Origin of the sequence: Streptomyces sp. YS415 (assembly GCF_023544665.1) — a bacterium.
Taxonomy (GTDB): Bacteria; Actinomycetota; Actinomycetes; order Streptomycetales; family Streptomycetaceae; genus Streptomyces.
In genome coordinates this window covers 1-55,804 of the sequence record NZ_JAMJFL010000029.1, presented here as the reverse complement: position 1 = coordinate 55,804, position 55,804 = coordinate 1, and the positions used below count along the sequence as shown (strand labels likewise).

General features: G+C 70.4%; 52 protein-coding genes and 3 pseudogenes (1 of these 55 cut by a window edge). 15 read left to right on the top strand and 40 right to left on the bottom strand.

Translation table 11 applies throughout. The annotated features are described in order from the left end of the window. Both M8H82_RS29060 and M8H82_RS29055 read left to right on the top strand, forming a co-directional pair. Positions 1–228 carry the final stretch of an alpha/beta fold hydrolase gene (locus M8H82_RS29060; RefSeq protein WP_250078046.1) on the top strand. It extends 645 nt beyond the left edge of the window, so the window shows 228 of its 873 coding nt (coding positions 646–873); its start codon lies off the left edge, out of view; its stop codon occupies positions 226–228. Positions 229–531: 303 nt separating this feature from the next. Then, positions 532–3,330, top strand: a complete 2,799-nt coding sequence (locus M8H82_RS29055) for a LuxR family transcriptional regulator (RefSeq protein WP_250078045.1) — start codon at positions 532–534, stop codon at positions 3,328–3,330. Positions 3,331–3,364: 34 nt separating this feature from the next. Here M8H82_RS29055 and M8H82_RS29050 read toward each other — a convergent pair whose 3' ends face one another. The 3 genes from M8H82_RS29050 to M8H82_RS29040 all read right to left on the bottom strand — a co-directional run bounded on the left by M8H82_RS29050 (position 3,365) and on the right by M8H82_RS29040 (position 6,430). Beyond that, positions 3,365–4,327, bottom strand: coding sequence for a helix-turn-helix domain-containing protein (locus tag M8H82_RS29050; protein WP_250078044.1), 963 nt, complete (start codon positions 4,325–4,327; stop codon positions 3,365–3,367). 123 nt (positions 4,328–4,450) lie between these two features. Further along, the gene (locus M8H82_RS29045; protein ID WP_250078043.1) at positions 4,451–5,443 is read right to left on the bottom strand and encodes a helix-turn-helix domain-containing protein; all 993 of its coding nucleotides are present in this window, start codon (positions 5,441–5,443) and stop codon (positions 4,451–4,453) included. A gap of 465 nt (positions 5,444–5,908) precedes the next feature. Continuing rightward, a complete protein-coding gene (locus M8H82_RS29040; RefSeq protein WP_250078042.1) occupies positions 5,909–6,430 on the bottom strand; it encodes a DUF4396 domain-containing protein in 522 nt (173 codons plus the stop codon). A 607-nt stretch (positions 6,431–7,037) separates the two neighbouring features. Between M8H82_RS29040 and M8H82_RS29035 the strand changes: the two genes are divergently transcribed. Then, a complete protein-coding gene (locus M8H82_RS29035) occupies positions 7,038–7,565 on the top strand; it encodes a hypothetical protein (protein WP_250078041.1) in 528 nt (175 codons plus the stop codon). Then, positions 7,562–8,143, top strand: a complete 582-nt coding sequence (locus tag M8H82_RS29030) for a bifunctional 2-polyprenyl-6-hydroxyphenol methylase/3-demethylubiquinol 3-O-methyltransferase UbiG (RefSeq protein WP_250078040.1) — start codon at positions 7,562–7,564, stop codon at positions 8,141–8,143. The genes M8H82_RS29035 and M8H82_RS29030 overlap by 4 nt, the downstream gene beginning before the upstream one ends. 152 nt (positions 8,144–8,295) lie before the next feature. Here the strand turns inward: M8H82_RS29030 and M8H82_RS29025 are convergent, their stop codons facing one another. Continuing rightward, a complete protein-coding gene (locus M8H82_RS29025) occupies positions 8,296–8,883 on the bottom strand; it encodes a DUF5937 family protein (RefSeq protein WP_374211708.1) in 588 nt (195 codons plus the stop codon). Between the two features lie 530 nt (positions 8,884–9,413). On the opposite strand from M8H82_RS29025, the gene M8H82_RS29020 reads away from it, so the two are divergent. Continuing rightward, positions 9,414–9,833 carry a hypothetical protein gene (locus tag M8H82_RS29020; RefSeq protein ID WP_250078039.1) on the top strand — a complete coding sequence of 140 codons (420 nt, stop codon included), beginning with the start codon at positions 9,414–9,416 and terminating at the stop codon, positions 9,831–9,833. 52 nt (positions 9,834–9,885) lie between these two features. Here M8H82_RS29020 and M8H82_RS29015 read toward each other — a convergent pair whose 3' ends face one another. The 5 genes from M8H82_RS29015 to M8H82_RS28995 all read right to left on the bottom strand — a co-directional run bounded on the left by M8H82_RS29015 (position 9,886) and on the right by M8H82_RS28995 (position 16,464). After that, positions 9,886–11,238, bottom strand: a complete 1,353-nt coding sequence (locus tag M8H82_RS29015) for an alpha-lytic protease prodomain-containing protein (RefSeq protein WP_250078038.1) — start codon at positions 11,236–11,238, stop codon at positions 9,886–9,888. A gap of 132 nt (positions 11,239–11,370) precedes the next feature. Next, positions 11,371–12,321 carry a LysR family transcriptional regulator gene (locus M8H82_RS29010; protein ID WP_250078037.1) on the bottom strand — a complete coding sequence of 317 codons (951 nt, stop codon included), beginning with the start codon at positions 12,319–12,321 and terminating at the stop codon, positions 11,371–11,373. A 1,064-nt stretch (positions 12,322–13,385) separates the two neighbouring features. Beyond that, the gene (locus tag M8H82_RS29005) at positions 13,386–14,831 is read right to left on the bottom strand and encodes a helix-turn-helix domain-containing protein (RefSeq protein WP_250078036.1); all 1,446 of its coding nucleotides are present in this window, start codon (positions 14,829–14,831) and stop codon (positions 13,386–13,388) included. Then, positions 14,828–15,622 carry an SAM-dependent methyltransferase gene (locus tag M8H82_RS29000; RefSeq protein WP_250078035.1) on the bottom strand — a complete coding sequence of 265 codons (795 nt, stop codon included), beginning with the start codon at positions 15,620–15,622 and terminating at the stop codon, positions 14,828–14,830. Before M8H82_RS29000 ends, M8H82_RS29005 begins: the two co-directional genes overlap by 4 nt. Continuing rightward, the gene (locus tag M8H82_RS28995) at positions 15,619–16,464 is read right to left on the bottom strand and encodes a helix-turn-helix transcriptional regulator (protein ID WP_250078034.1); all 846 of its coding nucleotides are present in this window, start codon (positions 16,462–16,464) and stop codon (positions 15,619–15,621) included. The genes M8H82_RS29000 and M8H82_RS28995 overlap by 4 nt, the downstream gene beginning before the upstream one ends. 886 nt (positions 16,465–17,350) lie before the next feature. On the opposite strand from M8H82_RS28995, the gene M8H82_RS36530 reads away from it, so the two are divergent. The 3 genes from M8H82_RS36530 (at position 17,351) to M8H82_RS28985 (ending at position 20,395) form a co-directional block, all read left to right on the top strand. After that, positions 17,351–17,569: an SDR family oxidoreductase gene (locus tag M8H82_RS36530; RefSeq protein ID WP_284049472.1), complete on the top strand. Its 219-nt coding sequence runs from the start codon at positions 17,351–17,353 to the stop codon at positions 17,567–17,569. 100 nt (positions 17,570–17,669) lie between these two features. Continuing rightward, the gene (locus M8H82_RS28990) at positions 17,670–18,296 is read left to right on the top strand and encodes an NAD(P)H-dependent oxidoreductase (protein ID WP_250078033.1); all 627 of its coding nucleotides are present in this window, start codon (positions 17,670–17,672) and stop codon (positions 18,294–18,296) included. Positions 18,297–19,033: 737 nt separating this feature from the next. Beyond that, a complete protein-coding gene (locus M8H82_RS28985; RefSeq protein WP_250078032.1) occupies positions 19,034–20,395 on the top strand; it encodes a carbohydrate-binding protein in 1,362 nt (453 codons plus the stop codon). A gap of 106 nt (positions 20,396–20,501) precedes the next feature. On the opposite strand, the gene M8H82_RS28980 is transcribed toward M8H82_RS28985, so the two are convergent. The 7 genes and pseudogenes from M8H82_RS28980 to M8H82_RS28950 form a co-directional block, all read right to left on the bottom strand. Further along, positions 20,502–21,593, bottom strand: coding sequence for a serine hydrolase (locus M8H82_RS28980; protein ID WP_250078031.1), 1,092 nt, complete (start codon positions 21,591–21,593; stop codon positions 20,502–20,504). Then, positions 21,590–22,510 carry a hypothetical protein gene (locus tag M8H82_RS28975; RefSeq protein ID WP_250078030.1) on the bottom strand — a complete coding sequence of 307 codons (921 nt, stop codon included), beginning with the start codon at positions 22,508–22,510 and terminating at the stop codon, positions 21,590–21,592. Before M8H82_RS28975 ends, M8H82_RS28980 begins: the two co-directional genes overlap by 4 nt. After that, positions 22,507–23,481 (bottom strand): hypothetical protein, encoded by a 975-nt coding sequence (locus tag M8H82_RS28970; protein ID WP_250078029.1) that lies wholly within the window; start codon positions 23,479–23,481, stop codon positions 22,507–22,509. Before M8H82_RS28970 ends, M8H82_RS28975 begins: the two co-directional genes overlap by 4 nt. Further along, positions 23,478–24,200 carry a hypothetical protein gene (locus M8H82_RS28965; RefSeq protein ID WP_250078028.1) on the bottom strand — a complete coding sequence of 241 codons (723 nt, stop codon included), beginning with the start codon at positions 24,198–24,200 and terminating at the stop codon, positions 23,478–23,480. The genes M8H82_RS28970 and M8H82_RS28965 overlap by 4 nt, the downstream gene beginning before the upstream one ends. Before the next feature lie 13 nt (positions 24,201–24,213). After that, the gene (locus M8H82_RS28960) at positions 24,214–24,402 is read right to left on the bottom strand and encodes a hypothetical protein (protein ID WP_250078027.1); all 189 of its coding nucleotides are present in this window, start codon (positions 24,400–24,402) and stop codon (positions 24,214–24,216) included. A 498-nt stretch (positions 24,403–24,900) separates the two neighbouring features. Continuing rightward, entirely contained in the window at positions 24,901–26,328 is a 1,428-nt protein-coding gene (locus M8H82_RS28955) for a hypothetical protein (RefSeq protein WP_250078026.1), read from the bottom strand. A 203-nt stretch (positions 26,329–26,531) separates the two neighbouring features. Further along, positions 26,532–26,772 (bottom strand): annotated as a pseudogene (locus M8H82_RS28950) (50S ribosomal protein L17); the annotation flags it as partial. Between the two features lie 89 nt (positions 26,773–26,861). Between M8H82_RS28950 and M8H82_RS36840 the strand changes: the two are divergent. After that, entirely contained in the window at positions 26,862–27,095 is a 234-nt protein-coding gene (locus M8H82_RS36840; protein ID WP_374211711.1) for a transposase family protein, read from the top strand. Between the two features lie 12 nt (positions 27,096–27,107). Here M8H82_RS36840 and M8H82_RS28945 read toward each other — a convergent pair whose 3' ends face one another. Further along, positions 27,108–27,578, bottom strand: a complete 471-nt coding sequence (locus tag M8H82_RS28945) for a hypothetical protein (RefSeq protein ID WP_250078025.1) — start codon at positions 27,576–27,578, stop codon at positions 27,108–27,110. 749 nt (positions 27,579–28,327) lie between these two features. Here M8H82_RS28945 and M8H82_RS28940 point away from each other — a divergent pair. After that, entirely contained in the window at positions 28,328–29,002 is a 675-nt protein-coding gene (locus tag M8H82_RS28940; RefSeq protein WP_250078024.1) for a Type 1 glutamine amidotransferase-like domain-containing protein, read from the top strand. 716 nt (positions 29,003–29,718) lie between these two features. Here M8H82_RS28940 and M8H82_RS28935 read toward each other — a convergent pair. Further along, a complete protein-coding gene (locus M8H82_RS28935; protein ID WP_250078023.1) occupies positions 29,719–31,863 on the bottom strand; it encodes an Ig-like domain-containing protein in 2,145 nt (714 codons plus the stop codon). 511 nt (positions 31,864–32,374) lie between these two features. On the opposite strand from M8H82_RS28935, the pseudogene M8H82_RS28930 reads away from it, so the two are divergent. Both M8H82_RS28930 and M8H82_RS36525 read left to right on the top strand, forming a co-directional pair. Further along, positions 32,375–32,774, top strand: a pseudogene (locus M8H82_RS28930) (transposase family protein); the annotation flags it as partial. Between the two features lie 13 nt (positions 32,775–32,787). After that, positions 32,788–32,916 carry a hypothetical protein gene (locus tag M8H82_RS36525; protein ID WP_284049471.1) on the top strand — a complete coding sequence of 43 codons (129 nt, stop codon included), beginning with the start codon at positions 32,788–32,790 and terminating at the stop codon, positions 32,914–32,916. Positions 32,917–33,055: 139 nt separating this feature from the next. Here the strand turns inward: M8H82_RS36525 and M8H82_RS28925 are convergent, their stop codons facing one another. From M8H82_RS28925 to M8H82_RS28905, 5 genes are read right to left on the bottom strand one after another with little or no spacing between them, the layout of a single operon-like run. Next, positions 33,056–33,916 (bottom strand): STM4011 family radical SAM protein, encoded by an 861-nt coding sequence (locus M8H82_RS28925; protein WP_250078022.1) that lies wholly within the window; start codon positions 33,914–33,916, stop codon positions 33,056–33,058. A gap of 10 nt (positions 33,917–33,926) precedes the next feature. Continuing rightward, positions 33,927–35,294: an STM4012 family radical SAM protein gene (locus M8H82_RS28920; RefSeq protein WP_250078021.1), complete on the bottom strand. Its 1,368-nt coding sequence runs from the start codon at positions 35,292–35,294 to the stop codon at positions 33,927–33,929. Next, positions 35,291–36,106: an STM4013/SEN3800 family hydrolase gene (locus M8H82_RS28915; protein ID WP_250078078.1), complete on the bottom strand. Its 816-nt coding sequence runs from the start codon at positions 36,104–36,106 to the stop codon at positions 35,291–35,293. Before M8H82_RS28915 ends, M8H82_RS28920 begins: the two co-directional genes overlap by 4 nt. A gap of 11 nt (positions 36,107–36,117) precedes the next feature. Further along, entirely contained in the window at positions 36,118–37,311 is a 1,194-nt protein-coding gene (locus M8H82_RS28910; protein WP_250078020.1) for an STM4014 family protein, read from the bottom strand. A gap of 11 nt (positions 37,312–37,322) precedes the next feature. Then, complete coding sequence (locus tag M8H82_RS28905) at positions 37,323–38,282, bottom strand: STM4015 family protein (RefSeq protein WP_250078019.1); 960 nt, start codon at positions 38,280–38,282, stop codon at positions 37,323–37,325. 183 nt (positions 38,283–38,465) lie between these two features. Between M8H82_RS28905 and M8H82_RS28900 the strand changes: the two genes are divergently transcribed. Both M8H82_RS28900 and M8H82_RS28895 read left to right on the top strand, forming a co-directional pair. Continuing rightward, entirely contained in the window at positions 38,466–38,792 is a 327-nt protein-coding gene (locus M8H82_RS28900) for a hypothetical protein (RefSeq protein ID WP_250078018.1), read from the top strand. 41 nt (positions 38,793–38,833) lie between these two features. Then, the gene (locus M8H82_RS28895) at positions 38,834–39,868 is read left to right on the top strand and encodes a DUF6745 domain-containing protein (RefSeq protein WP_250078017.1); all 1,035 of its coding nucleotides are present in this window, start codon (positions 38,834–38,836) and stop codon (positions 39,866–39,868) included. Positions 39,869–40,163: 295 nt separating this feature from the next. Here the strand turns inward: M8H82_RS28895 and M8H82_RS28890 are convergent, their stop codons facing one another. Then, positions 40,164–40,625: an NUDIX hydrolase gene (locus tag M8H82_RS28890; RefSeq protein WP_250078016.1), complete on the bottom strand. Its 462-nt coding sequence runs from the start codon at positions 40,623–40,625 to the stop codon at positions 40,164–40,166. After that, positions 40,622–41,200, bottom strand: a complete 579-nt coding sequence (locus tag M8H82_RS28885) for a DegT/DnrJ/EryC1/StrS family aminotransferase (protein WP_250078015.1) — start codon at positions 41,198–41,200, stop codon at positions 40,622–40,624. The genes M8H82_RS28890 and M8H82_RS28885 overlap by 4 nt, the downstream gene beginning before the upstream one ends. On the opposite strand from M8H82_RS28885, the gene M8H82_RS28880 reads away from it, so the two are divergent. Beyond that, complete coding sequence (locus M8H82_RS28880) at positions 41,146–41,559, top strand: hypothetical protein (protein ID WP_250078014.1); 414 nt, start codon at positions 41,146–41,148, stop codon at positions 41,557–41,559. The genes M8H82_RS28885 and M8H82_RS28880 overlap by 55 nt on opposite strands. Positions 41,560–41,588: 29 nt before the next feature. Here M8H82_RS28880 and M8H82_RS36520 read toward each other — a convergent pair. From M8H82_RS36520 to M8H82_RS28810, 15 genes and pseudogenes are all read right to left on the bottom strand, one after another. Next, positions 41,589–41,741, bottom strand: a pseudogene (locus M8H82_RS36520) (transposase); the annotation flags it as partial. A gap of 346 nt (positions 41,742–42,087) precedes the next feature. Continuing rightward, on the bottom strand, positions 42,088–43,314 hold the full coding sequence (locus tag M8H82_RS28875) for a lytic transglycosylase domain-containing protein (RefSeq protein WP_250078013.1): 1,227 nt from the start codon (positions 43,312–43,314) through the stop codon (positions 42,088–42,090). Between the two features lie 36 nt (positions 43,315–43,350). Continuing rightward, a complete protein-coding gene (locus tag M8H82_RS28870; RefSeq protein WP_250078012.1) occupies positions 43,351–44,106 on the bottom strand; it encodes a hypothetical protein in 756 nt (251 codons plus the stop codon). 24 nt (positions 44,107–44,130) lie between these two features. Then, a complete protein-coding gene (locus M8H82_RS28865) occupies positions 44,131–44,679 on the bottom strand; it encodes a nuclear transport factor 2 family protein (RefSeq protein ID WP_250078011.1) in 549 nt (182 codons plus the stop codon). A 26-nt stretch (positions 44,680–44,705) separates the two neighbouring features. After that, the gene (locus M8H82_RS28860) at positions 44,706–45,479 is read right to left on the bottom strand and encodes a hypothetical protein (RefSeq protein WP_250078010.1); all 774 of its coding nucleotides are present in this window, start codon (positions 45,477–45,479) and stop codon (positions 44,706–44,708) included. Further along, positions 45,476–45,994 carry a hypothetical protein gene (locus M8H82_RS28855; protein ID WP_250078009.1) on the bottom strand — a complete coding sequence of 173 codons (519 nt, stop codon included), beginning with the start codon at positions 45,992–45,994 and terminating at the stop codon, positions 45,476–45,478. The genes M8H82_RS28860 and M8H82_RS28855 overlap by 4 nt, the downstream gene beginning before the upstream one ends. Next, positions 45,991–47,280 carry an MCE family protein gene (locus M8H82_RS28850; RefSeq protein ID WP_250078008.1) on the bottom strand — a complete coding sequence of 430 codons (1,290 nt, stop codon included), beginning with the start codon at positions 47,278–47,280 and terminating at the stop codon, positions 45,991–45,993. The genes M8H82_RS28855 and M8H82_RS28850 overlap by 4 nt, the downstream gene beginning before the upstream one ends. Beyond that, the gene (locus tag M8H82_RS28845) at positions 47,277–48,485 is read right to left on the bottom strand and encodes an MCE family protein (protein WP_250078077.1); all 1,209 of its coding nucleotides are present in this window, start codon (positions 48,483–48,485) and stop codon (positions 47,277–47,279) included. Before M8H82_RS28845 ends, M8H82_RS28850 begins: the two co-directional genes overlap by 4 nt. 119 nt (positions 48,486–48,604) lie before the next feature. After that, complete coding sequence (locus M8H82_RS28840; RefSeq protein ID WP_250078007.1) at positions 48,605–49,630, bottom strand: MCE family protein; 1,026 nt, start codon at positions 49,628–49,630, stop codon at positions 48,605–48,607. 1 nt (position 49,631) lies between these two features. Then, the gene (locus tag M8H82_RS28835) at positions 49,632–50,732 is read right to left on the bottom strand and encodes an MCE family protein (protein WP_250078006.1); all 1,101 of its coding nucleotides are present in this window, start codon (positions 50,730–50,732) and stop codon (positions 49,632–49,634) included. Beyond that, the gene (locus tag M8H82_RS28830) at positions 50,729–51,805 is read right to left on the bottom strand and encodes an MCE family protein (protein WP_250078005.1); all 1,077 of its coding nucleotides are present in this window, start codon (positions 51,803–51,805) and stop codon (positions 50,729–50,731) included. Before M8H82_RS28830 ends, M8H82_RS28835 begins: the two co-directional genes overlap by 4 nt. Beyond that, a complete protein-coding gene (locus M8H82_RS28825; RefSeq protein ID WP_250078004.1) occupies positions 51,802–53,064 on the bottom strand; it encodes an MCE family protein in 1,263 nt (420 codons plus the stop codon). Before M8H82_RS28825 ends, M8H82_RS28830 begins: the two co-directional genes overlap by 4 nt. A gap of 1 nt (position 53,065) precedes the next feature. Then, complete coding sequence (locus M8H82_RS28820; protein WP_250078003.1) at positions 53,066–53,872, bottom strand: ABC transporter permease; 807 nt, start codon at positions 53,870–53,872, stop codon at positions 53,066–53,068. Between the two features lie 5 nt (positions 53,873–53,877). Next, entirely contained in the window at positions 53,878–54,642 is a 765-nt protein-coding gene (locus tag M8H82_RS28815) for an ABC transporter permease (RefSeq protein ID WP_250078002.1), read from the bottom strand. Then, positions 54,639–55,664 carry an ABC transporter ATP-binding protein gene (locus M8H82_RS28810; protein ID WP_250078001.1) on the bottom strand — a complete coding sequence of 342 codons (1,026 nt, stop codon included), beginning with the start codon at positions 55,662–55,664 and terminating at the stop codon, positions 54,639–54,641. Before M8H82_RS28810 ends, M8H82_RS28815 begins: the two co-directional genes overlap by 4 nt. Positions 55,665–55,804 lie beyond the last annotated feature (140 nt).

Sequence of the window (55,804 nt, the reverse complement as noted above, 5' to 3'; positions counted from 1 at the left end):
GCCGACCGCGGCCCTCTGCTGATCATCTCGGGAGAGAAGGACCACACCGTCCCGTGGGCCATCGCCAACGCCTCCTACAAGAAGCAGATGAAGAACCAGGAGGCCGTCACCGAGATCGTGGAGATCCCCGGCCGGGGACACTCCTTGACGATCGACAACGGGTGGCGCGAAGTCGCCGACACCGCACTCACGTTCGCGCTTCGCCACGTCGGCCCCGGCAACGGCTGATACTCCCTTCCTTCTCCATACATGCGGACGGCCCGGGCAGAACATGCCCGGGCCGTCCGCATGTCCGCGTCCGTCGGCGTCTCCGCCGCCCGGCCCGAGTCCCCGTGTTCTGTCCCCTGTGCGCATGACTCTGTCCTGTCACTGCATCACCGCACCCCGGACAAACCAGCGGTTCTACGGTCTCCCTCCAGTGGGCGAAACAGGCTGCCAGTACAAACTCTTGACCGGAAACCGCAGGTCAGAGAAGTACACGCGACGTGCTTTCGCTCACCCGAGAGGTCAGGTACACAGGGAGCGAAAGACATGCCCGGCAGCGTGGAGGGAACACTCGCCGCAGCGGAGACAGAGCTGGTGGGCCGTGACGCGGCATGGACAGCGCTACGGGACGCCATAGTCGCCGCGCCGCGCGGGGGACGGGCCTTCTGGCTGTGCGGTGAGGCCGGCATGGGGAAGACCGCCCTGCTGGAACAGGCCGTCGTCTTTGCCGAGGCCTCGGGCATGCGGGTCATCAAAATGACCGGCACCGAGCAGGACAGCGACCTGGCCTTCGGAGTGCTGCACCGACTGATCTCGGCGCACCTGAACCACGACAACGCACTGACGTCCCCCCAACGCCAAGCTCTCCAGACGGCTCTGGGCACCGGGCAGGGTGCGGCAGGTGGCGGGCTGGCCGCCTCGGCCGCGACCCTCGCGCTGCTGAGCAAGGCGGCCGAGGAACAGCCCTTGCTCCTGGTCGTCGACGACCTGCAATGGGTGGACGCGTCCAGCGCGGAGATCCTGGCGTTCGTCCAGCGCAGGCTGGGCATGATCCCCGTCGTCCTGGCCGCGGCCGTACGCACACCCGGCTCCCCCGCCTTGGACAGCACGGGCGCTCACCTGCTGGACCTGCCCCCACTCACCGAGGACGAGGCCGTGGAAGTACTGAACCGGCGCCATCCCGAACTCACCGCCCAGACCCGCGATCATCTGGTCAGAGAAGCGGCCGGCAACCCGCTGGCCCTCGTAGAACTGCCCGCTCACCCGGACCGTCTCTACTCCACCGAACAACTGCCCCTGCCAGAGGATCTCCCCCTCGGCAGCCGGCTGGAGAAGCTCTACGGCACACGTCTGCAAGCCCTTTCACCACCGGCGCGAGACCTCCTGCTCCTCTGCGCGCTGGCCGGGCAGGGAGAGCGTTCCATCGGCCTCGCCCTCGAAGCGACCGCGGTCGCCGGCACTTCCACCTCGGCAGCCGTACTGGAAAGCGCCGAGAACGCCGGACTGATCCGTCTGCACCACGGCCGGATGTCGTTCGTCCACCCCCTCGTACGAACCTGCCTGATCCGCATCGCGCCCCCCGCGGAGCGCCGGCGCGCCCACCTCGCCCTCGCCGCCGCACTACCCCCGGACGACGAGCGGCGGCTGACACATCTGGCCGCGGCGACCGTCGGTGCGAACGACGAACTGGCCTGCCGACTACAGAACTTCGCCGAACGCGCCCTCCGGCGGGGCGCCCACCCTGAGGCTGCCACCTTCCTCGCGCACGCCGCACGACTCAGTTCGGACCGGACGACCGGAGCCAAGCGCCTAACGACCGCGGCCTACATCGCGTCCACCGCCGGTCAGCTGGCCGTCGCCGCCCGCCTGCTCATGGAAGCCGAGGCCGCGGGGGTCCCTGCGGAGAACCGGACTATGTGGAACTTCACCCACGCGTACCTCCGGTGCCAGCGCGAAGGCGACCTCTCGCCCGCCGCCGAGCTCCTTCCCGCGGAGCTCGGCACACTCCACGGGGCGGACCCCGTACTGCGCGACGGAGTCCGATTCCTCGTCCATCTGGCGGCCACCTGCCTGAACGAGCAACACCTCTGGGAGGCCCTGCGGGAACAGCTGCACCACCTCGGGTCGGTAGCACGCCTGTGCTTCGACGTCTGGAGCGACCCCGCCCGCCGCGGCCGCGGGGGAGCAAAGCGTCTGCACGCTCTTGTGGCCGCGCTGCCGCCCGAGCAGGAGATGCTCTACGCGTGGGAGTTGCTCTGGATCGCCGCAGCTCTGGACTGTGTAGGTGACCTCACGCAGCTCTGGCATCGTGTCGCCCAGCAGTCACCCCACCTGACGCAGACGTACATAGGGATCGCCACCTGCATGGATGACTGGCTGCGGGGGCGGTGGGACCACTGTCTGGCCACCGCCAGGGAAGGGGAAAGAACGGCCAGGGAGCGTGGCTGCGGGTTCCACGCGTACGTCTTCCACCACACGCTGGGATACGTGCACGCGGGACGCGGCGAGCGGGACGCACTGGAAGCGGTCATCGAGTCGATCGAGCCGTGGGCGCGGGAACACAGGCAGTCCCACCTTCTGAGGCGGATGACCAGCATGCGCGCCAGCTGTGCGCTGACGCTCGGCGAGGACGAGACGGCGTTCGCCCTGACCGCCTCGCTGACCCCGCCCGGCACTTTCCCGGCGATGGAACCCCATTTCCACTACGTCTTCCTCGACCTGGTGGAGTCCGCCGTGCGCACCGGGCGCAGAGCCGAAGCGCTCGCTCACGTCGCCGCCGGACGTCACGCACGCATGGAGGAGATCGCGCCGCACCACGCCTTCGTCCTGGCCGCCGCCACTGCGATGGCGGCTGATGACGCCGAGGTCGATGCCGCGAGTCACGCCGTCTACGCCATGCCTGATGCCGGAACATGGCCCTTCGAGCTCGCCCGGGTGCATCTGCACCACGGGGCGTGGCTGCGCCGCGGTCACCGGCTCGAGGAGGCCCGTCGGCAGCTCCGCCTTGCGCACGCGTACTTCAGCGACCTGGAGGCCGGCCCCTGGGTCCGCAGGGCGGCGGAGGAGCTGCGGGCCGGCGGATCGGCCATCGCCCACGCCAACCCGCCGGAGGAATGGCGGCTGACGCCTCAAGAACTCCGCATCGCGGGACTCGTGGCGTCCGGACTGACCAACGGGCAGATCGCCGAGCGGCTGAACGTCTCCCCCCGGACGATCGGAACCCACCTCTACAAGATCTTTCCCAAAGTCAACGTGTCCTCGCGTTCGGCCCTGGCGCATGCCGTCCGTTCCGTCGGCGGACAGGGAGTCCCGGGAGGGCCGAGCCGGGCTCTTCCCGGCGGGTGAAGGCGGTTCGAGGGGAACCGACGGAGACCCGCGATCAGACGTCGCCGTCCCGGCTCAGCTTTCTCCATTCGCGTGGCGTCATTCCGAAAGCGGCCTGGAAACGCCGGGAGAAGTGGCTCGCGTTGGTCCAGCCGCACCGCCCCGCGATGCTGGCGATGGTGAGATGGTCGAACGGGGCGGAGGCCAGCATGCGCCGAGCCTCCTCAAGGCGCTCGGAGATGATCCACTGCTCCAGGCTCACGCCGCTCTGCCGCATGACGGTGTAGAGCCGGCGCACCGAGATGCCGTGCACGGCGGCGATCCGCTCGGGCGTCAGGTCCGGCTCGGTCAGGTGCTGTCGCGCATAGGTCATGATGCGGGTGGGCATCGTCTTGTCCATGGTCGACCGCACCACCGCCTTGTGCGGCTCGGCCGCGGCCGACACCAGGAGCGCACGCATGAGGTCGGTGGTCGCCTGCGTCAATGCCCCGGCGCCCGGGTCCAGAGCGAGGGCGTCGGGAGCCTGCCAGATGCCCCGCAGGTGGCGCAGTACGAGCTCGTACAACGGGCTGGCCCTCAGCTGGAAGGAGGCATCCATGACCGTCTCCACCGGCAGTCCGAGCGTGTCGACGTCGAAGACCATCGCCTGGGAAGCGCCGTCGCCCGACCAGCCGTACACGCGCGGCACCAGTTCGTGGAACACCGCAATGTCGTCCGGGCCGAAGACCTGCCTGCGCCCGCCCGTCTCTGCGCGGCCCATCCCGCGGTGCTGCAACGACACCGAGACGACGGGGTTGCTCCGCTGGCGGCGCACATGCGCCGCGGTGCGATGCAGTTCAAAACCGGAGTTGTGCGTGGAGAAGAGCGGGAGGCCGCCCACCCGCCACATCTCCATCCGTGCCCGCACACCCGTGTCGGAGGGCTCGTGAACGATCTGGTTGGGTACGGAATCGTTCGTCATCGCGTGGTGGAACGCCTCGGTGCGATCGGCCAGCGCGACGGTCTCAAGATCCAGCACCAACAATTCTCTTCAACTCCATAGGACATGCGGGCCCGTTCTCCCGCGTTCGTTGCGGACGCCAACAAAGCGTCATGGGACGGACAGAGCGCCGTTCCGCAGGCCGGACGCCTGGGCGGGCCCCTAGGGTGCGGGCCTGATGTCCTCGGACGCGGGGTCCGTGGTGCGGGCCTGACGCCGCCACTCGGACGGAGAGAGTCCATACTTCTCCCGGAAGCGCCTGCTGAAGTGGCTCGGCCGACTGAAGCCCCAGCGGCGCGAGATGGCTTCAATCGTTCGGCGCTCGGACCACTCCGACGCCAGGTCCTCGCGGGCTCGATCGAGCCGCTCGGAGATGATCCACTGCTCCAGGCTGATTCCCGCGCGCTGGAACACACCGAAGAGATGACGGACGGAGATCCCGTGCTCATGGGCGATCCGCTCCGCGCTGAGCTTGGGATCCGCCAGTCTCTGCAGGACGTGAGCCTGGACGCGGCTGAGGAGCGTGTCGTCCATGACCGACCGGCTCAGCACCGACCGCTCATCCTCCGCCGCGGAAATGACCAGCGCCCGCACGAGTTCGACGGTGGCCCTGGCCACCGTCGGTGCACTGGGGTCCTTTTCGATGGCGCCAGGGTCCTGCCACAGGCTTCGCAGGTGCTGGTGCACGAGTGAGTGCATCGGGCTCGCGTGCAGACGGGAGACCGCCTTCTGGACAGAATCCATGGGGACGGCAAGACGATCGAGATCGATGAGCAGGGCCTGCGCGGAACCGTGCTGCGACCAGCCGTAGTGATGGGGGACCATCTCATTGCAGAGGTGGATGTCGCCCTGTCCGAGCAGCTGTTGCTCACCGTTGGCCTCTGAACGTCCCACACCCTCGTTCTGCAGGGCAATGCCGATGACAGGTACGGCCTCCTGGCGTACGTGGCGCGCGGTCCGCGTCAGCCGGAAGCCGGTGTTGCTCGACGCAAAGAGAGTGAGACCGTCGAGCTGCCACGCCTCCACCCGGGCCCGCAGACCCGACGCGTGCTCCTCATGAGAGAAGAGCTTCGGCACGGACGCCTGGTTGTGCGTGTAGTGAAACGCCTCCACGCGCTGGGACACCGGTACGGCATCAGTGTCAAGCAGCAGCATGTTCCCCCCACAGTCAACGAGCTGGAAGCTGATTATCCGACGGAGTCCTGTACCTGCCAAGCCAAGAACGGAGCTGACCGGCGGTATGGAAAGCGAGGGGCGATGGGGTGGCCGCCTTGATCACAGCTGGAATCGACCACCTGATCCTGATCCGGTGAGCCGGTCTCGGGGACATGTCGGCGGCTCGGCAGGCCGATTCCGAAGAGCCAGGAGCTCGGCAGGCCGCACGAGCCTCAAGGGGGCTGAGGCCCACTTCGGCCACGGAGCACAGTGGGGTGCCTCATGGGTCGAGATACCGACCAAAGATCCAGTTGACCGGAAGACGCGCTGCGTCGACCGGTACACTCCGCTGCGCCGTCCGACCGCCGACAGCGGCCGACGTGACCGTGACGAAGCCCCGTGTTCGCAGTTTCGGACCAGAACTCGCACCGAAGCCCCGCTGTCAGACGCGTCGGGAAGGCGGTGTCAGTGGTGGGCGTGCACGACGGCGTGCCCCTTACCGCGGCTGATCATCCACTTGTTGACCGGCGTGGTGATGAGGAAGGCTACGGCAAAGCCCCCCATCAGCGCCCCCCAGAACAGGCCGTCCGTCAGATGGGCGTCCATGGCTCCCGGAGTCAGGGCGATGATGGTGTTGTCGACGAGCTCCATCACGGCGATGGATACGCTGTCGGCGACCAGGGCCACCTTTAACGCGGCGGTGAAAGTGAGTCCCGCCCGCACGACTGCGAGGAGCGTGGTCGCGTAGCTGAAGACGAAGGCCAGCGTGATCGCCAGGGCCATCGTCGGGATGTTGCCCCATCTCAAGGCAGTACCGATGACCATGCCGAGGATCTCACCGAAGGCGCACCCGGTCAGACAGTGCGCGGTCGCCTTCGCCGCGGTGCCCCAGGAAGCTCCCGCGTGGGCAGGTTGCGCCGGAGTCCCGGAACGAGCGGTGTGCGGGGGCTGGTCCGATCGGTGAAACGCGTCGTGTGAATGGTTCATGGAGGACTGCCTTCTTGTTCGTTGGCCAGACTTGGCGAGTGGATGCTGCAGCTGGGGGCTTCCGTGCCGCTCCTGAACGACCGTAGGGGAGCGGGGCTCGCCAGCTCTTTCCTCAGTGCGTCCTCACCTGTTCCAGGACTGCACATCCGCATAACCGGAGTCACGCTGGTTCCGAAGCTTCGCGTGGGAGCATCGCGGGCAATCTGCTGCAGGTTCCCGGAATCTCGAGCCCCGACCTCGGGCACTCGAAGCATGTGTGGCCTTTTCCGGGTTGACGGTGCTGACCGGAGGATCGATCTGTCCAACCGGACCTTGCAGTTCTTGGCTGGGCGGCAGAAGGCCGGTACTCCACCCCCATCTCATCGCCGTCGCAGGGGTGTCTCCCCACTTCACCATCACCGCGCAGGGCAAGAGCGTGGAGTTCCTCTCAGGCTCAAGCTCGTTATCCCGGCCACAGCACCAGACCGCGCGATAAAGTGTGGGATTCGTCACGTGCCAGCCCGAGAAAGCGACACGACGCGCTACGCGAATGCGACACAGGTCCAAACAACAGCCCGGCCGTAAAGCGACACGACCTGCGGGGGACACGGACTCTGCGGAAACAAACTTGCTGAACCGGCTCGGGGCCTCTCCGTCCGCGTTCGGCGTGATCATGGGCATCGGGGGTGCCGGAGGGGTGGCCGGTGCGCTGCTCGCGCCGAGGATCGCCGCCCGGATCGGCATCGGTCCCACGATCGTTGTGGGCTTCGCGGTCAGCCCCGTCGCCCAGGTGCCACTGCTGTGCGCCGGCCCTGGACTGCGGTGGCAGAGCGTCCTGGCCGTCACGCTGGCAGTGCAGTTGTTCTGGGCGACGGCGTCGGGGACCAGCCAGCGTTCCCTGCGCCAGGCCGTGTGCGACCCGGCCTTTCAGGGCCGGATGCAGTCCGCCAGTACCACGCTCACCGCCGGGGCCCGCCCGCTCGCCGCCGCCACCGCCGGCGCCCTGGCCCTCCTCCTCGATGTCCGGGCCACCCTCGCCGTCGGCGCGCTCCTCCAAGTCGTGCCCGTCGTCCTGCTGCTGGCCTCCCCCATCCGCGCACTGCGGACGATCCCCGCCCGCGCCGTGCCGCCCGCCCGTGAAGGAGCCCTTCCATGACCACCGCGCCCACTGCGGCCGCGACCTACTGGGAGCCACTGTGGTCCCAGGGTCGCCGCTACCGAAAGCTCGACGACACCGAGAACCGGCTGCTGGAAGACCATCTCGGCTCCGGGCGCGCGCGTCCGGCCCTCGACATCGGCTGTGGCGACGGCTCGCTCGCCCGGCGCCTTGCCGAACTCGGCTACCGCACGACCGGCATCGACTGCTCCCCCAGCGCGATCGCGCTCGCAGCCGGCCAGGACACCGGATCCGGGCACGATCCGGTCTGGCGGTGCATGGACATCACCACCGATGGCCTCGGCGCCGTGGCGGAGGCGGCGTACGCGGTCATCACCTGCCGCCTCGTCTACCGGTGGATCGACGAGAAGGCGGCCTTCCTCGACCGTGTCCGTCACCTCCTCGCCCCGGGCGGGACCTTCTGGGTGGTCACCGAGATCGCCGGACGCCGCACTGCCACCGACCCCTTGCACCACCTCGGCATCACCCCCGCCCAGGCCGAGATCCTCACCGCGGGCTGGTCCACCGTCCACACCGCCGACCTCGATGTCCTGCGCTGCTACGCCCTGCGCCCCTAACCCCGCCCCTCAATCTGATAGAGGACCGGTGACCACCGAGCAGGACACCGTCGGCACCTGGAACACCCATGGCCGCCACCAGCTCACCCGAGGACTCGAGTTGCCCGAACCAAATGGTCAGCTCCGCAAATCCTTCGGGGGTTGACGTGAGGTCAGCCGGAAGCGGTTTGGAGAAGGGCTTCGGCTACGGCGGTGCGTGCGTAGAGGACGGAGCGGCCGGCTCGGTGGGCGCTGACCAGGCCCGCGTTGCGTAGCGCGGTGAGGTATTGGGATACCCCTGTGGGAGAGAGTGCGGTGCGGTGGGCCAGCTGTGTGGTGGAGGCCGGGATCTCCAGCTCGGTCAGCAGCAGGGTCCGCGAGCGGCCGAGTACGGCGGAGAGGGTGTCGGCCCGGGTGACGGGGCGCTTCGTCCATAGTGAGCCGACACCGCGCCCCGGATAGGCAAGTTGAGGTGGGTCCGGCGGCGTCGTTCGGGTGCGCAGCCCCGGTCCGGTGAAGGCCGAGGGGATCAGCAGCAGTCCTGTACCTGCTGTCGTGCGGGTCAGCGGCTGCTTTCTGCGGGACATCCGTAGCGCGTTGTCATCCCAGCTCACGGACGTGTGCAGGTCGTTGAGGAGGTGACCGGCGCCGTGCTCGGCGGCCAGGCGGGCCCGGTGGAGGATGTCTGCGTCCAGGACTGCCCGGATTCGTGCCCAGTAGGGGCGAGTGCCAGCTCCCAGTACGGCAGCGGCAGCCAGCATCGATGCGGAGCGCCCGTCTCCGGCCCCCTGCACCGCCTCGCGGTCCAACAGCTCGCCGGATAAACACCTCCCCGCCACATGCTGAGCCAAGAGTCCTGCCGGCTGCGGGTGGCTGCCTGGGGCAAGCGGGTGATATGGGCGTTGCTCATGGGGATGCGAGTCGTTTAGCACGACATGATCAAGAAGATTGCGTGTGCCTCCGTCATGGCCGTTGCTCTGTTGACGGCTGCTCCTGCCGCCCAGGCCGCGGCCACTCCCGCCCCGTCTGCTGCAACACCTGGTGCTGAACTTCTCAACGCCGTTGCCGGCTCCCTGGCCGTGGGGCACCCGGCTACCTCCCTCTCGACGCTGCTTCCGTCGGGCATCCTCGGTGGGTGAGGTAGCGCCTGCGCTGTGGCACCACGAAGCAGTCGTGGCCGAGGCTAGTGGAACAGGTGATGATCGTCCTGCCGGGACTGCTGGCTCAGTAGCTCACCGAGGTTGGTGAGTGTCGGGGCGCCGAGCTTGCCCTCGATTTCGTTGAGCATGTCGTGGAGCCGCTGGCCGACGGCCTGTGTTCGGTGTGCGGGGAGTACGTGACCGCCGCCCGCCAGGCGCTCCGGCTCGGCCGGGCGAACGACCGGCCGCTCGGCGCCCACGACGCTTTCGTCGAGGAGGCGTGGAGGGATCCTGGTTATTCGGACGACAGGAGCCTTTTGAACTCCGCAGTCCGGCTGGCCTGCCAGGACACGTTGATCGAGGCCGGGGTCTGCAACCCGGCCGGGCGCGTCCCCGTGATGCCGCAGTACATCGCGAGGACAGCCGCGTCCTTCGTCGCCCGGCGGCACTCCGAGCGGGCCCGAGAGGGCAAGGACATCCGGGAAGTGAACCGGCGGGCCCGTTGGGAGGAGGCGCGCTGGCAGGTACAGCGGGTGATCGCCACGGAGCCCGCCCCGCCCGGGAACGGATGAGCCCGGGCGCGCGTCAGGGCGCACCCGGGCTCGTCTCCCCCCGGTCAGGCGGTCACGCCCGCTGCCACAGCGCCGGGACGTGCGGGGGCTCCCACCCCGTCTGGGCCTGGTGGTTCTGGAGGCAGCGGTAGGTGACGCCGCCGTAGGTCACGGTGGCGCCGGCCTGGTAGACCGTGCCGGCCGCCCAGGTGCCGCCGCCGGGCTCCCCGGGCTCGCCGGGACCGCTCGTCGTGGTCTTCAGGGTGAGGCCGTAGGACTGGAGGATCGGGTTGAGCGGCTGGAAGTACGTGGTCCCGCCGCTCCTGCAGTTACCCGAGCCGCCCGAGGTGACGCCTTGGGCCTGGCTGCCGGAGATGTAGGAGCCGCCGGAGTCACCCGGCTCGGCGCACACGCTGGTGCGGGTGACTCCGGAGATGGTGCCCTCCGGGTAGGTGACGCTGGTGTTGAGCTGCTGGATCGTGCCGCAGTGCCAGCCCGTGGTGGACCCGGAGCGGCAGACGGAGGAGCCCACCGCTGCCTGGGTCGAACCTGCGACCTGGACGCTGGATCCGGCGACGTTCGGGGTCGCCGTCCAGTTGGAGTTGGCCGCCACCCACGCCATGTCGTTGCCGGGGAAGACCGATGCTTGGAAGGTGCCCTGCGCCACTCGGTTGAAGCCGGTGGTGCTGTTCCCGGTCCGGCCGCAGTGGCCCGCCGTGGCGAAGCCCTGTGTGGTGCCCTTGGTGACGGCGAAGCCGACCGAGCAGCGCGAGCCGCCGTTGATGTAGTACGCGTCGCCGCCCCTCAGGTCGTACAGCGGACGCGGCTGGGCGGTAGCCCGTTCGATGCGGGCGAGGGAACCGTCCACCCCGGCCGCCGCGAGCAGGGCGCGCCCGGCGGCCGGACGTACCGCCTCCACCACGAGCGCGTTGGTGCGCACGTCGACGTACCAGACGGGGGCTTCTGTGGTGGCCCGGTGTGCCGCCGCCCGGTCCAGGCGGGCCTTGGCCGCGTCCAGGTCGGCGAGGGAGTGGCGCACGACGGACGCGGTCGCGCCCCGCGCCTCGATCGCCCGGACGTCGGAGGCGTCCGTCGTCGCCACGGTCAGGGTGGCCGACTCCGCGCCGCGCACCCAGGCGCCCGCGAAGTCGTCGCCGAGCGCCAGGCGCAGCCGGCCGGCGGTGGCGCCCGCCTCGGCCTCGTTCGCGAGGCGGGTCCGGGCCTGCCCGGAGTCGATGCCGAGGTCCCGTTGCATGGCGTGGAGGAGTGCGGACGGGACCTCGGCGGCCCTGGAGGTGGGCGCCGCGGTGGTGGAGGGTTCGGTGCCTGCGCTCGCGGAGCCGCTGAGCCCGGCCACGAGCAGCGCGCCGGCCGCCACCGCGGCGGCGCCCGCGGCCCGGGCCGGTCTGGTGAGTCGTTGGAGCATGGGGAGGTCTCCTCGGAGTTGGTTTCGGTGGGGCGGAGCGTGCCGAAACCGTAGGGAGGACCGTCCGGGGGGCGTAAGACGTCAGTCGACCCCCTGCCCTGGTGTTATGGAACGCGGGCGCCCGGCCGCCGGTCAGGGCCGGCCGGACCGTTCGGCCAGCCAGTCCGTGTACGTGGCGCTGCGGGCCGCCGTCCCCGCGTGGGCGGTGCGAGCCTGGGCCAGGACCGTCGCCGCGGTGCCGGGCTGCTGGGTCGCCGGGTGCCAGCCCAGCAGGTGGCGCCAGACCAGGGGGGTGCCGGTCAGGGGGCGGGTGGCGATGCCGGGCGTGGTGGGGAAGGAGGCCCGGCACAGGCCGACCGCCCGGCCGACCTGCACCAGGTGGACGACGGAGGAGGTGTCCGTCTCGTACATGCGGCGCGGGCTGAAGCCGGCGCGGGCGCAGGCGGCGGTGAAGCAATCGGCGAAGCAGCCGTCACCGGGGACGCAGGCCCACTCCTCGTCGGCCAGGGCGGCCAGGCCGATCTCCGGCCCGTAGGCGAGGGGGTGTCCGTCGGCGAGCATGACGAAGACCGGGTCCACCGCGATCTCCTGCCACACGAGGTGCCCGACGCCGGGTGGACTGGCGGAGCCGCAGGTGCCGGTGAGGGCGAAGTCGAGGAGTCCTTCGGACAGTTGCTCGGCCAGCTCCCGCTCGGACCAGGAGGCACGGGTGGTGACGGTGGCGCCCGGGGCGGCCTCGGCGAGCCGGTCGACCAGCGCGCCGAGGAGCGGGCCGTGCGTGCCGCCGAGCCGCAACCGCTCCGGCTCCTGTCGGGCCCGCGCGAACCGGGTCGCCTCCCGTTGCAGCTCGGAGACGGCGGGCAGGACGACCCGGGCGCGCTCCAGGACCAGTTCGCCGAGCGGGGTGGCGCGCACGCCGTGCCGCCCCCGCTCGAACAGGGCTCCGCCCAGGGCCCGTTCGATGCGCTTGAGCTGCGCGCTCAGGGCGGGTTGGGCGAGCCCGAGCGCGGTGGCCGCCCGGGTGAGGCTGCCCGCCTCGGCGATCGTGCGGATGGTCCTCAGATGCCGCAACTCCAGCTCCATACAGGGAGCTTGCTCGGCGGGCGAGGCAGCGGCAAGAGGCTGGTATGGACCAGTTGCGGGCATCCAGGTATGGATGCGCTTACCGCTGTCACCGACCAAGCCGAGGACGTTGCACGATATACCGGTTGTCCCTCCTGGCGGGACGGGCAACCGGTTTATAGCTAAGGTCGATTACGTTTCATCGTCCTCAGGGCGTACACGCCCACTCCCCACACGAACACGATGAAGGCCAGGAGTACCCACCTTCCGGAATTCCCGCTGACTATCAGGACCACGGAAAGGGCCAGCCCCAGGACAGAGAAGACATTAGCGAACTGCCACCATCGCTTTACTCAAGCCTGTTGCTCACTGGTCCATCCCAGAGGCATGGTCACTCCTTCTCGTCAACTAGCTGAGACTGATTCGCTCAGCCACCGACTGCATTTCCGACCAGTGTGCTAGCAGCCCAAGATGCGCCCCAGCACACGGCCTGACCGTATACAGCGGAGGCGCCGGCTGTGGCCGGAACTCCTCCGATCATGATGGTTTCGCACACTGCAAGGGTGACTGCTCCCGCCACGTCACCCCCCAGCGCACGCGTGTCTCCTTGTGCCAGGTGGACGGCCCCCTGTGCCACATCTCCCGCCGGGCCCAGCCAGTCGAGAGCGCCAAGTCCGGTGGGGTCGGCCAGCGGCTTGGAGGATCTCGTTGCGTGCCTTCCGGACGTCTTGGAGGAGACAGCCCGCAACTGGCCACCGCCAGACACTGGAAAAGCAGTGGAGTTAGCGGATGCCAGATCTTCTCCAGTCCGTCATAGAAGGGGATGGCGCCACTGGCCCCACGGACCCGGCTGACGATCGCGCTGAGAACGTCGGCGAGTTCCGGGCTGACAACCACGAGCCGTTCCTCTTCGGTCTTGGACGGGGCGATCTGCAGAAGAAGCGGGATGGGCTCGCCGGTCGAGGGGAATGTGTACTGGGTGATGCTGTGGTGACTGCTCTTCAGCATGTCCTCGATCCCAACCCGTGTGGGTGTTGGCTCGCTGAAATCCGTGCTGCAGTTGGCTGCGGAGAAGAACGCTCTTCTCAGGACTGGTGTCCCCGATAGGTTCTGCCTCCTCGCCGCGGCAACCGGGCCGGGGTGTCCTCGGGGGTCGCGAGCGTCTCGGCGGCCAAGTGGAGTTCCGCCCGTACCGTCGCGGACGACAGGTCGACGGACAGCGCCCTGCCGCACTTGCTCAGCCAATTGGTGAGCGTACTGCGGCTCAGGCCTAGCTCGGAGGCAGCGGGTGCCGTGCGGCCACGGTGGTGGAGCCAACAGCGAAGGGCGATACGCAACGGCTTGTCCAGAGGTCTGAGGAGGGCGGAGGCCCAACGATGGGCGTCGTCGGGGTCGAGCAGACCAGTGGGCAGCGCGGGATGGGGACCAAGACGTGCGGATGTACCGACTCGGCGGGAAGGAGCCGGGGCTCGCAAAGCCAGCAAGAGCTGCGCCTGCACGGTGGGGTTGTCCAGTTCGGCGGCCAGAAGAGTGCCGATCCCGCGCAGGCGCGCACGAACCGTGCCTTCGGACACGTCGAGCACTGCTGCCGCAGCCTGAGCGGACCCCGACCGCAGGTATGCCTCCAGCGTCCGGCGCTGCTCGCGGTTGAGGGGCTTCAGGATCGCAGCGGACCAAAGGGCGAGCCGCTCAGCGGGCACGACGCGGAGCAGCCCGTGCGACCCCAGGAAGGTCGCGGACGCCAGGCAGCCGGACCTGGCGCCGTGCCGCGCGGTTCCTGCCTCGGCCCACGCCGTGGCGACCATGTCGAGCGGCAACGGGTCCGAGACGCCGCCTGCCAGTTGATGTCGGTATGCGATGCGCGCGACGAGGGGGCGCGCCGCGTAGCGGTCATGGTCGAGGCCGTGGAGCGCGATGACCACCAACTCGCCTCCCCCCAGGCACACCAGCATGCGGTGGGCTTGGGGAGACACGCTCGGCTGCACTTCTCGCCAATGTGACTGATAGGCGGCATGCACCAACTGGCCGGCCAGCCGGAACACCGTCGCATGTGTGGCGGAGGTCCTCAGCACTTCGGTTGCCAGGTGAGACTGGCCGCTGAGCAGGAGATGCAAAACGGCGGTGTGCAGTCTCTGCTCAGTGCGGTGGGTGTCCTCCTCTCGACGGACCCGCGCCCGCATTCTGAGCAGATCAACGCAGGTCCGCGCGATCAGGTCGATGCGGGAGGCGGGCGCTGCCGTGCCGGGACGGACCACGAGGACGGCACCCGCCATGCTGCGGATCGTCAGGTGCGGGTAGAGCTGGGGGTGCGCGGCGGCACGCACCCCCTCAGGTCCGGCGGTGTCTGGGGTGCTGCAGACGACGCCGCCCATAGGGTCCGCCAGGACCACCCAGCCCTCGGCCAGGGCTGCGGCTTCGGCAATCAGCTGGGCGTCCGAGTGGGCCGCTGCACGGGTGAGTCGTCGCACCACCTGGTGCCGGGTCACCTTTACGGGGCGCGCAGGCACGGGCCCCGCGCTGCCCGTCGTCATGAGATCCGCGCCACCCCGCCCCAGCCGGCGCGGTCGGTGAGAGTCCCGGTGTTCGCGTCGGGGCGCCAGCGCGGCCAGCTCGTGAACCCCGGTTCGACCAGTTGGGTGCCCTCGAAGAGCTCGACGGCCACCGACGGCTCACGGAAGATGTACGGAATCGCCCCGCTGCTGTTGTACTCGTCCTGCACCTTTTGGTGGTCGCTGTCTGCAGCAGTGGAGTGGCTCAGCGACAGGTAGCTGCCCGAGGGCAGTTGGTCGACCAGTCGGCGCACCAAACCCTTGGCTTCGTCCCAGTCTTCGATATGGCCCAGCACATCGTTGATCACCAGAGCAGTCGGCTTGGTCATGTCCAGCGTCTTGGCCGCCCCCGTTAAGACGGCGTCCGTGTCCCGCATGTCCGCCTGCACATAGGCGGTGGCGCCCTCGGCGGTGCTGGTCAGCAGAGCATGGACGTGCAGCAGCACGATCGGGTCGTGGTCTATGTAGACCACTCGGCAGTCGGGCGAGATCCGCTGTGCGACTTCATGGGTGTTGTTGCTGGTCGGCAGCCCGGCACCCAGGTCGATGAACTGCCGGATCCCTGCTTTGGCGAGGAAGGCGGTGGTGCGCCGAAGAAAGTCCCGCGACTCCTTGGCGAACGGGACGATGCGCGGGTACTTGCTGCTGTAGGCGTCGCCGGCGGCCTGGTCGGCCGGGTAGTGGTCTTTTCCGCCCAGCCAGTAGTTCCAGACGCGCGCGCTGTGGGCGACGGACGTGTCGATCGGCTCATGCGGGCGGGTAGGTTCTGTCATGTCAGCACTTCTTTCGATTCGTCGGGATGAGGTGCGATGACGCAGGTGTGGTCCATCAACACGTGATATGCCGACACCGCGTGCAGGCTGTTGAAGACGTCAGCGGTTCCGCGTGGATTTCCTTCACGGACTACGTGGTCGGGTATGTCCTCCACATCGACCCGGTACAGGGTCACGGTCGGCATGCCAGTCATGGGGTGGCAAGGACCGTTGAGAGGGTGAACCTGCAGAGTCACATCGGGGCGCTCGACGGCTGCCCGCAGCGCCTGCCGCTGCTCGGCCATCACATCCTTGTCGCCTACGAACGTATGCAGCGCCGCGGCGGACATGATGGCCCAGATGGTCGTGTTCTGATGGCGTAACCGCTTCTGGCGCTCTATGAGCAGCTCCGTCCGCCGGTCTCTGTCCCCGGGGGACAGATCGGGTCTGCGGACGTCGTCGACAGCGCGGGCGTAGGACGGTGTGCGCAGCAGGGCGGGAACAAGTGCTGGCTCCCACACGCGGATGTACCGGGCCGCGGATTCCACGCTCATGAGGTCCAGCTGCCAGGGGTCCATGACAGACCGCCACGGGTGCCACCACCCCGGGAGGTTGGCGACCGCGAGTTGCCCGAGGAACGCTTCGATTTCAGCAGGGCCTGCGCCGTATGCCGTGAGCAGGGTGTGGACTTGCCCCTCATCCAGGGATGTCTCGGCCTGCTCGATGCGGCGGACGGTCGCTTGGTGGGCCCCCAGTGCATTGGCGGCCTCGCTCCGGGACATCCCTGCCGCCTCACGAAGAGTTTTGAGCCGCGTGGCTAAAACCAGGTGCGCGACGGTCCTACCAGACCTCTCGCGAGCCACAGCGCCCCCTTCCGGCAGTTTCTGCAACCTGCTGATAGTGCAAACTCTGTACCTTGCAATCTGCGTTCACAACCCCTTGAGTATGTCTAACCCGCATATACCAGCGCGCAGTTGCGGGTGACGGGCCACGCGATGGCGGCCGGCCGCCGAAGGCTGTCCGTGGACAGGGACGGGTTCGCGCACAGGTCGTTGATCCGTCGAGGCCTCCAAATGATCTGACCGCCGCCTTTGAGCACCCATGTCCACAGCCACCTGCACCCTCATGGACCACGGCCAGGCATCACACGCCCGATGGCCGATCTCATCACAGGAGAGCCAAGTGACCACGCCGTCGACGACCTCCCCCGCCTTCACCGAAAGCGATGCCCTCGAGCTCAACAGAGTGATCACAGAATTGCTGAGCGTCTGCGCGTCCCTTGCCGCGCAGCGCGCCCCGAACGGGACTTGGGCGCCCGCCGCCTCTGGCACGGCCGCATTATCCGAGGCCTCCGTGGTCATCGAAGCCCTCTCTCGGAGCCTGAACCAAACCCGCCGTGACCTGCGCAAGCTCAGCAACCGGGCCCGCCGGAGCGCCCGCTCAACCTCGCCGCCCCTCCCTCTCGAACACCGCAACGCCGCCACCTCGCGTACGGCCCCCGAGGAAGGAACCCAGGCCACGCCGCGGACTCCCGGTGCGTCTCCCAACGCTCTGTCCTCATGGCCTCCCCCAAGCACCGTCCCGCTCGGCGGACGGCCGCCCGCCGCCCCCGCACGCGAGGACGAATGACATGACAAAGCGTGAACGACCACCGACACCCCCTTCGTCCGCCCGCCCGGAATCCCGGACGCGGAATGGACCAAGTACAAGCAGGCATGGGGACCGCTCAACATCGACGGTCTCGAACGGATGGCCGACGCCGAGGAGATCGCGCGCGCAGTGCTCGGGCTCGCCTCCGACGACTTCCCCTATATGACAGGTGCGTCGGTCACCGTGGACGGCGGAAGCACCGCGGGCCGGGAAGTGATCCAGCCGAACGGTACCTGGGGTTGGGCCCTACGCTTACCGATCCTGGTGGGCAGTTCGAGGTCTCCGCACCGGCCTCGTCGGCAAAGGGGATACAGATAATAAAGGGGATACAGATAATAGTGAGTAGGCGCCTTGCGGCGCTCTCGTGTCTGGCTCCTATCCGACGGGGCCGACGTCGTCTGTGTCGACTGGGGGAACCATGCGCGTAGCGGTCTATCTTGCTCACCCGCGTCCGGGGAGCTTCAACCACGCCGTGTTCGACGCCGTGGTTGAAGAGCTGCGTGAGGGAGGAGCCGAGGTGGTGGCGCACGACCTCTACGCGGAAGGGTTCCCGGCCCTGCTCTCTGCCGACGAGACGGGGACGGTCGAATCGGCAGGGCACTCCCACGACGCGCAGCTGACGCTGCACCGGGAGGAGCTGTCCACTTTGGACGCCCTGGTGTTCGTTCACCCGAACTGGTGGGGTATGCCGCCCGCTGTGCTCACGGGTTGGGTGCAGCGGGTCCTGGCGCCGGGAGTCGCGTACAAGCTGGAGACGGCGGAGGGCGAACCCGCCGGGTTGCTGAAGGCCAGCCGAGCCCTCGTGCTGAACACCTCCGATACACCCGCCGACCGGGAGGAGAGCGAATTCGGTGATCCACTGCAGAGTGTCTGGGCGGCATGCGTGCTGCCGTACGTGGGAGTCTCCGACGTACGCAGGGTCGTCTTCCGCACCGTCACCGGCTCGCTCCCCGAAGAACGCGCCGCCTGGCTGGCTGGCGCACGCGAGCAAGCGGCAGCGCTCCTCCGCCCCGCACGGCAGTCCACGTCACCGATACAGCCCTGATGCCGAGGTAGCGGCGAGACCTCTCACGACCGGTGCCCTTCGGCGGGTGGTCACATCTGGCGACGGAGCCGACCGCCCGAATCAGCCCGCCCACCGTGTGTCCCCATGGGGAGCGTGGGAGCGGTTGTGCAACGAACTTTGTTGACGCCGTCGTGCGTTCATTGCGTCGCTACTGAGGTTCTCTGCCTAGGGTGACGGTGATCTCGTGGGTGGGTGTATCCCTGGAGGATGCCTTATCCCGAGGGGGTGGCCTGGCCGCACAGCAGCGGGCCCGGCGGGAGCAAACGCGGTTCGAGGCTGCCGAGTTCGTGGGCCAGGGCGCGTCGGGGCCGGGCGGGGTCGGGTTCGTCGCGGGGGACGGCGTGTCCGGCGCTGATACTCGCCGGCGCGGGCCCCGAGCAGGCGTCGCAGCGCCGACGGTGCGGGGACCGTCGGTGGCATCGCTGACGGTGTGGAGTCCGTGCTCGGTGAGGGTGGCCGCTCACCGAGCACCGGCGACGGGCAGTTCGTGGACGGGACGGGCCTTCGTGGCGCATGCCAGGAATCTGGGCCTCGCACCCGCGTGACCGCGACTGCCGACACACCAGTGCCGGCCTGTCGGCAGCCCGTGCTGCGCCGGATGGCCCTGTGCTGCCGTCCGATGCGCGGAACAGTCGGGCTAGGGACATCTTCTGAGCCGTTCCTGGCAAAACCTGGAGATTCGAAATCTTCCTTGCCCCCACCCGAGGAGACGCCTGATGGCCCACAGACACGTTTCAGCCGGCTGTGCCGCATTGACGGCACTCTGCGCACTCGCGCTCACAGGGCCGCCCGCCCCTGCAGCCGCCGACTCCCCCCGCACCCACACCGGCGTCCTCCCCGCCGAGACGCTCGGCGCGAACAATCCGTCACCCATGGTCCTGCGGGCGCTGCAACGTGATCTGCGTCTGACCGCGGCGCAATCCAGGACCCGCCTGGTGAACGAGGCCGAGGCGGGCACGCGTGCCGGCCGGCTCCAAAACGCGCTGGGCAAGCACTTCGCGGGAGCGTGGGTGAGCGGCGCGACCTCCGCCGATCTGACCGTCGCCACCACCGACGCCGCGGACGTCGCCGACATCGAGGCCGGTGGAGCGCGGGCGGCGGTCGTCAAGACCTCCCTGCAGGACCTGCGGAAGGCCAAGGCGAAGCTGGACAGCGCCGTGACCGGCAAGGCCCTCGACACGCCGGTTCGGTACATCGACGTGCGTACCAACCGGGTGACGGTGCAGGCAACGAGCCGTGCCGCCGCGGACACGCTCATCGCCGCCGCCAAAGTCACCGCCAAGCTCGTGGACGTCAAGGTGTCGGCGGAGCGGCCTCGCGCCCTGCACGACGTACGGGGCGGTGACGCCTTCTACATCGACGACCAGGCCCGCTGTTCCGTGGGATTCTCCGTCACCAAGGGCGAGCAGCAGGGCTTCGCCACGGCTGGCCACTGCGGCAAGGCGGGTGCCAAGACAACCGGCTTCAACAAGGTCGCCCAGGGCACCTTCCAGAACTCCGTCTTCCCCGGCCAGGACGTGGCGTGGGTGGGCGTCAACAGCGACTGGACCGCGACACCCGCCGTCAAGGGCAAGGGCGACGTAAACGTGCAGACCGCCGGCTCGGTGAAGGCCCTGGCGGGCGCCGCGGTCTGCCGGTCCGGGTCGACCACCGGCTGGCACTGCGGAACGATCGAGCAGCACGACACCAGCGTCAGCTATGCCGAGGGCACCGTCGACGGCGTGACCCGCACCACGGTGTGCGCCGAGCCGGGCGACTCCGGCGGCTCCTACATCTCGGGCACCCAGGCCCAGGGCGTCACGTCGGGGGGCTCCGGCGACTGCAAGAGCGGCGGAACCACCTTCTACCAGCCGATCAACCCCCTACTCAGCGCCTACGGCCTCATCCTCAGCACCAGCACGGCCGAGAGCGGTACGACCGCGCCCCAGGACGGCAAGACCGGCTGGGCGCCGGGCCAGGTCTACGACACTGGAGCGCGCGTGGCGTACGACGGCGTCTCCTACCAGTGCCTGCAGGCGCATCAGGCGCAGGGCGCGTGGCAGCCCGCCCTCACTCCGGCCCTGTGGCAGCGCCTCTGACGACCACGGCGATGCCGTGGCGCCAGGTCCTCGGACTCGGTCCTCGCGCCACGGCACGACCTCGGCCGCTCCCGGCCTGACGCGCCATGCCTCGGCCGGTGTCGCGCTATGCCTCGGCCAGCAGCGCGTACGCGGTCGGCACGAAGGTGTCGCGGGCGCGGAAGCGGCGGGTGCACATGGCGGCCAGCGCTGTTCCGGTGTCGGGCCTGAAGCCCAGGAAGGCCTGCTGCCCGAGTGTCGCCCCGCCGTGGAAGTACATCGGACCGTGCTCGGTGGGGTGCTGGAACCAGGCCATCGTGTGCACATGCCGGTGCCCGAGACCGCGCCGGAGCACGGGACGACGTACCGCCCGCAGCGCGTCGGCCAGGGGCCGGCCCGACGGCTCAAGGTGTGCTTCGAGGAACGTCAGCAGGTCGTGCGGGGTGGCCCGGACGGCGCCGGCCGCCTGGAAGCCGCCGACGGACAACGCGGGCGTGGGCGTCGTACCGTCCCTGAGGTGTCCGACGGCGTCTGTTCCCGGGCCGCCGGGGCACAGGGCGGTACCGCTCAGCCGGAGTGGACGCAGCACCTGACTGGTGAGCAGTTCCTCCCACGGCGTCGCGGTCGCCGCCGCCAGGGCGTGACCGAGCACGGCGACACCGAAGTTGGAGTAGTGCCAGCGGGTGCCGGGTCGGCGGCGCCGCCGATGGCGCAGAAAGGAGTCGATCACCCGCTCGGCCGGATAGCGCGCGTAGGGGTTGGTGCGCCAGGTGGGCAGCGCCCGGACGAAGAAGTCGGCGGGAAGGCCGGGCAGTCCAGAGGTATGGGTGATCAGGTGGGCGAGCGTGACGGGGTGCGGGCCGACCGGCCGGGCCGGGTCCAGAAGGGCGGCGGCCGGCTCGCCCGCGGACAGCCGGCCCGCCTGCGTCAGGTGGGCCAGCAGCAGTCCGGTGAACGTCTTGGAGGCGGACCCCATCTCGTAGTGCAGTTCGTGGCGAGCGACGGGCGGGGGCGGCGCGCTGCCCCCGCAGCGCACGGTACGGCGACCGTGCCGGGACACAGCGAAGACGACGTCGGGCGCGTCCACTGCGCCGACGGCCGCGTCGAGCCGCAGCATCACGTCGCCGTCGGCGTCCGCGGGGGCGTCCGGGCCGCCGGGCGGGATCCGGCCGGTGGCGCCGAGCGGATCGCCCGGCCACGGGGCGGGCCGCGTGGTCATGCCGGTGCCTGCGCCAGCTGCGTCAGGGCGCGGGACGTCGCCTGCGCGGAGGCGAACGCGGCGACCAGTGTGGGGTGGTAGACGATGTCGAACACCTCGTCGGGATCGCCCTGCGGCATCACGCGGATGGCGGGCATCGCGCCGTCGGATTGCTGGGCGGCGGCGAAACCCTCCCAGGCCCGCTCGTCCAGCGTGGGCCGGGGCAGACACGCGTCGACGACGAGCAGTTCGCCGAGCAGGTCCCAGCGTCGCAGGTCCAGCCAGTCGTCCAGCCAGGCCGGCAGCCAGGTCCCGAGGTAGTCGGCGATGTCCGGTGGCAGACCGCCGGGGTCCTCCCCCCAGTTGGTGAGGTGGAAGACGGTATGGGTGATGTCGTAGGCGGTGTGCCCTTCGACCGTCCAGGGTTCGGGCGTGCGCCCCAGCCACGTGTTCGGCACGATCTCGGCTTCCGGTGGCCGGGGCGGCAGGCCGAACCGGCGCTGGAACGCGGACAGGCCGAGGCGGCGGACCGGCGTCATCTCAAGGGCGGCGTGGCTCTCCAGCCGCTGGCAGAGCCGTACGGCCCGCTCGACCTCAAGATTCGTGTAGCCCAGCTCCTTGAACGGGAGGTACGCCTCGAAGGGGACGGGTGACAGGGGCTCGATGCCCTGGGCGCGCACCAGCATCCGGCCGCCGTCGAGCGTGTGCCGCCATGCGTGGTCGACCAACTGCCGGGCCAGCTCGGCCTGGCGCGAGCCGGCGACACCTTCGCGGAACAACACCTTGCAGATCAGGGCCAGTTCGGCGACAGGCTTGAGTCGGTCCAGGAAGCCCACCTCGGGATCGGCGTCCGGCTCCAGCCGGAACCCGTCGCGGTGGGCGTGCAGCCACTCGAGGGCGCGAAGCCCGACATTGTGGATGAGACGGGTGCTGGTCATCTCGCCGCTCCTTGTCCACCCCGCGCTGCCGCGCCGTACCCGGCGGCCTCGCGCAGACGGTCGAGGGTCAGCACGGCGGCGAAAGCCGTCATCAGTGTCGAGTGGTAGCAGTCGGTGAATTCGTGTGCGGTGCTACGGCCGCCACGGCCGGCGCCGACCTCCGGGACGGCGCCCGAGTCGTCCTGCGCCACCGCGAGTCTGGCCCAGGCGTCCTGGACCATGGCGGGCTCCGGTGGGTCCGGCAGACTGCTCGCCACAGCCAGTAGTTCACAGCTCAGGTCCCACTGCTCGCCCTCCAGACAGGTGTCGAGCCAGGGCGGCAGCCAGTGCCGGAGGTAGGCCGCCACCGGCGGGGGTACGGCCTCGGGGGTCAGGCCCCAGTCGGTGAGGTGGAAGACCACGTGCGTGAGCGTGTAGCCGGCGGCTCCCTCGAAGGTCCACGGCTCCGGCAGGCCGGAGAGCCAGGTGCGCCGCAGGGCCTCAGGCATCTTCCCGTGTTCCGGAACCCCGCTGCGGCGCTCGGAGTTGAGCACGCTCATGCGCCGGTTCGGTTCCTGCTCCGTCACTTGCCAGCCCCGGGTGCGAGCCACCGTCGCGGTGGCGCTCTCGTAGCCGGTGTGGCGCAGGCCGGCCGACGCGAACGCCGCGTAGACCTCCAGCGGGTACGTTGCGAAGGGTTCCAAGCGCTGCAGTTCGGCGAAGAGGGCTCCGCGCCCGGTCTGTTGCCAGGCGAATGCCAGCAGGTCGGAGGCAGTCACGTGAAGCGGGTCGGCCGGATCGGTGTGCCGGCGCACACAGACGCACACCTGGGCCAGCTCGCCGAGGGGCTTCCAGGTGAAGTTGACCTGGCCACGTTCGGCCAGCGCGTCCTCGCCGAGCCGGAATCCGTCGCGATGCGCGGACACCCAGGCCAACGCGGCCTCGCCCAGCCGCCGTACCTGATGCGTCTCCTGGACCTCGCGCGCGGTCACACCGGCGCTCCGGCCCGCATCAGCTGCGCGGCCTGGACCTGCAGCGCCACGCGTGCGTCGTCGCCGCCCATCTGTGCCACGAAGTCGAGGCCGGTGTCCAGCCCCAGCGTGTCCGGCACACCGTCGAGGAGGACCAGCCAGCGTCCCGCTCCGGCGGCCTGGAGCCAGTCGCGGCGGCGGACCGCGCGTACGAAGCCCCGGGCGAGGTCGACGGGACGGCCGCGCGCGACGCGGGCCACCCCGCAGTCCTCGTCGGGGAGTGCGAGCGGGGCGAGCACCGCGAGTTGGTGCGTCAGGAACTGCCAGGGGGCATCGTCGAGCCATGCTGCCTCGGGCTCCGCGTCGTGGCCCGACGTGCCGTCGAGGGACGCGTCCAGCCGCAGGAGCGCCCGCCTCATGGCCCAGTGACTCCACAAAGAGGTGGCAGAGGCGCCCGCGGGTGGCGGGTAGGCGTGCACGGCCCTGCTGAACATCCTGAGATCGTCGGAGTCGGGAGGTGGCGCCTCGCGCAGGGCGCTCGGCAGGACGACGTCCGCTCCCACCACCCGTATGGCGGCAAGGGCCAAGCCCGCGGCCGTCTCGGGGGCGTCCCCTTCCGCGATATTGCCTGCGAGGCCTGCGAGACGAAAGCGGTCCCCGCTCCGGAGAGCGGAGACCAGTTCCGACGTGAGGCCCTGCACCGCGCCCGCGATGCGGGTCGAAGTGCCTGACTTCTCCATTCTGTTTCTCCCGTCAGCCCTTCTTCGGACGTGGCGTCGGAGGCGACAGCAGAAGGCTGGTCGACCCACTCGTCAGGGCGAGTGCCGCGCACTGCCGGCTGTCGCGGTAGTAGCCGTCGGCCTCTACCGGGTCGAGAGCCGCTTCGACGTCGATGCCGGGGACCTGGGTGAGGTCCTCGAGCTGGAACTCGGTGGCAGACATACCACCATCTCCTTTGCGAGAGATGTGCAGGTCTACTTCGATGTTCCCATTCCGTGTCGATATACACAAAAGGTGCACATTATCTAAATCATCCCATATTCAACCAACTCGAAGGCGGCGCACTGCACTTCCTGCAGGGCCGCGACTGCCCAACAGCGAACCCTGCCGCGCCGCTTCCACCTGGACGTGGCCCCGCGCGCACCTGGAGCGGACAGCGGCCCCTTCCCTGCCGCAGGCAGCCGTACGCACGCGAGCTGGCGCACGCGCACCGGTGTTCACCGGTTCCAGCTGAAGTGCAGCGGTTGGCGCTCCGCCAAGGAACACCCTGGCCGCGCCGGGGGTGTTCAGGATCGCTCGGTGGCGTTCGCCGAACACCACCGGACTCGCTGAATACCGCCGAAGCGCCCCCGTCCCACGCCCGCTGCGGCCTGCGCTCGCAGGCCGCGGCCGGAACGCGGAACGGGCCCGCCCCGAGGGGCGGGCCCGCACTGCCGTCGATCAGAGCCGGCCCCTCGGGTTCAGCACGATGGCGCCGGAGTCGTTCGCCGGATTGCCCTCGTTGGGCATCGTGTACGCGAAGAACGCCCGGCCGGTGGCGTTCCTGATCACCTCGTCGACGCGGAGGCCGAAGGTGAACGTGTGGGAGGCGTCCTCCAGGATCGGGGTGTCAACGAAGCAGAGGTAGTCGCCCTCGGCGCCCTCCCAGCCGGCGGCCTGGCAGCCCTCGGGGACCGTGGTGGCCGTGGTCCCCGGGGGAAGGTCGACCCAGAAGGAGATCGGCTCGCCGCCGGAGCGCAGCACGGCGAGCCAGGCGGGGCCGTGGTTGGCGAAGCCGACGTCGACCGACACCGTCTCGCCCTTGCGGGCCCGCAGCCGCTCACCCGTCAGATCGAGGTCGAAGGTGTTCGTCGTCGGGAAGTCCGTCTCCGCGTGCTGGGTGTAGCCCGCGGGGTCGGCGTCCGGCAGCCGCACCAGTTCCAGGTCGGGCCCGGCACCGGCCTGGTAGTCGCCCTCGGCCAGCAGGTCGGCCACCTGGTCGGCGGGCACCGCGCTGAAGGTGTAGTACATCGAGTCGTAGAGCGCGAAGCCGGCCGTCCCGATCGGGAACGGGGCGTTCAGCCCGTAGGCCGCGCCGCCGGCGAACTCGGTGTCGAAGACACAGAGGGCCGTGGAGCGATCGAGCAGCTTGTCGGGGTCACGCGGGTCGTACCAGCAGTTGCCGTAGGTGCTGGGGAAGGAGAGGCCCCGGCTGCCGGAGATCTGCAGCACGACGCCCTTGCCACCGAGGGCGCCCAGGTTGCGGAAGCCCAGCGGCGCCTGGAAGGTGTCGCCGGCCCGGAAGCCCGCGGGCTCGGTCAGCTGCTTCATCTGCAGCTCGGGGCCGCCGACCAGCACGTCCACCGTGTGCCCGGTGAAGGCCAGGCCCTCGCCCGCGGCCGTGACCTCGATGGTGCCGAAGTCGCCCGCGGCGCTCTCGTCGGTCACGTCGAGTCTGATGCCGCCCAGGTCGTTGTAGTCCTGGCCGGCGTAGATCTCGTAGTCGCTGCAGGTTGCGACCAGCCCGTCGACGGAGCAGCCCTGCCACCCGCCCAGGCGGGAGAAGTCGACGGCGGCGACACCGGCCAGGGAGCTCGCGTCCACCGTGACCGTGTAGTCGCCCTGGTGGATCGGATAGATGGCTCCGTTCTCGTCCGGCACCGGCTCACCGGGGGCCCGGAGTCCGAGCTCGACCTGTGGCTCACCCGGCTCGCCCGGCTCACCGGACTCCGGTTGCAGCGAAAGGTTCACGCTGTCGGGGCCGGTCACGGAGACCGGCAGCGGTTCCTCCTGGGCACTGGCGCTGGCCGGAACAGCGAGCGCCGTGCCGGCCAGCGCGGCCAGCGCGAACACTGAGATGGTCTGCCGCACCGCGGCGAGAGACGTCATGGAACCCCCGTGAGTCGAACATCCAGCGCCCCGGATCGGTGACGCCGTATGCATGACCTACGAGCCCGCTGTGAGGTTGCCCTGCCTTTCCGCCAACAACGCGAACGCCGCCAACACCACCGCGCGACAGCGCCGACACCGACGCCCGACAACGCGAACGGGCCCTCCCCCCGACGGGGCGGGCCCGTCGCGACGCGGAAGCGTCAGGCGTCCTTGGACTCCTCACCGGAGTCTTGGCGGTGTCCTCCACTTCGGTGGCTTTGGTCGTGTCGACCTTGGCATCCTCGGCAGCCGGAGCAGCCTCGGCGCCCTTGGGGGCACGCTTGGTGGCGGCCTCGGCCTCACCCGTCGCCTGCTGCGCGACCGTCAGCGCCTCGACCAGCTCGATGACAGCCATGGGCGCGTTGCCGCCGCGGCGGTTACCTACTTGGTGATGCGGGTGTAGCACGAGGTGACCCTCACATCCAGCCACAAGACAGTGCTATGCCGTGAACCAAGTACGGTCGCAGCTGGATGAGTTGCTGTTCTCCTCGATGGAGGGCGTGTTCGCGGAATCCGTCGAGGTGTCCGACACGGTCGTCCGGGTCGAGGCTCGCACGACCGCCGGCCGGGCAGCATGCTCGGGATGCGGGTGCCGGTCGGACCGAATACACGGCCCTTACCTGCGGTTCCCTCGTGATCTGCCAGCAGTCGGCAAGTTCGTCGTGGTGTCGTTACGGGTGCGCCGACCGGAGCCCCAAGATCAATCACAAAGCCACGAAGCATGAATCGGCGCGCCACTACTCATCGAGGGATGCCTGCCGGGCAAGGAACTCCTCGAACGCCGCCTTCTGCTTCGGATCCATGAAACCTTGGCGGACATTGCGGGCCTGCTCCTGGAGCCAGTGCGCCTCGTCGGGGTCCAGAAGCTCGGCGACCACCACGCCTTTGCGCGCAACCGCCGTGCGCCCTCCCACCCGACGACGAAAGAGCGTGAACGCGCCGAATTCCGCTGGGTGGGCCAGTTCCGGCTCCTCCACCACAGGCCGGTTCTCGTCCCCAGCGTCACTCGTTGCGTAGGCGGTGGGCGCCCAATGTTCCCAGAGCGCTAACGTGGCCGCGGGCACCAACACCGCGCGTTCCGCCTCTTCACGCCCCTCCCACATGAACGTGACAGTGACGGGCTCGCCGACCGCCTCAGTCAACCCGAGCACCCTCTCCACCTCATCGTTGATCGGGTAACCCACCACTACATCGATCTGAATGCCCATGGTGCCTGAGGCTACTGGCCGCTTCCGACTGCGCCTCGTCGACCACCGCTCACCAGGTGGACCGTCCGAAACCGGTGATCTCCACCGACTGAGTGCCTGTCCGAGGCAATACTGCGACGGAGAGCAAACGCTCGACATGATTTGGGCCAGAGCCCGAGAACGGGAATCGTTTGTCGACAAGCCCGAAAGGCGCTCTGACGGCGGCCAAGTCGATGCTCACGAGTTCGGGCGGCACCCGCCCCTGACTCGATGGGTGCATGTACCGGTGTGCCCACACCCCAGCGGCCGAGCATCGTGGCCCGCGTCATTGGCTACCACCAGTTTGGCGGCCTCAGTTCAGTCGTCGAACACGTTGAGAACGTGGTGGACGCCCACCGACACTCCTCGTCATCTTCGCGCGACTTCCAGCAAGCCGGCTTCCACAAGTGCCAACAGGGTGGCGTGGAGAGCTCGCCCAGCCGGGTTGTCTTCCCGTCCATCGCATCTCCGCCGAGTTCTCCACCGGCGACCCCTCCGCCGCCCTGGCCGCCGCCCGTGCACTGCCACAGCAAAACCTGCCCAGCGTGGAACGCCGGGCGCGCTACTACACCGACATAGCACACGCCCTGGCCCAACGCCGACGTCGGGACGAATGCGTGCGCTCCCTTCTGGCGGCCGAGCACCAAGCGCCCTTTCGGTAGCGATGAGTTTCGAGGTGGTCCCAAGTCTGTATGCCACACCGCTTCATCGCATTCGGATAGGGAGGTTCCGTGCGGCTTCTTCTCACATCCGCCGGCATCAAGAACGCGAGCATCCACGACGCCCTGGTCGACTTGCTGGGCAAACCGGTTGACCAGGCCAACGCCCTGTGCATCCCCACCGCGGCGTATGCCATGCCCGGCGGTGCTGGTTCGGCATGGCGGTTCATCAGTGGACGATCTGTCATCTCCCTGTGCGAGGTGGGCTGGAAGTCGCTGGGGGTGCTGGAGCTCACCGCGCTGCCCAGCCTCGGCGAGGAACTGTGGCTCCCCTCGGTCCGAGAGGCCGATGTCCTCCTGGCAGGTGGCGGCGATGCCCTGTATCTGTGTCACTGGATGCGGCAGTCCGGGCTGGCCGACCTGCTGCCGTCGCTGTCCGAGACGATCTACGTGGGAGCGAGCGCTGGGAGCATGGTGATGGCCCCCAGCGTCGGGAAGGACTTCAGCGAGTCCCAAGTCTGGAAGCCGCCCACCGGTGGCGACGGTGCGCTAGGCATGGTCGACTTCTCGATCTTCCCGCACCTGGACCACGAGAATCTCCCGGACAACTCCATGGCCAACGCGCAGAACTGGGCCGCCGGGATCCCGCACCCGGGGTACGCGATCGACGACGAGACCGCGATCAAGGTGACCGACGGCAGCGTCGAAGTCGTCTCCGAGGGGCACTGGAAGCTGTTCGCTCCTTGAGCTGGGATGGTGTGCTCGCGCAGGCTACGGGCGTGATCACTAGCAGGTGATCGTCCGGCGGGGGTGGTTCCGGGGTTCTCGGGCGACGGGGCTGAACATTCCGTAGGTTCCGCGGCGGGACAGCGCACATGCGGAGCGGCTGTCGGCAGGGTTGTCGGCCTGGTCGGGGAGGTGTTGTCGCACTGTGGCCGTGGTTGGGCGTTCGTGGTCGCAGTCCCGGTCGGGGACGGCTGTTGCGCTTCGTCGTACGCGCGAGACCGAATGAGTCGATGCCGCACCGTTGCGAAGCGGGAGGATCCGTGGTGAGCGATGTGGACGCGGGTGGCGGGGACCGGCTGGCTTTGGCGGTGTTGGTGCAGTAGCGGATGGCCACCACGGAACAGATGCGCCTGGTGATCGCGCCGGGGGTGCGGATCGAGCAGACGAGGCGTCGGCTGGCCAAACCGCGCAGTCAGGGCCTGCTCGGCCGGCTCGCCCTGACGGACCCGGGTGTGGTTCCCCACCCAGTACGGCGTCCAGGTCGCCTGCCAGTGGCCGGAGCTACCGGGGAGCGGCCGCCGAGGACGGCGTCCGACCCGGACGTGGTGCGGCTGCGGGCCGGCCACGGGCTGACCGTGACGGAGACCGCGCTCGCGGTGGCCGGCGAACTCGGCCAGCTGCCAGCCGTTCAAAGGGCGCGGCCCCCGGCGCGAAGGCCGGGGACCGCACCCTTCGCGTCAGCCCATGCTCGCGCGCGGCCTCAGCAGGGTGATCCGGGAGGCGCCGAGCTCCGTCACGTACAGGTTGCCGGTGGCGGTGTCCTCGGTGACATCCAGCGGCTGCTGGAAGCCGGTGAACCCGGTGATGCCCCGCGTCGGCGCGGAGAGCCTGCCCTGCGCGTCGGCGCCGAAGACCTCGATGTCCTGGCCGCTGCTGTAGCGGACCACGAGGAGACTGCCACGCAGCGCACCCCCGAAGGCGCCGCCCCGGTACTCGACGACGCCGTTCGCGGAGGCGTGCAGGCCCGCGTCGTACATGCCCGCGAGGTCGAGGTTGCGGTCGGGGAGGGTGCCCACCGGGTAGTCGGCGGTCTCGAACGGGTCGGTGCCGAACGTCGGGTTGCCACCCGCCAGCACCCACTCGCAGCGGGCCGGGTTCGGATGGCCGTAGTAGCGGCCCCGCTTGACGTCGAAGACGTAGTCCGTCTCGGCGGCGCGGTTCGAGGTGATCGCCGGGACGGGCGGTCCGGTGTACGTGCCGTGCGCGGCCGCGTCGATCCGGCGCGCGCAGGAGCCGGGCAGCGGCGACGGCGTGGCGGGGGTGTTGCCCCCGGCGGCCGAGCCGTTGGTCGGGGTGTACAGGTGCCCGTTGCTGTGCCACACGAGGTCGAAGGCGTTGCGCACGCCGGTGGCGTACAGCGTCAGCGGGGCGCCGGGGGCGTAGGGGTTGTAGGTGCCGGGGCTCTCGGTTCGCACGTCGAGCGGCAGCGCGGCGGGGAGCTTCGCCGGGTCGAGGCGCAGGATGGCGGCGCTGAGCAGGCGTTCGGGCCGGTTGGCCCAGACCGGGTCGGGGGCGCCCATGGCGTTGTTGGCGCCCTGGCTCACGTAGAGGGCGCCGTCCGGGCCGAACGCGAGGGAGTTGGTCTCGTGGTCCTTCACCGACCGCGGCAGGCGGCTGACGACCTCGGTGTACACGGACAGGTCAGGGCCGCTGAGGCGGCCGACAGCGCTGGACCAGTCCGGCTCGGCGGGGGTGCCGCCCGGATACATGGTGTTGGAGGAGATCCACAGCACGGGGGCGCTCGCCGTCGAGGCCGGGTCGAAGGCCATGCCGATGACGGTGCGGGCCGGCGCGCCCGGCAGGCCCCGCGCGGCGGCGTCGTCCCGGACGCTGGTGATCGCCCGGCCGTCGGTGAGGGTGCCGTCGCCGGCGATGGCGTACCGCATGATGTAGCCGTCGAGGGTGGCCGCGTACAGCCTGCCGTCCGGTCCCTTCACCACGGAGGTGAAGCTCCGGCCGGAGGCCACGCCGGTGACTTTGTCGAACGCGATGGTGCCGCCGCCCGTTTCCGCTCCGGTGGTGAACACCGACTGCCAGGGGAGGAAGCTTCGGCCGTCCAGGTCCTTGACGCCGCCGGTGACGGCGAACCGGTAGCGGGTGTGCGGCTTCAGCCCGGCGGTGGGTGACAGGTTGACGACGTCCCCGCCGCCGCTGGTGACGACGCGGGCGGCGACGGGCGTGCCGGTCGCGGCCTCGGTGAGCGTGACGGTGGAGGCGGTGAGCGTGGCGGCGTCGACGCCGCCGCCGATGAGGCGGAGGTCCGCGACGACACTGCCGGTGGGCGGGGCGCCCGTCGCGGTGTTGGCGGGGGTCACGGCACGCACGGCGGGACGGGTGGCAGCGTCGGCGACCGGCACAATGGCCAGATGCGTGATCTTGGTGTTGGTGCCGGTCACGGGGCTGACGGTGAGCCGTCCGTCGGTCACGGTGGGCGTGACGGTGCGGGTCGCGTACCGGGTGGCGGTGGTCGGAACGAAGCCGTCGACCGCGTTCTGGTCCTCGACCTGGAGGGCGTGGACGCTGTTGGTGTGGGCGGCGTCCCCGACCGTGACGGTGACGGAGTACGTGCCGTCCGGGACCGCGATCTCCCACCGGCCGGGGGTGGTCACCCCGGCGGATCCAGCGGGCAGTTGCATGTGCATGAGGGTGGCCCGCAGCCGGTCGGGCTCGGCTGATCCCCGGTCACGGCCGTTGCCGATGAGGCTGAGCGGTGTGGCGGCGTCGGTCCGCGTCCAGCCGTAGGTGAGGCCGGTGCCCTGGTGCGGGCCGGTGCGGGCGCCGTACGCCTGCCCGTAGTCGAGCAGGTGGCCAGTGACCGGCACGGTGGCCGCTGTACCGAAGTCAACCCTCGCGGTGAACGCAGTGTCGGCCCGCGCAGGTCCGGGCGCCGCACCCAACGCCACGGCGAGACTCGCAAGGACCGCCGAGAGCGCCGTGAGGCGCGGCCGGTGACTGGTCGACGACCGTAAGCGTCTTCGGGTACGTATCGTGGTCATGATCTCCCCCTCCGTCTTGCCAAGGACATGGCAAGGCATCCTGCCCGCCGACGCGGACACCCAAGCGGCACAGCCGTCCCGTGCCGCTCCTGAGGGTTGTGGGCTGCTGCCGGTGTCCACCGGCAGCAGCCGGTGCTCGCGGGCGGTCACGGCGAAACTCCCGCCAGTCGGCGGCTGGTTGGTCGCCGCCCCCTTCCGCCGGGAGCTTCATCGCTGCGTACTGCCTGGGCACCCCACCGGGGAGGCCGTGTCGTGAGAAAGGCGAGCGCCGAACAAGGGGATTGCCCAGCTACAGGTTGTCCCGCAACCGGTGGGGCGGTTGGTGCGTTCGTCGGGCATGGGTGGGGTGATCTCAGCAGATGATCTGAAGTGGATCGAGCCGTTTCCGGGCCTGACCGAGGTTCAGTTTGGCAGGCTGGTGGCACTGGTACGGCGCCGAGGCAGCGACGTTCAGCGTGGCCGGCCGTGGCGGCTGTCGCTTGAGGACCGGGTGTTGCTATGGCGACGTACTGGCGCACGAACCTCACCGTGCGGCAGGTGGCGCCGTTGTTCGGAGTCTTGAAGTCCGCGGCCGACCGTGTCTTGGACCTTCTCGCACCGCTGCTGGCCGTCTCGTTCACGCGTCGGCCGCGCAAGGACCCCGTCTATATCGTCGATGGCACCCTGGTGCCCACCCGCGATCGCACCATCGCCGCGTCCAGCAGAACTACCGGTACTCGACGAACCTGCAGGTCGTGGCCGGAGGAGCACATGCCGTGGGACTGGCTGGCCACGTACTTCGAGGTTGAGCAGGACAACCCGAGCGGCGGCGGCACTGTCATCCTGGGCATCGCCTGGTACGACCAGGCGTTCTTACTGGCGTACAGCATCTCGCAGTGATGGAACGAAGGTTACCTGTGCGTGTCTGTGCCGCATGGCCAGGATTGTTCGCCCGGGCTGCCTAGGGCACACATGTTCCAACTGCGGGCAAGGGTGTTGTGGTCGTCGCGGGTGGCGATCCTGGTGACGGTACGGAGCCCTACCTGCCCTTCCGTGCCACGGCCGCCGGGATTCTCTCCAGCACGCCGCCTGCGAAGACGTCGTACAGCGGCAGAGTCTCCAGGTGCACGTAGCCGATGTGGCAGTCGCACACGGCCAGCGGACACGGGCGCGGGCGCAGGGCGGAGCGGTAGGTGCCGTCGTACAGGTTGCCGAGCTCGGCGCGGACGAAGTGGCAGCGGCGCACGGTGCCTTCGCCATCGACGGAAATCACGGACTCGCCGGTGCGGCAAGGCAGTCCGGCGCTGGTGTGCGGGGTGCGGCTGTAGGGGAACAGCGGGTCCAGCGCGGTCCACTCCTCGGCCTCGGCGTCCCGATAGGTGTGCCCTTCCGCCGCGTTGATCCACAGGTAGACGTGGTCGGGGAGGTCGTCGCGCAGACGGCGGGCGGCCGGGAGGTGGTCGGGCAGTCCGACCACGCCGACGCTGTAGCGGACTCCGCGTTCGGCGAGGTCGCGGCACTTGGCGAGGAACCGGTCGTAGGGCGTCTGGCCCGGGTGGTAGGTGCACCACAGGGCGAGCGTGTCGCGGTCGGCCGTGTCGAGCCAGTCGGTACGGCAGCTCAGGTTGGTCTGGATCGCGACGCGCCGGATGTGCGGCAGGTGGGACAGGTTGGCGAGGGTGTTGCGGTACCAGGAGCGGACCAGACCCTCGCCCCACGGGGTGAACAGCAGGGAGAGGCGGTCCTCGGTCTGCCGGGTGGCCCAGTCGGCGAAGCGGTGCAGGGCGGCCCGGTCGGCGCGGAGATGGGAGGTGGAGTCCCGCCGCTTGGCGAACGGGCAGTAGGGGCAGTCGTAGTCGCAGGAGGCGAGCGGGCCCCGGTACAGGACGGTCAGATCCATGACGGGCCGCTCACTTGCGCTTGTAGGCGGCCATGGCGGCGCGCACGGCGGAGGAGAACAGCAGCGGTCCGACGGCGTCGGAGTGCGCGAGCCCCTCGGGGGTCAGTCGCAGGCGGGTGGCGGTGGGATCCTCCAGCCAGCCCTGTGCGGCGAGGCCGTCGAGTTCGGCACCGAAGTCGTCGCCGGGCTCGGCGCCGAACCGGGCCCGGTAGTCGCCGGTGTCCAGGCCGTCCGCCTGGAGGAGGGACTGCAGCAGATGCCGGCGGCGTGCCTCGGGGCGGTCGACGCGGTAACCCACCGCTGCGTGGCCGAAGTCAGTGGTGGCGACGTAGTCGTCGATGATCCCGCGGATCTCGTGCATGCCCACGGCGTAGTCGAACGAGTAGTGCAGCGCGGACGTGTACGAGCGGGCCCCGCAACCGAGGCCGATCATGCCGTCCGTCTGGCAGGCGTAGTCGTCCGCGCCCTGGGGCGGCGCGTCGGCCCGGCGGAACATCCGCATCGACTGCTGGACGTACCCCTGGTCCAGCAGATGGTCGCGGCCCGCGCGGTACAGGCGCAGCCGCTGCTCGTCCCACGCGGGGTCGGGGCCGCCCGCGTCCGGGCGGTGGCGGTTCAGGCCGGTCAGGGGACGGATGTAGAGCGGGTAGAGATACACCTCTTCGGGCCGCCAGGCGAGCGCCGCGTCCAGCGAGCGCAGCCAGGTCCGCTCGGTCTGGCCGTCGATGCCATAGATGAGGTCGATGTTCAGCACCGGGACGGCCGTGTCGCGGATACGGCCGAGCGCGGCCTCGACGTCCGCGCGCCGCTGCGGGCGTACGGCAGCCCGCGCCTCGGAGTCGACGAAACTCTGCACGCCCAGGCTCAGCCGCGTCGTGCCGCGCTCCGCCAGGACGGCGAGCCGGTCGGCGGTGGCCGTGGCGGGCGAGGCCTCCACCGACAGCGGAACGGCGAGCAGATCGGCGGCCATCCCGTGCTCGGCGATGTCGCAGAGCCGCTCCAGCTCGCGCGCGGTGAGGAAGGTGGGGGTGCCGCCGCCGAACGCCGCCGTGGCGAACCGGATGCCGTCGCCGAGCGCCTCGCGTACCGCCCCGGCCTGCCGCTCCAGCGCGTCCAGGTAGGCGCCGGTCAGGCCGTCGGAGGCGCCGATGCGGGTGAAGAGGTTGCAGAACCCGCAGCGCACCTCGCAGAACGGGATGTGCAGGTAGAGCGAGAGCGCGCTCTTGTCCTCCGTCGCCCACAGGTCGCTCAGCGCTGGTCGGTCGTCCAGCGGACGGTAGGCGGTCTTATGCGGGTAGGCGTACACGTAGTGCTGGTACGGACTCGTCGACGGGGCCGCGGCGGTCGTTGCGGCGGGGGTCGTCAGGCTGGTGCTCATCGGGTGGCCTCGGCGGGGTCGAGGAAGAAGTGGGCGTAGGGCACGGTCCACACGGACTCGTGCCCCAGGCGGTGGCCGGTGTAGCCGTCGTCGCCGTAGGCGGTGCCGTGGTCGGAGCAGACAATCGCGAAGCAGCGCCGCCGGGAACGCATGGCGTCGAAGAGGCGGCCGATGTGCCGGTCGACGTACTCCAGGGCCGCGGCGTGGGTGGCGCGGCTGTCGCCCGCCTCGCGGGTGGCGCCGGGCAGATGGAACCAGTTCGGCTGATGCAGCGCGGACACGTTCACGAAGAGGAACAGCCGCTGCTCGGCGGGAAGTCCGGCGACGATCCGCTCGGCGCGGTCGACCTGCTTCTCGAAGGACCGGGGCGAGGTGACGCCGAACTCCGGCTCCCAGTGGGACTCCTGGAACAGGCCAGGCAGCACCGAGCCGAGCGGGCCCTGCTTGTTGAAGAACCCCACGCCGCCGATGCACGCCGTGCGGTAGCCGGCCTTCGCCAGCCCGCTGACAAAGTCGGGCGTGTCGTAGACGAACGTGCCGTCCGCGGTGGTCTCACTGCCCGCGAACGTCGCCGCGAACAGCCGGGGGTGGGGACCTGGAGCGGCCGGAGTGGGCAGGAAACCGGCGAAGATCGCCTGGTGGGAGGCGTAGGTGAAACTGCCCGGCGCGTGCCGCTTCTCCCAGCGGCCGCCGGGCAGCCGGCTCGCCAGGTGCGGGATGCGACCCGCTGCCGCCAGCTCCTCGGCCACGTCGTGGCGCAGCGTGTCCAGGGTGACGAGGAGGATGTCGTGATCGCCGACGACGTCGTTCATGTCAGGCTCGGTCATGCGGTGTTCCTGTTCGATACGAGTACGGGTGCGGCAGGGGTGTCGCACAGCGGCCGGGCCGGGGGGCGCAGCGCGCCGAGCCAGGTGCCCTGGGGTCGGGCTCGGGCACGCATGACCGCCGCCACCTGCGCGCCGTAGGTGTCCAGCCCCTCGGCGCCACTGCCCGGCAGGCCGGTCAGACCCGGCAGCAGGTCGCCGAAGGCGTTGACCTCGCCCACGAACGACCGGCGCCAGCCGACGGCAGGCAGCAGGTCCACGCCGACACACAAGGTGCGCGGGAAGCAGGCGGCGGCCCGCTCGCACACCGCCAGGACCTCGGACCAGCTCCCGCCCGCCGCCGTGACGGCATCACGGGCCGCGTCAAGATCACCGCGGCGGCCGCCCAGATGGAGGTTGGTCAACGGCGTACGGCTGGTGCGCACGACGGCGTGGGTCGCCCGCCCGCCCACCACGACCACCCGGAGATCCGCGGCCCGGCCCTCCTGCGATGCCTTGGGCACCCACCGTTCCAGATGCAGCCCGTCGGGCGCCAGGGCGTCCACGACCGCCGCGACGTCCCGTTCCCGCTCGTAGCGGCGCACCTTCAGGGAATTGTGCAGTCGGCCGTCCGCGGTCAGCTCGACGGAGGTCGTCGCCCTGATCCGCCCGCCCCCCGCCTCCACGGCGAGGACCCCGGACGCCGACGAACCATGGGCGGGCTTGACGAAGAGCCGTGACATCCGGTGCTCGCGCATCAGCGCCCGTACGTCGTCCCAGCCGCGCACCGGCGCGCCGTCCGGCCCAGAGGTGGGAGAGAAGGGCACGGGTACCCCCGCCGCGTCCAGTACGGCGTGGCAGCGGCGCTTGTCGAACAGCACGGCCAGCTCGCCCGGATCGTCCAGCCGGACCCCACCGCGCAGTCCGCGCAACGCGGCCGTGAACCCGGCGTACCAGCGCGCCGAACCCTCTACCCGGGTGGGCTCGAGGGCGCCCCGCAGCATGCGGTCCACCTCGGGCTCCTCACCGGGAGAGTCGACCCGCACGTACTCCTCGGGCGCGAAGTCCGCTCCCCCCGCGCCGAGGACGTCCGCCCACGGCACCACCCGTGGACCGGGCAGGCCGGAGGCGCGCACCGCGTCGGCGAACAGCGACACCCGCCGGTTGCCGGGGTTTCCGACCACCGCGAAGCGCACACCGTCCGCAGGATCCACGCCGCCCCCGCTCACTCGCCCACGGCGACGTAGCGCCAGACCGTGCCGTCGTCCTCGGTGTCCTCCTCCGCGTCGTCCCGGTCGAGGTCCACCTCCACGCCGGCCGTCTCCAGCGTCTGGCGCACCCGCTCCTCGACTGCCTGGCTGAGGTAGTGGTGGTGCAGGTCCAGCTTCTTCAGGTGGGACAGCGGCTGCCCGCTCAGCAGTGCAACGGCGCCCTCGTCGGTCAACACGCCCATGGACAGGTCCAGCACCTCGAGACGTGCCACGACAGGCGCGGCTGCGACGGCCGCGGCCACCGCGTCCTGCATCTCGCTGTTGCGCAGCGCCAGGTGACGCAGGTTCGGCAGCCGTGCGCCGGACAGCAGCGGCTCCAGATCGGCGGCCTCGCTGTCGCCGCCGTAGTCGGGGGTGCCCAGCCACAGGTCGAGGTGGACCAAGGCGGGCAGGTCGCTCGCGCCGATCCCCCGCACCACCCGGGCGGGCAGACCGCCGCTCTCCACCACCAGCCGGCGCAACCGCTCATGGCGCAGCGCGTCGAACCCCAGACCCGAACCGCCGCGCACCCCGAACTCCTCCAGCCCGGGGAAGCCGGCCAGCAGCGGGGTGACGTCGGTCTGGTTGATCCAGGAGATCTCGCACTCCTCCATCACCAGGTCGCCCAGGAACAGCGCGCGCAGCGCGGGCAGCCGGTCCCGGGCGGCGAGCAACGCCGTGATGACCTCGGAGGAGTCACTGTCGTATGCCTCCCCCCAAGCGCCGACGATCAGCGCACGCACCCGGGTGGTGTCGACGGCCTCGCAGAAACGGGCGAAGGCCGCCGGCCACTCCTCATCGGCGTCGTACACGTCGGCGGCGATCCGCCAGGCGACGGACTCCGGCTCGGGCAGCTTGTCCGTCGGGGCGTCCGGACCGGGGAAGGCGTACGCGGGCAGCCGATACAGCTCTTGCAGGTGGTCACCGATGGTCATGCGGCTGCTCCCGAGGCGAAAGAGACGTGCGGTCCGTGATGCCGCAGTTCTACCAACCGCCACTGACAGCGCCACATGGAGGGCCCGCTTCGGGGGCCGGAGGCGGGGGCGTTGTCAGTGGCGGCCTCTACGGTCGTAGTCATAAGGCCGGTGCGCGGTGCACCCGGCGGTGAGGGGACAGCCATGTACCGGCAGGGAGACGTGCTGATCGTGCCCGTGGAGGAGAGCGCGGTACCGGACCACGTGGCGCACGCGCCCAGGGAGCGGCGTGACGCACGCGGCCGGCTTGTGCTGGCGCTCGGCGAGGTCACCGGGCACGCCCACGCGGTCGTGGGACCGGGCGAGTTGGTGCGTGAGCCCGGACCGTTCGGTCCGCTGCTGCTACACCTCCCGCAGGGTGGCCGGGTGGTGCACGAGGAGCACGCGGCGATCGCGCTGCCCGTCGGCTGGTACCGGGTGATCAGACAGCGGGAGTACATGCCGGGCTCGGTCCGCATCGTCGCCGACTGACGCCGACTGACGTGGAACAGCGCAACCTCATGGAGGGGCAGATGACGACCATCGAGACCGACGGCGGCACCGACGGGCTGGGCGCCTGGCGCGCCCGCGCCACGGCCACCGTCCCCGCCGACCGGGCCCGCGCCGAACAGGCCGTACGGCGCGCCTACCAGCACGCCGGACTGGCCGAGCCGGAGACCGTGCTGTGGGCGGACTCTCCGCGCGCGGCCGTCACCCTGATCCGGCAGCTCACCAACCGCGGCCCCAGCGTCCGCGAGGAAGTCCGCAGCGCCCCCTGGGCACGGGAACGCCGCCGCCTGCACGACGAGTTGGGGGCCGAGGGCTGGTCCGCGCACTGGGCGGCCACCGGCGGACGGCTGTGGGAGTCCACCCAGGCCCTGGTGGACCGGATCAGAGCCGGAGTGCTCCAGGACCTAGTCGGACGGGACACCGGCAAGGAGGCCGCCGAGGTGCGGGTGCTGCTCCTGGACGCGGTGTGCGGCCAGCACGACGCACCCTGGCTGGCCGCGTTCCCCGCCGACGACGGCCCGCTCGGCGCACTGACCGAGGTGTGCGCCAGCGCGGGCTGGTGGTGGCCGTTCGCCCGTGTCGCGGTGGTCTCGGAACGCCCCGTGGAACTCCACCGCGACGAGGCCGGCCGACTCGACAACGGCGACGGCCCCGCCCTCGCCTACCCCGACGGCTTCGCCCTGCACGCCTGGCGCGGCATGCCGGTGCCGGCCGACTTCCTCGCCGAACTGCGCTCGCTGACCCCGAGCCGAATCCGCGAGGAGGAGAACGCGGAACTGCGGCGCGTGATGCTGGAGTACTACGGCTACGACCGCTACCTCACCGACTCCGGCGCCCGTCACCTCCACCAGGACGAGACGGGCACCCTGTGGCGGATCGACCTGCCCGCGGACGAGCCGGTCGTCATGGTCGAGGTCCTCAACTCGACACCAGAGCCCGACGGGACCCGGCGCACCTACTGGCTCAGGGTGCCCCCGTCGACCCGGACCGCGAAGGAGGGTGTCGCCTGGACCTTCGGGATCGGGACAGAGTCGTACGCGCCGCTGAGGGAAACCTGAGGTCGCCCCTCAGAAGCCGCCCCAGCTGAGGTCGGCCGTGCAGGACGCCGTGTCCGTACGCTCGGCCGTCACCGTGAGGCGTGCGGCGTCGGAGGGTACCGCTCAACGCCTGCTGCCGACTGCCGACTGCCCTCGGAGAACGTCCCCTCCGTCACGGTCCCCCCGTCGACGGCGGTGGACCAGCGGACCCGGCGCAGCTCCCATGTGTATGTCACGGCCGCGGAATCGAACACAGTCTGCACCTTCTCGCCCGCGGGCACGCGCCCCGACGCCTCGTCGCGGGCAGCCGTATTCCTCACACAGCTTCCTCTCGCCAGGCTGCCAGCACGTTCCGTACGGCGCTGGAGACTTGCTGCTGTTCCGTACGGTCGGCCCACAGGTGTGCATTGTGTTCAGTGAGCTTGACCGTATCCCTCTCGTGGGTGATGTGGGCGGTGAAGTTGAACTGTCGGGTCTTCTTGCCGCTTCTGGAGAGGTAGTCGAAGTACCCGAGGTAAGTCTCGATCGCGGTGACCGTGAGGCCGGTCTCCTCGGCGACTTCCCGGTGGAGAGCTTCGGTCAGGGTCTCGCCCGCGTCGACGCCGCCGGAGGGGAGCTCCCACAGGCCGCCGAGGTAGTCGTCGGCGGCGCGGTGCAGCAGCAATACCTTGCCTTCCGCGTTGGGGATGACGGCGCCGACGACGTGCTTAGCGATGCCGTCGGCGTCGGCGGCGTGGATGAGGTCGTCCAGGAGGGCGGCGTCGACGGGTGCGTTCACTTCACGAGGTCCTTGTGGTGTTCGGCGACCTTGATGATGGCCGCGGTGTACGCCTCGGCGAGTCGGAGGTCCTGGTCGCGGTGCCACACCGGAAGTTTCACCGTGCTGCCGTGCACGCGCTGTGCGGTGGGGAAACTGTCGGCGGCGAGGCCTTGGTGGTCAGCGTAGCCGGGCAGGAGTGCACCTGGGGTGTGGAACAGCGGGTGATCGCCGAGAGCGCGGGTCGAGCCGGGAAGGTCGACCTCGCCGGCGCCTTCGGCGTGGACGGCTTCGAGGAACCGTTCGACGGGCAGGCCGGCGAGTTGGTCCGGGCGGTAGCGCAGAGGCAGCGCGTACCAGGCAGGACCGGCATGGGACGGCGGGTGCGGTACGTCGATGCCCGGCACTCCGCGCAAAGCCTTCGGCATCCGGGCGGCGGCAGTCTCTCGTTCGGCCAGATAGCCCTTCAGGCGGGGAAGTTGGGCGTGTGCCAGTGCGGCGGCCAGGGTGAATGCGGAGCTTGAGGCCCAACCGGGAGGGGATGCGGGAGCTGACAGACGAGGCCGCCGCCATCGCCGCAGACCTCGGCGGCACAACTGCGCTGGGTGATCACGGCGGCGGCTTCAGCCCGGCCACCGTTCAGCTCCACCGCGTCTCCGCCGAGTTCTCCATCGGCGACCCCTCCGCAGCCCTGGCCGCCGCCCGTGCACTGCCGCCGCAGAGCCTGCCCAGCGTGGAACCCCGGGCGCGCTACTACACCGACGTAGCAGCTGCCTTGGCCCAACGCGGACGTCGGGACGAATCCGTGCGCTCCCTTCTGGCGGCCGAGCACCAAGCGCCCCAGGAAACGCACTCCCGCCCCGCGGTGAGGTCCCTCATCTCCGGACTCCTGATGTCCGGCCGCACCACACCCGAACTCCGTGCCCTCGCCGCCCGCGCCGGCGCCCTTCCGTAGCCGCTGGTGGCCTTCAGGTGCTGTCCCGCGCATTCGGTACGGCCGGCCACCGCGGCGTAGAGCCCACCATGGCCCCGGCGGTTTTCACCCACCAACGACAGCTCGGTCAGCGACCTCACCGGTCCGGCGCCGCACAGGACAGCATCAGCCAGCTCGAACAACGCGTCCGAACGAGCGGTCAGGCTGGATCAGAACTCGCCCCGGATGCATGCCAGTTGCGCCAAAGGCTCTCGCCGGGCTTCGTGATGCAGCAGGCTCATCCTCACGGCCTTCGTGCTAGACGTGTGTGTTCCTTGGTCAGAGCACATGTTCAGACGAAGGCCGCTTCCGCGTACGGCAGTTACCGGACCGAGTGATCAAGTACGACGCACCATTCGACGCCGGACGTTGAAGGTCAGGTCAGCTGACGGCTCCCCGCCGGATTCATGCAGGTCAGAGGGGTCATTCCCTGTACATCGGCATGCCTTCGACCCGAAAACCTTTCGCAGGGCGATTCCGGAGGCCGGGGCGGGGTTGAGACGGGCTGGTTCAGGCCGGGCAGGTCGGTTCGTCCCCGGGAGCGACCGGATCGGGGGTGGGCGACGCGCCAGGGTCGGGAGAGGGACTCGCCGAGGCTGAGGGGCAGTTCTGCGGCGTGGAGGGATCTGGGGACGGTGTGGACGGGTCGGGGGTCGGTGTGGACGGGTCGGTGGGAGTCGGTGAGGGCGAGGGGTCCAGGGTCGGTGAGGGGGCGGGGGCCGGTTCCGTCGTGGACGGGGACGGCTGGGGTGATGGCGCGGGCGGTGCCGGGCGTGTGGGAGAGGGGGACGGGGCGGGTGTTTCGGGGCCGATGATCACGGCGTCATCGCCCTTGCCGTCGCCTCCACCGGGGTCCTTGTCGACCGGCTCCGTCGCCGGAGTGTCGCCGCCGGCTCCTGGCGACTTCGGAACGACGCCCTTGCCGTCGGGCAGGGGATGCACGCCTGTGCGGTAGAAGTCCAGCCAGTGGCGGACCAGGTTGAGATAGGCGCGTGAGTGGTTGTAGCTGAGGACCGCCCGGTCCAGGTCGGAGGTCCGGCTCAGGTCGCGGTCCCCGGCGCACAGGTAGTGCCCTGCGGCGAGGGCCGCGTCGAAGATGTTGTTGGGATCCCTGCGGCCGTCACCGTTGCCGTCCGCGCCCCAGCGGGCCCAGGTGGACGGCAGGAACTGCATCGGCCCCACCGCGCGGTCGTACACCGTGTCGCCGTCGTGGACGCCGCCGTCGCTGTCCAGGATCAGGGCGAAGTTCCTGCCGTCGAGTGCCGGACCGGTGATCCGGCCGAGCGTGGTGCCGTGCCGGTCGACCGCGCCGCCGCGCGCCTGCCCGGACTCCACCTTGCCGATGGCCGCGAGCAGTTCCCAAGGCAGCTTGCAACCGGGATCCGTCCGGCCGACGGACCTCTCCGCCGCGCGATAGGCGCGCAGCACGGTGCCCGGGATGCCGGCCTGGGCACGCGCCTGGGCGGCGTGCGCGGGGCGCGGCGGGACGTCCCGGGCGACCAGCGGCGGTAATTCGGTGTGGTACGAACCGTCGTCGGGCGGGGCGAGCTCGGTGTACGGGAGGCCCGCGGTGGGAGCGGGGTGGTCGTCGGCGGCGGCCGGACGGGCGCGCTCCTCCCGCGGGGGTCCGGGGGCCTGGGAGGCGGTGAGCGCCGCCACCGCGGTCACGGCGATGGCGGTGGTCCGCAGACCCTGCCGGGTCCGGGCGGGTACGCGTCGGGCGCGCTGTTCGGGCATGGTCGGTCACTCCCTGGTGATGAGGCGCGTACGGGTTCAGCGGCCGAAGGTGTCGATGCCCGAGACGAGCCAACGACCGTCACGTCGCTGAACGTCGACGGCGAGCATCGCCCCGGCGTAGGTGCCGTCGTCCTCGGCCTTCTTGTCGCCCGCGGTGCTGACGCTGCTCTGGTCGGCGTAGACCAGGACGCGCGCCCGGTCGCCGTCGATGCGCTCGACCGCGCTGTCGGTAACCGTGGTGGTGATCACCGCCTTCTGCTGGTCGGCCTGCGTGCGGATGTCGCCGAACAGCTTCCGGTGCTGGGCGAGGGCGCGTCCCGTCAGCCATTGCTTCGCGGCCTCGTCGAGGGCGTCGGGGTCGGCGTGGTCGTACGAGAAGAGCGCGGCAACGGCCTTGGTGGACTGGCCCTTGATCTCACTGGTGCGGGCGGTGTCGGAGAGAGCGGTGTTGCGGGCGGCCGGGGCGTCCCGGAGGGCTTCGGCGCGGGCGTGCGCCCAGCCGGCGAAGCCGCCGAGGAGGAGGGTGAGCAGACAAAGGGCCGCGAGTGCGCGGCGGGGGGCGCGTGGCCGTGGGGTCTTGTTCCCCGGTGGGTCCGTGTCCTCGCCGGGCGTGGACGGTGCGTTCCGGATGATCGCCGTTGTGCCGCGTGGTGTGTGCCGGGTGCGGGCGGGCGGTGGCTGGTCGCGCGGCTCCCCGCGTCCCTGGGCGGCGTCGGTCGCGACCGGGGCGCGGAGGGCCTCGCGGGCCTGGCGACGGCGTGCGTTGTTCAGATGGTGGCGGGTCGTCGGCATCGTGGTGTCGTCCTCTCCTGACGGTCAGCCGGCCGGCGTGCCGCCCACCGGGGCCTGGCCCAGGGCGCTGAGCTTCCAGTGGCCGTCGGTGCGGGTCAGTTCGCCGAGCATGCGGCTGTCCTTGTCGGTGCTCGCGTCGCCGGGCGCCTTCACCGTCACGCGCAGCGCGACCAGCACCCGGGCCCGGCCTGCCCGGTCGTCGAGTTCGGTGAGTGCGCCGGAGAGCACCTTCGCCGTGGTCACGGTCTTGGCGGTCCTCACCTGCGTGGCGAACTCGTCCCGCCCGGAGACCAGTTGTTCGTGGAGTTCACCGGTGGTGGAGGACTCCCAGAGGTCCAGGCCCCGGCCGATGCTGCGATGGTCGAGGGTGTTGAGGTTCTGGACGGCCTGTTCACCGGCGGCGAGGGCCGCGTCGCGCTGCTCGGCGTACGCGACGGTGTCGTCGTGAGCCGCGTCGTACCAGTTCCAGCCCGCCCACCCGGCGAAGCCGCCCGCGACCAGCGCGAGGGCGACGGCCAGGGCCGTGACGGGCAGCGCCCCGAGCCGGGCCGATGCGCTGGTCGCGCGTTTCATCTGTGTTCCCTTCTTCCCGCGCCCGCTCAGCGGGACCTGATGTCGACGATCCGCCATTGGTCCTCCTGCCAGTGCGCGGTGACCGTGAGCTGGGCCGCCGCGGAGGTGGTGCCTGCCTTGCCTCGGGACGAGATCTGGTCGAGGAAGACCAGCAACCGCGCGCTGTCACCGTCGAGTTCGATCACCGCGGTGCGTACGGCCTGGGTGCTCAGGGTGACGCGCTGCTCGGCCAGGTCCGCGCGGATCCGGCCCATGAGGTGCGTGTACTGGCGTTCCGCCCGCCCCTCGAGGATGGACCGCGCCGCGCGCTCCGTGGCCTCCAGACCGTCCGGCGTGTACGAGAAGACGCGGGCGAGGCCGTTGCCGACGTCTCCGGCGACGCGGGTGGTCGCCTCGGCGTCGGTCAGCGCGCGGTTCTCGGCCGAGGGGGCGGACCTGAGCTGGTGGGCGCCGTAGAAGAAGCCACAGCCGGCGAGGACGAGCAGGGTCGCGCCCAGCGCGGTGACGAGGCGCCTGGCTGGGACACGCAGGCGCCGGCCGTCGCCACGGGCCCGGGGCGGTGCCTTGGGCGGGGCCGACCGGCCGGACTCGGCGTCCGCCTCGGCACCAGGCCGCTCATCGGTTCCAGGTTCCGTGCTGGCGTCGGTGCCGCTGTCTGTGCCGGTGCCTCCGGTGCCTCTACCCGTGCCGGAGTCGGCTCCGGGGCCGGGACCCACGCCGTCCCCCTCCGGTTCGCCGGACGTACCGCCGCCCGGGCCGGCGGAGGGCCGGGACCGTCCGAGGTGCAGCAGCCGTGTCATCGGCTCTCGTCCTCCTCCGCCGTCCGCGCGAGCGGTATCGCGCTCAGTGCCTTGACCTTCCACTCCCCCTCGCCCGTGCGGGCCAGGACCGCCTCCAGCCGCTTGCGGTCCGTGGTCGGCGTCTTCGCTCCGGCGGGCGTGACCTCGACGCGCACGGTCGCGACGAGTTTGGCTGTGCCCGCGCGGGTGTCCAGGGAGGTCAGCGCGGCCTCCGTGACCGTGCCCCGCGCCGAAGCACCCTTCCTGGGAGCGGTGTTGCTCAGTTCGTCCCGTAACGGACCGGTCGAGGCGGCGCGCCAGTCCTGGATGCCGTCCCGCGCCCGCTCCCGCGACGAGGCGTCGAGGGTGTTGAGGACGGCGAGCCGCTCGCGTCCGTCGGCCAGCGCATGGTCGCGTTCACGGCCGTACGCGAGGGAGTCGTCAGCCCGCGCCTGGGCGTACGTCCACGCCCCGGCGCCGCAGAATGCCAGCGCCAGTGCCAATCCGGCGCCCGTGAGGGCACGCGCCCGCTTCACCGGCCCGCCTCCGCGTCCGCGCCGAGCAGCCCCGGCAGACCGGCCACCCGCGCGCCGCCCGTGTCCGGCAGGGCCAACGCGCCGGGCAGGGCTGCGGAGGGCTCTGCCGGGGTCGAAGCGGAGCTGCCCGTATTGCCCGAGGGCAGGGAGCCGGGCCTGGCCGGGTCGGGTACGGCGCCGCCCCGGGGCGCGTGGGCGGACCCTCGTACGTTGACCCCGCTCGCGGCCGGGGCCGTGCAGGAGGCGCCGGTGTTGAGGGCCGGTGCGGTACCGAGGTCCAGGCCGGTGCGGTACCGGGTCCCGCCGTAGCCGTCGGTGCAGGGCAAGGGCTGGAAGAAGGTGACGGCCAGACCGAGTTTCATCGTTCCTCCATCGACGGCGGTGGCGCCGGCCGAGACGGCCGCCGGGTACGTCACGAGCAGTTCCTCGATGCCGCGCTGCCGGGTGACGGCGACCTCGGAGGTGGTGAGCAGATTGGCGAGAACTACGCCCAGGCTGGGGTCCAGGTCCCGCAGCAGTCCGCTGACCTGCGTGGCGGCATCGGGTGTGACGGTCAGCAGCCGGCGCAGGTCGGCGTCGGAGCCCTTGAGGGTGCGTGCCAGTTCCGTGGCGCCGTCGGCGAAGCCGCGGATGGCCTCCGCCTCCTCGGCCTGGGTACGCAGTACGGTCTCGCCGTCGGTGAGCAGGCGGGTGGTGGCGGGCAGGTTGCGGTCGGCAGCCTCGATGAAGGCGCTGCCGTTGTCCAGGAGCACCTGAAGGTCGTCACCGTGCCCCTCGAAGGCCTTTCCGAACTCGTCGACGACCGTGCGCAGATCCTCCAGCGGCACGGACCTGGTGAGGTCGTTCACGCTGGTGAGGACGTCGGTGACGGGAGCGGGCACCTCCGTGTCGCGTTGTTCGATCCGGTTGCCGTCAGCCAGGTAAGGACCGGCGGCGCTCTCGGGCCGCAGGTCGATGTACTGCTCGCCGACGGCGGAGAGCCCGGCGACCACGGCCCGCGTGTCGGCCGGGATGCGAGGCGCGGACTTCTTGATGCGCAGCTGGGCGACCACCCCGTCGGCGGTGAGGTCGATCCGGCCGACCCGGCCCACCGAAACACCCCGGTAGGTGACGTCGGAGTGCGTGAACAACCCTCCGGTGCGCGGGAGTTCGACCTCGACCGTGTAGTGGTCGGCGATACCGACGTACCTGCCGAGGTCCGCATAGCGGATGCCGAGGAAGCCGAGGGCGAGGACGGCGACGAGGAGGAAGGCGAGGTTCTTCAGGCGTACGGCGAGGGTGATCATCCGTGTGTGCCTCCGTCCCCGGGTTCGTGGGTGGGTGTCGGCACGGAGGGCAGGGGCAGCGGTGTCGACGGGGAGGCCGAGGCCCCGGTGCCCGACCGCTTCCGGGGTGCGGCGGTGTCCCGTTCGCTCTGCGCCGTGGCGGTCGGCGAGGGGGTGCTCCGCGGTACCAGGGGCGGGATTACCTGGGTGCCCGGTGCGGCGGTCATGTTCAGGTACACGTTGAGGTAGTCGCCCTTGACGCCGTTCAGCACCTCGTCGGTGAACGGGTAGGTGAGCAGCACCTGGAGGGAGTCGGGCAGATCGGTCCCCGCGTCGGCCAGGGCCTGCAAGGTGGGGGCGATGGCTTTGAGGTCGGCGACCATGTCGTCCTTGCTCGCTTCGACGGTGGAGACGGCGACCCCGGAGAGCGTGTCCAGGGAGCGCAGCATGGTCAGCAGGGAGCCGCGCTGTTCGTGCAGGGTCTTCAGGCCGGGCGAGAGGTCGGTCACGACGGTGCGTACGTCGTCCTCGCGGCCGGCGAGGGTCGCGGCGAGCCGGTTGACGCCGTCGAGGGCGTCGGTGATGTCACCGCGGTGGTCGTCGAGGTTCGCCACGAGTTTCTCCACCCGTTTCAGCACGGAGCGCACCTCGGGTTCGCGTCCGTCGAGGGCCTTGTTGAGTTCCCGCGTGATGGTCTTGAGCTGGCTGACGCCGCCGCCGTTGAGCAGCAGGGACAGGGCGCCGAACACTTCCTCGACCTCGGTGTTGCGGCCGGTGCGGGAGAGCGGGATGACACCGCCGTCACCGAGTGTGCCCGCGGCGGACGACGTGGCCGGCGCGACCAGTTGGACGTACTTCTCGCCGAGCAGGCTGGACTGTTCCAGGCGGGCGCCGGCGTCGCCGGGCAGTTCGACGTCACCGTTGATCTCCATGGTGACCCGGGCCGACCACGTGTCGCCGTCGAGGCGGATGCCGGTGACCCGGCCCACGGCGACGTCGTTGACCTTGACCGCGGCGTGCGGCACCAGGCTGAGGGCGTCGTCCAGTTCGGCGGTGACGGTGTAGGGGTGCTGGCCGAGGTCGGCGCCGCCCGGCAGGGGCAGGTCCTCGATGCCGTCGAACCGCGGGACGGTGACGGAGAACGCCCCGAGGGCGAGGAGGAAACCGAGGCCGAGGGCGAGGAGCCCGCCGATCCCGGCGCCGGTGGCGGCTCCGGCACCGAGCACCCGCCGCCGTACCGTGTCGTGCGGGACCTCGACGCGGTCCGCCTCGGCGGTCTCCACCTGGTCCGCGTCCGTGAAGTCCGCCGGCTCGGACGCCCTTCCCCGGCGTCGCACGACGCGCTTCACCGCTGCCCCTTCCCCGTACCCGAGGTCGCCGAGCCGCCGGTGGCCGGCAGGGGCAGCAGCGGTCCGCCCATGCTGATCTCGTTGAGGTTGGCGCGGCCGTCGATCATGCCGGTGTCGGGGTCGTAGGCGCCAACGAGGTTGTCGGCGGCGAGCGGTGCGACGTCCAGGGCCTCGGCCAGCGAGGTGCGCTGACGGACCAGGGTCTGGGTGATCGGGACGAGCCGTTCGACGTTCTCCTTCAGCTCGCCCCGGTTGTCCTTGATGAAGGTCTTCACCTGGCCGAGCGCGGTGCCGAGTTCCTCCAGCGCGCCCGCGAGGTCGTCCTTGTTGTCGGCGAAGTAGCCGACGACCGTGTCCAGCCGCTCCTGGGCAGTGCGCACGTCGGTGTCCTTCTCCGCCAGCATCGTGGTGAAGGTCTGGAGGCTGCTGAGGGTGGCGAACAGGTCGTCGCCGGCCCCGTCGAGGGTCTTGGTGGCCTTGCCGAACTCCTCGATGCCCTCGCCGATGGCCTCGCCGTTGCCGTCGAGGTTGGAGGCTGCGGTCTTCAGCAGGTCGGACAGGGCGCCGGAGGAGTTGGCCCCGTCCGGCCCGAGTGCCTTGCTGAGGTCGGTGATCGAGGCGTAGAGCTGGTCGATCTCGACCGGGGTGCGATTGCGGGAGGCGGGCAGGACGGCGCCGTCGGCGAGGGCGGGGCCGGAGCGGTAGGCCGGGGTGAGCTGGACGTAGCGGTCGGCGACGACGCTCGGCGCGACCACCAGGGCCCGCGCCGACTTCGGCACGCGTACGCCGTCGTCCAGTGCCAGCTCGACCCGCACCCGGGTGCCCTGGGGGTGGACCGATGCCACCTCGCCGACACGGACGCCGAGGATACGCAGGTCGGAGCCCGCGTAGATGCCGACCGCGCGGTCGAAGTAGGCGGTGACGCGGGTGCCCGTGCCGTCCAGGGCGCGGACGGTGGCGAGTCCGGCGGCGACCACGGCGAGGGCGATCGCGGTCGCGAGGAGTTTGCTGCGCTTGCTCACGTCACTCACCGCTCCCCGGGGCTGCCGCCAACTGCTTGGGCGGCATGCACGACGTCTTGGGCTGGGACTGGGCGGGCAGGTAGTCGCGGGGTACCACCCCGCACAGGTAGCTGTCGAACCAGCGGCCGCTGCCGAGGGTGTTGCCGACGAGCCGGTAGTAGGGGCCGACCAGGGCGAGCGTCCGGTCGAGCTGGGTGCTGTTCTCCTCCAGGACGGTGGTGACGCGGCCGAGCGCCTTCAGCGTCGGCCCCAGCTGCTTGTCGTTGTCCTCCACCAGTCCGGTCAGTTCGGTGCCGAGGTCGCGACTGCCCTCCAACAGGGCGGTGATGGCGTCGCGGCGGTCCTTCAGCTCCCCGAGCAAAGGCCCGGCGTCCTCGATGAGGGTTTCGAAGCTGGACTTCTTGTCCTTCAGCGTCTTGGTGAACTGTGCGCTGCCCTTGAGGAGTTCGGACAGTTCACTGTCGCGCTTGGAGACGGTGCGAGAGAGGTCGGACAGTCCGGTGGCGGCCTTGCGGACGTGCGGCGGCGAGTTCTCGAAGGTCTCCGAGATCGTCTCGAAGCTCTTGGCGAGCTGCTGGGTGTCGATGGCGTCGACAGTGGAGCTGAGGTCCTGGAACGCCTGGGTGACGTCGTACGGTGAGGTGGTCCGGGTCCGCGGGATGCGGTGGCCGGGGTCCTGTTCCGCGGTGCCGAGCGGGTCGAGGGCCAGGTACTTGTCGCCGAGCAGGGTCTTGATGGCGATGGCGGCGGTGCTCCGGTCGCCGATCCAGGCGTCCTCCACCTCGAAGGTGACCTTCACCCGGTCGCCGTCGAGGGCCACGCCGGTCACTTCGCCGACCTTGACGCCGGCGACGCGCACCTCGTCGCCCTCGTCGAGCCCGGCGGCCTCGCTGAAGTCGGCGGTGTAGGTGGTTCCGCCGCCGGTGAGGGAGAACCGGTCGGCGTTGTAGGCGAAGACGGTGAGCAGGGCCAGCAGGAGCAGGCCGACCAGGGCCACGGCGATCGGGTCGCGATCCTTGACCGGTTTCAGGCGCGGCGGGCGGGAGCGGTAGGGCGCGGGGGCCGGGGTGTTGCGGCGTGCGGGCCGCTGCAGCAGGGTCATGCGCCGCACCTCGCTTCGGTGACCGCGATGCCGGTGGGCGGCCTCGCGCCGGTGGAGGTGGTGACGCCGTCCACGCGGGCCTCGCAGAGGTAGAGGTTGAACCAGGAACCGTAGGAGGACAGGCGGCCCAGCGCGGTCAGCTTGGCGGGGGTCCGGTCGAGGAAGTCCTCGATCTGCGGGGTGGCGTCGCCGAGGCTGCCGGACAGCCGCCCCAGTTCGCGGATGTCCTTCTTCAGGGGCGCGCGTCCCTCTTCGAGGAGGTCGGCGGTGACGGTGGTCAGGTCGCCCATGGCGGCGACGGCCTTGCCCAGGGGCTTGCGGTCGTCGCTGAAGCCGCTGACGAGCTTCTGGAGGGTGTCGACGAGGTCGTCGAAGTCGGCTTCGCGGTCGTTGAGGGTGGTCAGGACCGTGTTGAGGTTCTTCACCACCTCGCCGATGACCTCGTCCTTGGCGGCGACCGTCGTGCTGACGGAGCCGATGTGCCGGACCAGGCTGTCGACGGTGCCGCCCTCGCCCTGGAGGACCTGCACGATGGAGCCGGCGAGTTCGTTGACGTCCTTCGGGGAGAGTCCCTCGAAAAGCGGCTTGAAGCCGTTGAAGAGCAGGGTCAGATCGAGCGCGGGGGCGGTCCGGTCGAGGGGGATGGTGTCGCCGGCGCCGAGGGCGCCGGTGAGGTCGCCGCTGCCCCGGTCCAGAGCGATGTAGCGCTGCCCGACCAGGTTGAGGTACTTCACCGCGGCAGTGGTCGACGCGGGCAGGGTGCGATCGTCGCGGACGGTGAAGGTGACCTGCGCGGTGCGCCGGTCGACGACGCGGACACCGGTGACCTCGCCGACCTCGACGCCGGAGATGCGGACGCTGTCGCCGTCGGTGACTCCGGTGGCGTCGGTGAACAGCGCCTTGTAGGTGATGCTGTCGTCACCGACGCCGGTGCCGGAGACGCTCAGCCCGAGGACGGTCGTGGCCAGTGCGGTGACCACCAGGAAGGCGAGGGACTTCAGCAGCGGTCCGGTCAGCGGCCGTTGGCGGGTATGGGCCGTGCGCCGGGTGCCGGCGGTGTGCCGTGGCGTCATCGCAAGGTCACCTCCGTGCCGCGCAGCGCCGGTCCCGCGAGGAGGCTGCTCCACTCGGGGAGGTCGGCGGGGGCCTTGCCGGTGGCGGGTGCGAGGAGTTCGTTGACGAGGTCGTTCTCCTGTGGGGAGTTGGCCGGCCCCAGGTCCTGCCCGGCAGCCGCGGGCACCTGTACGGCCGGTCGCGCGGCGACGCCGAGGTAGGGCACGGGGTAGCAGCGGGGGCCGCCGCCGGCGCCGTAGGAGGGGGTGTCGGCGCCGGGGCGGTAGGCGCCGCGCGAGGGCACGGTGGTGACATCGACGCGCAGGCCGGGGCGGTCGGTCCCCTTGCCGAGGGCCTTGTCCATGGCGGGGACGAAGTCGGCGAGGGTGCGCAGGGTGCAGGGGAAGGCCGCGGAGTACTCGGCGAGCAGTTCCAGGGTGGGGCGGGAGGAGGCGGAGAGCCGGATGATGTTGCCCTTGTTCTGCCGCAGGACCGCGGTCATGTCCTCGGCGGTTCTGGTGGTGGCGCCGAGGGTGCCGGCCAGCTCGCTCTCCTTCTCGGCCAGGGTGCCGCTGGTGGTGGTGAAATCGGTCAGGGCAGTGAGGATGTCCGGGGCGGCGTCGGCGTAGACATGGCTGACCTTCACGAGCTGCTTCAGGTCGCGGTTGAGGGTGGGCAGGTGGGGGTTGAACTCGCGCAGGTGGGAGTCGAGGAGGGTGAGGGTCTCGCCGAGCCGGTCGCCGCGTCCCTCCAGGGCCTGGGAGACGGCGGAGAGGGTGGCGGAGAGCTTCTGCGGCTGGACGGCGGTGAGCAGGGGCAGCACGTTGTCCAGCACCTGCTGGAGTTCGACGGCGTTCGCGGAGCGGTCCTGCGGGATGACGGCACCGGCGGCCAGTGGGCGCGAGGAGGGCGACGCGGGCGGGACGAGGGCGACGAAGCGTTCGCCGAACAGGGTGGTCGGCAGCATCTGGGCGCGCACGTCGGCCGGTATGTCCCCGAGGGCGCCGGGCCGCAGGGCAAGGGTGAGCCGCGCGCCGTCGTGGGTCGGTTCGATCTCGCGGACCTCGCCGACGACGACGCCGCGCAGCTTCACCTCGGCGCCCCGGTGCATCTCGTTGCCGACGCTGCCGGTCTCCACGACCACCGGGTCGGAGTCGGTGAACCGCTTGTCGTAGACGGCGACCGCGAGCCACACCAGCAGGGCGGGGACCACCAAGAAGACCACTCCGGCGAGTCGGCGGCGCACGGTCGCGCCTCGTGCCGTGTGCACTGCGGTCATGTCACCCCGCCACCTTCACGGTCGTGGTGGCGCCCCACAGGGCCAACGACAGAAAGAAGTCGGTGACGCTGATCAGCACGATTGCGTTGCGCACCGAGCGGCCGACGGCAACGCCGACGCCGGCCGGGCCGCCGGAGGCGCGGTAACCGTAGTAGCAGTGGGCGACGATCACCATGACGCTGAAGATGAGCACCTTCAGGACGGAGAGCAGCACGTCCGTGGGTGACAGGAACAGGTTGAAGTAGTGGTCGTAGGTGCCCCGGGACTGGCCGTTGAAGAGGACCGTCACGTAGCGGGAGGCCACGTAGGAGGAGAGCAGCCCGATCGCGTAGAGGGGGATGATGGCGACGACGCCGGCGATGATGCGGGTGGTGACCAGGTAGGGCAGGGAGCGGATGCCCATGCCTTCGAGGGCGTCGACCTCCTCGTTGATGCGCATGGCGCCGAGCTGGGCGGTGAAGCCGGCGCCCACGGTCGCGGAGAGGGCGAGTCCGGCGACGAGCGGAGCGATCTCGCGGGTGTTGAAGTACGCGGAGACGAATCCGGTGAAGGCGGCGGTGCCGATCTGGTCGAGGGCCGCGTACCCCTGGAGTCCGACGACGGTCCCGGTGAACAGGGTCATCGCGATCATCACGCCGACGGTGCCGCCGATGACCCCGAGGCCACCCGTGCCGAAGGCGACCTCGGCGAGCAGGCGCTGCACCTCTTTGAGGTACCGGCGCAGGGTGCGCGGGATCCACAGCAGGGAGCGTACGTAGAACAGCAGTTGGTCGCCTGAGCGGTCGAGCCAGACGAGCGGGGAGGCCACGGACCTCAGCCTCCCTTCGGTGGTACGAGCTGGAGGTAGACGCCCGTCATCACCATGTTGACGAAGAAGAGCAGCAGGAAGGTGATGACGACGGACTGGTTGACGGCGTCGCCGACGCCCTTGGGACCGCCGCCCGGGTTGAGACCCCGGTAGGCGGCGACGGAGCCGGCGATGAACCCGAAGACCAGCGCCTTGAGTTCGCTGACGTAGAGGTCGGGCAGCTGGGCTAGGGCGGAGAAACTGGACAGGTAGGCACCGGGGGTGCCGTCCTGGAGGAAGACGTTGAAGGCGTAGCCGCCGAGGATGCCGACCACGGAGACCAGGCCGTTGAGGAGGACCGCGACGCCCATGGTGGCCAGGACGCGGGGTACCACGAGGCGCTGCACGGGTGAGACGCCCATGACCTCCATGGCGTCCAGTTCCTCGCGGATGGTGCGCGAGCCGAGGTCGGCGCAGATCGCGGAGCCGGCCGCGCCCGCGATGAGCAGGGCGACGATGAGCGGACTGGCCTGCTGGACGACGGCCAGCACGCTGGCGCCGCCGGTGAAGGACTGGGCGCCGAGCTGCTGGGTGAGCGAGCCGACCTGGAGGGCGATCACAGCACCGAACGGGATCGAGACCAGCGCCGCGGGCAGGATCGTGACACTGGCGATGAACCAGAACTGCTCGACGAACTCCCGGAACTGGAAAGGACGTCGGAAGATCGCACGCGCCACCTCGGCGGCGAGCGCGAAGAGCCCGCCGGTCTGGCGCAGGGCGCCGGCGATCATGCGCCGCTCCCGGTGGCCGACATCGGGAGCGTCGCGGCGGTGGTGCCGGGTGCGCCGTCGGCGGCGTACGTGCGCTCGATAGCGGCGCGGGCGGCGGGCGGCAGCCGGTCGAGCATGCCCAGGACCCGCTCCCGGCGTCGGGCGACGGCGCGGCGCGGCGGAAGCCCGGAGGACGGCTCCAGCTGCGGGATGATCTCCCGCGGTCGGTCGGCGTCCGCGCCTCCCAGGGCCGCGGCCTCAGCGGCGAGAGTGGCGGCGTCCTTCTCCTCCGACATCCCGATCGGGCCTTCGCGGCGGCCGGCCAGGAACTGTGCCACGACCGGTTCCTCGCTGGTGAGGAGCACCTCACGCGGGCCGAAGGTGACCAGTTCGCGCCGGAAGAGCATGCCCATGTTGTCGGGGACCGTGGCGGCGATGTCGAGGTTGTGAGTGACGATCAGCATCGTCGCGTCGATCTGCGCGTTCAGGTCGATCAGCAACTGGGAGAGGTAGGCGGTGCGGACGGGATCGAGCCCGGAGTCGGGTTCGTCGCACAGGATGATCTGCGGGTCGAGCACGAGCGCGCGGGCGAGTCCGGCCCGCTTGCGCATGCCGCCGCTGATCTCCCCCGGCAGTTTGCCCTCGGCGCCGAGCAGCCCGACGACCTCGATCCGCTCCATGACGATGCGGCGGATCTCGGACTCCTTCTTCCGGGTGTGCTCGCGCAGCGGAAAGGCGATGTTGTCGAAGAGGGACATGGAACCGAAGAGGGCGCCGTCCTGGAACATGAGGCCCAATTTTTTCCTGGTCTCATAAATATCCCGCTCAGGACTGTTCACCATATCGATGCCGTCTATGAGCACACGGCCGCGCTCCGGCTTCAGCAGTCCGATGAGCGACTTGAGAAACACGGTCTTTCCGGTACCGGACGGACCGAGCATGACGCTTACTTCTCCGGCCGGCAGAGTGAGACTCACGTCCTGCCAGATCTTCTGCCTGCCGAATGACTTGGTGAGACCCTCGACCACCACTTCGATTCCCATATCACCTCCAAAGAGGGTGAGGCCGCGTGCACCGCGGAGCGCACGTTAAGCCGGTGCACGGTTCCCTGACAACAGGCGGGGCGCCGGGCTCCGCCGCCCTCTTCGTTCTTTGTCACCGCGCAGACAAACCCCGTCGCGGA

Bases quoted from the DNA above. Each gene is read 5' to 3' on its own strand.
- M8H82_RS28810 (WP_250078001.1), bottom strand. From the start codon at position 55,664: ATGGGAATCGAAGTGGTGGTCGAGGGTCTCACCAAGTCATTCGGCAGG.
- M8H82_RS29045 (WP_250078043.1), bottom strand. From the start codon at position 5,443: ATGCTGCTGCTTGACACTGATGCCGTACCGGTGTCCCAGCGCGTGGAG.
- M8H82_RS28960 (WP_250078027.1), bottom strand. From the start codon at position 24,402: ATGTCTGCCACCGAGTTCCAGCTCGAGGACCTCACCCAGGTCCCCGGC.
- M8H82_RS28920 (WP_250078021.1), bottom strand. From the start codon at position 35,294: ATGAGCACCAGCCTGACGACCCCCGCCGCAACGACCGCCGCGGCCCCG.
- M8H82_RS28955 (WP_250078026.1), bottom strand. From the start codon at position 26,328: ATGACGTCTCTCGCCGCGGTGCGGCAGACCATCTCAGTGTTCGCGCTG.
- M8H82_RS28875 (WP_250078013.1), bottom strand. From the start codon at position 43,314: ATGCCCGAACAGCGCGCCCGACGCGTACCCGCCCGGACCCGGCAGGGT.
- M8H82_RS28895 (WP_250078017.1), top strand. From the start codon at position 38,834: ATGACGACCATCGAGACCGACGGCGGCACCGACGGGCTGGGCGCCTGG.
- M8H82_RS28865 (WP_250078011.1), bottom strand. From the start codon at position 44,679: ATGAAACGCGCGACCAGCGCATCGGCCCGGCTCGGGGCGCTGCCCGTC.
- M8H82_RS28965 (WP_250078028.1), bottom strand. From the start codon at position 24,200: ATGGAGAAGTCAGGCACTTCGACCCGCATCGCGGGCGCGGTGCAGGGC.
- M8H82_RS29005 (WP_250078036.1), bottom strand. From the start codon at position 14,831: ATGACGACGGGCAGCGCGGGGCCCGTGCCTGCGCGCCCCGTAAAGGTG.
- M8H82_RS36530 (WP_284049472.1), top strand. From the start codon at position 17,351: ATGGCCGACGCCGAGGAGATCGCGCGCGCAGTGCTCGGGCTCGCCTCC.
- M8H82_RS28850 (WP_250078008.1), bottom strand. From the start codon at position 47,280: ATGATCACCCTCGCCGTACGCCTGAAGAACCTCGCCTTCCTCCTCGTC.
- M8H82_RS28860 (WP_250078010.1), bottom strand. From the start codon at position 45,479: ATGACACGGCTGCTGCACCTCGGACGGTCCCGGCCCTCCGCCGGCCCG.
- M8H82_RS28905 (WP_250078019.1), bottom strand. From the start codon at position 38,282: ATGACCATCGGTGACCACCTGCAAGAGCTGTATCGGCTGCCCGCGTAC.
- M8H82_RS29015 (WP_250078038.1), bottom strand. From the start codon at position 11,238: ATGCTCCAACGACTCACCAGACCGGCCCGGGCCGCGGGCGCCGCCGCG.
- M8H82_RS28945 (WP_250078025.1), bottom strand. From the start codon at position 27,578: ATGGGCATTCAGATCGATGTAGTGGTGGGTTACCCGATCAACGATGAG.
- M8H82_RS28900 (WP_250078018.1), top strand. From the start codon at position 38,466: ATGTACCGGCAGGGAGACGTGCTGATCGTGCCCGTGGAGGAGAGCGCG.
- M8H82_RS28985 (WP_250078032.1), top strand. From the start codon at position 19,034: ATGGCCCACAGACACGTTTCAGCCGGCTGTGCCGCATTGACGGCACTC.
- M8H82_RS29025 (WP_374211708.1), bottom strand. From the start codon at position 8,883: ATGCTGGCTGCCGCTGCCGTACTGGGAGCTGGCACTCGCCCCTACTGG.
- M8H82_RS29010 (WP_250078037.1), bottom strand. From the start codon at position 12,321: ATGGAGCTGGAGTTGCGGCATCTGAGGACCATCCGCACGATCGCCGAG.
- M8H82_RS28990 (WP_250078033.1), top strand. From the start codon at position 17,670: ATGCGCGTAGCGGTCTATCTTGCTCACCCGCGTCCGGGGAGCTTCAAC.
- M8H82_RS29000 (WP_250078035.1), bottom strand. From the start codon at position 15,622: ATGACAGAACCTACCCGCCCGCATGAGCCGATCGACACGTCCGTCGCC.
- M8H82_RS29055 (WP_250078045.1), top strand. From the start codon at position 532: ATGCCCGGCAGCGTGGAGGGAACACTCGCCGCAGCGGAGACAGAGCTG.
- M8H82_RS36525 (WP_284049471.1), top strand. From the start codon at position 32,788: ATGCCGTGGGACTGGCTGGCCACGTACTTCGAGGTTGAGCAGGACAAC.
- M8H82_RS28825 (WP_250078004.1), bottom strand. From the start codon at position 53,064: ATGACCGCAGTGCACACGGCACGAGGCGCGACCGTGCGCCGCCGACTC.
- M8H82_RS29040 (WP_250078042.1), bottom strand. From the start codon at position 6,430: ATGAACCATTCACACGACGCGTTTCACCGATCGGACCAGCCCCCGCAC.
- M8H82_RS28915 (WP_250078078.1), bottom strand. From the start codon at position 36,106: ATGAACGACGTCGTCGGCGATCACGACATCCTCCTCGTCACCCTGGAC.
- M8H82_RS36840 (WP_374211711.1), top strand. From the start codon at position 26,862: ATGGAGGGCGTGTTCGCGGAATCCGTCGAGGTGTCCGACACGGTCGTC.
- M8H82_RS28835 (WP_250078006.1), bottom strand. From the start codon at position 50,732: ATGACCCTGCTGCAGCGGCCCGCACGCCGCAACACCCCGGCCCCCGCG.
- M8H82_RS28870 (WP_250078012.1), bottom strand. From the start codon at position 44,106: ATGCCGACGACCCGCCACCATCTGAACAACGCACGCCGTCGCCAGGCC.
- M8H82_RS28830 (WP_250078005.1), bottom strand. From the start codon at position 51,805: ATGACGCCACGGCACACCGCCGGCACCCGGCGCACGGCCCATACCCGC.
- M8H82_RS28975 (WP_250078030.1), bottom strand. From the start codon at position 22,510: ATGACCAGCACCCGTCTCATCCACAATGTCGGGCTTCGCGCCCTCGAG.
- M8H82_RS28925 (WP_250078022.1), bottom strand. From the start codon at position 33,916: ATGGATCTGACCGTCCTGTACCGGGGCCCGCTCGCCTCCTGCGACTAC.
- M8H82_RS28980 (WP_250078031.1), bottom strand. From the start codon at position 21,593: ATGACCACGCGGCCCGCCCCGTGGCCGGGCGATCCGCTCGGCGCCACC.
- M8H82_RS29030 (WP_250078040.1), top strand. From the start codon at position 7,562: ATGACCACCGCGCCCACTGCGGCCGCGACCTACTGGGAGCCACTGTGG.
- M8H82_RS28815 (WP_250078002.1), bottom strand. From the start codon at position 54,642: ATGATCGCCGGCGCCCTGCGCCAGACCGGCGGGCTCTTCGCGCTCGCC.
- M8H82_RS28880 (WP_250078014.1), top strand. From the start codon at position 41,146: ATGCGGGAGCTGACAGACGAGGCCGCCGCCATCGCCGCAGACCTCGGC.